This window comes from Actinorectispora metalli, from assembly GCF_056323685.1.
The window spans coordinates 1,001,636-1,056,618 of the sequence record NZ_JBREYE010000002.1 but is presented as its reverse complement, the minus strand read 5'-3'; the positions used below and the strand labels follow the sequence as shown (position 1 = coordinate 1,056,618).

57 protein-coding genes, 1 tRNA gene and 2 pseudogenes (2 of these 60 running past the window's edge) are annotated in these 54,983 nt (G+C 68.9%); 35 read left to right on the top strand and 25 right to left on the bottom strand.

Features of this window, described 5'->3' with window-relative positions; translation table 11 throughout:
* Positions 1-620: the 5' portion of a transcriptional regulator gene (locus ACU6XJ_RS25255; protein WP_476316648.1), read on the bottom strand. It extends 982 nt beyond the left edge of the window; the window shows 620 of its 1,602 coding nt (coding positions 1-620); the start codon lies at positions 618-620; its stop codon lies off the left edge, out of view.
* A 147-nt stretch (positions 621-767) separates the two neighbouring features.
* Positions 768-1,106 carry an XRE family transcriptional regulator gene (locus ACU6XJ_RS25250; RefSeq protein WP_476316645.1) on the bottom strand — a complete coding sequence of 113 codons (339 nt, stop codon included), beginning with the start codon at positions 1,104-1,106 and terminating at the stop codon, positions 768-770.
* A 211-nt stretch (positions 1,107-1,317) separates the two neighbouring features.
* Between ACU6XJ_RS25250 and ACU6XJ_RS25245 the strand changes: the two genes are divergently transcribed.
* The 7 genes and pseudogenes from ACU6XJ_RS25245 to ACU6XJ_RS25215 all read left to right on the top strand — a co-directional run bounded on the left by ACU6XJ_RS25245 (position 1,318) and on the right by ACU6XJ_RS25215 (position 6,992).
* Complete coding sequence (locus ACU6XJ_RS25245) at positions 1,318-1,539, top strand: helix-turn-helix domain-containing protein (RefSeq protein WP_476316642.1); 222 nt, start codon at positions 1,318-1,320, stop codon at positions 1,537-1,539.
* On the top strand, positions 1,536-1,880 hold the full coding sequence (locus ACU6XJ_RS25240; protein WP_476316639.1) for a WhiB family transcriptional regulator: 345 nt from the start codon (positions 1,536-1,538) through the stop codon (positions 1,878-1,880). Before ACU6XJ_RS25245 ends, ACU6XJ_RS25240 begins: the two co-directional genes overlap by 4 nt.
* On the top strand, positions 1,877-2,215 hold the full coding sequence (locus ACU6XJ_RS25235; RefSeq protein WP_476316636.1) for a hypothetical protein: 339 nt from the start codon (positions 1,877-1,879) through the stop codon (positions 2,213-2,215). The genes ACU6XJ_RS25240 and ACU6XJ_RS25235 overlap by 4 nt, the downstream gene beginning before the upstream one ends.
* A gap of 59 nt (positions 2,216-2,274) precedes the next feature.
* Positions 2,275-2,903 (top strand): annotated as a pseudogene (locus ACU6XJ_RS25230) (hypothetical protein).
* Positions 2,900-5,086, top strand: a complete 2,187-nt coding sequence (locus ACU6XJ_RS25225) for a cell division protein FtsK (protein ID WP_476316633.1) — start codon at positions 2,900-2,902, stop codon at positions 5,084-5,086. The pseudogene ACU6XJ_RS25230 and the gene ACU6XJ_RS25225 overlap by 4 nt, the downstream one beginning before the upstream one ends.
* Before the next feature lie 150 nt (positions 5,087-5,236).
* Positions 5,237-5,902, top strand: coding sequence for a recombinase family protein (locus ACU6XJ_RS25220; protein ID WP_476316631.1), 666 nt, complete (start codon positions 5,237-5,239; stop codon positions 5,900-5,902).
* A complete protein-coding gene (locus ACU6XJ_RS25215; protein WP_476316628.1) occupies positions 5,886-6,992 on the top strand; it encodes a recombinase family protein in 1,107 nt (368 codons plus the stop codon). The genes ACU6XJ_RS25220 and ACU6XJ_RS25215 overlap by 17 nt, the downstream gene beginning before the upstream one ends.
* Here the strand turns inward: ACU6XJ_RS25215 and ACU6XJ_RS25210 are convergent.
* Both ACU6XJ_RS25210 and ACU6XJ_RS25205 read right to left on the bottom strand, forming a co-directional pair.
* Positions 6,974-7,058: transfer RNA gene (locus ACU6XJ_RS25210), tRNA-Leu, on the bottom strand. The genes ACU6XJ_RS25215 and ACU6XJ_RS25210 overlap by 19 nt on opposite strands.
* Positions 7,059-7,120: 62 nt before the next feature.
* Positions 7,121-8,065: a Bug family tripartite tricarboxylate transporter substrate binding protein gene (locus ACU6XJ_RS25205; protein ID WP_476316625.1), complete on the bottom strand. Its 945-nt coding sequence runs from the start codon at positions 8,063-8,065 to the stop codon at positions 7,121-7,123.
* A gap of 174 nt (positions 8,066-8,239) precedes the next feature.
* On the opposite strand from ACU6XJ_RS25205, the gene ACU6XJ_RS25200 reads away from it, so the two are divergent.
* Together ACU6XJ_RS25200 and ACU6XJ_RS25195 are read left to right on the top strand one after the other, a co-directional pair.
* Positions 8,240-9,568 (top strand): M20/M25/M40 family metallo-hydrolase, encoded by a 1,329-nt coding sequence (locus ACU6XJ_RS25200; protein ID WP_476318627.1) that lies wholly within the window; start codon positions 8,240-8,242, stop codon positions 9,566-9,568.
* Between the two features lie 300 nt (positions 9,569-9,868).
* Complete coding sequence (locus tag ACU6XJ_RS25195; protein WP_476316622.1) at positions 9,869-10,786, top strand: alpha/beta fold hydrolase; 918 nt, start codon at positions 9,869-9,871, stop codon at positions 10,784-10,786.
* Here ACU6XJ_RS25195 and ACU6XJ_RS25190 read toward each other — a convergent pair.
* The 7 genes from ACU6XJ_RS25190 to ACU6XJ_RS25160 all read right to left on the bottom strand — a co-directional run bounded on the left by ACU6XJ_RS25190 (position 10,783) and on the right by ACU6XJ_RS25160 (position 16,779).
* Positions 10,783-11,346 carry a TIGR03086 family metal-binding protein gene (locus ACU6XJ_RS25190; protein WP_476316619.1) on the bottom strand — a complete coding sequence of 188 codons (564 nt, stop codon included), beginning with the start codon at positions 11,344-11,346 and terminating at the stop codon, positions 10,783-10,785. The genes ACU6XJ_RS25195 and ACU6XJ_RS25190 overlap by 4 nt on opposite strands.
* 93 nt (positions 11,347-11,439) lie before the next feature.
* Entirely contained in the window at positions 11,440-12,222 is a 783-nt protein-coding gene (locus ACU6XJ_RS25185; protein WP_476318625.1) for a carbohydrate ABC transporter permease, read from the bottom strand.
* 28 nt (positions 12,223-12,250) lie between these two features.
* Complete coding sequence (locus tag ACU6XJ_RS25180) at positions 12,251-13,153, bottom strand: carbohydrate ABC transporter permease (protein ID WP_476316616.1); 903 nt, start codon at positions 13,151-13,153, stop codon at positions 12,251-12,253.
* 4 nt (positions 13,154-13,157) lie between these two features.
* Positions 13,158-14,399: an ABC transporter substrate-binding protein gene (locus ACU6XJ_RS25175; protein WP_476316613.1), complete on the bottom strand. Its 1,242-nt coding sequence runs from the start codon at positions 14,397-14,399 to the stop codon at positions 13,158-13,160.
* A 92-nt stretch (positions 14,400-14,491) separates the two neighbouring features.
* Complete coding sequence (locus tag ACU6XJ_RS25170; RefSeq protein ID WP_476316606.1) at positions 14,492-14,704, bottom strand: DUF5703 family protein; 213 nt, start codon at positions 14,702-14,704, stop codon at positions 14,492-14,494.
* A complete protein-coding gene (locus ACU6XJ_RS25165) occupies positions 14,701-15,672 on the bottom strand; it encodes a YncE family protein (protein WP_476316603.1) in 972 nt (323 codons plus the stop codon). The genes ACU6XJ_RS25170 and ACU6XJ_RS25165 overlap by 4 nt, the downstream gene beginning before the upstream one ends.
* A gap of 144 nt (positions 15,673-15,816) precedes the next feature.
* A complete protein-coding gene (locus ACU6XJ_RS25160) occupies positions 15,817-16,779 on the bottom strand; it encodes an aldo/keto reductase (protein ID WP_476316600.1) in 963 nt (320 codons plus the stop codon).
* A 154-nt stretch (positions 16,780-16,933) separates the two neighbouring features.
* On the opposite strand from ACU6XJ_RS25160, the gene ACU6XJ_RS25155 reads away from it, so the two are divergent.
* Positions 16,934-17,770: an undecaprenyl-diphosphate phosphatase gene (locus ACU6XJ_RS25155; protein ID WP_476316597.1), complete on the top strand. Its 837-nt coding sequence runs from the start codon at positions 16,934-16,936 to the stop codon at positions 17,768-17,770.
* Positions 17,771-17,843: 73 nt separating this feature from the next.
* On the top strand, positions 17,844-18,536 hold the full coding sequence (locus ACU6XJ_RS25150; RefSeq protein ID WP_476316594.1) for a histidine phosphatase family protein: 693 nt from the start codon (positions 17,844-17,846) through the stop codon (positions 18,534-18,536).
* On the opposite strand, the gene ACU6XJ_RS25145 is transcribed toward ACU6XJ_RS25150, so the two are convergent.
* Positions 18,494-19,366, bottom strand: coding sequence for a hypothetical protein (locus tag ACU6XJ_RS25145; protein WP_476316591.1), 873 nt, complete (start codon positions 19,364-19,366; stop codon positions 18,494-18,496). The genes ACU6XJ_RS25150 and ACU6XJ_RS25145 overlap by 43 nt on opposite strands.
* Before the next feature lie 149 nt (positions 19,367-19,515).
* On the opposite strand from ACU6XJ_RS25145, the gene ACU6XJ_RS25140 reads away from it, so the two are divergent.
* Positions 19,516-20,709 carry a M14 family zinc carboxypeptidase gene (locus ACU6XJ_RS25140; RefSeq protein WP_476316588.1) on the top strand — a complete coding sequence of 398 codons (1,194 nt, stop codon included), beginning with the start codon at positions 19,516-19,518 and terminating at the stop codon, positions 20,707-20,709.
* Here the strand turns inward: ACU6XJ_RS25140 and ACU6XJ_RS25135 are convergent.
* From ACU6XJ_RS25135 to ACU6XJ_RS25125, 3 genes are all read right to left on the bottom strand, one after another.
* The gene (locus ACU6XJ_RS25135; RefSeq protein ID WP_476316585.1) at positions 20,706-21,296 is read right to left on the bottom strand and encodes a DedA family protein; all 591 of its coding nucleotides are present in this window, start codon (positions 21,294-21,296) and stop codon (positions 20,706-20,708) included. The genes ACU6XJ_RS25140 and ACU6XJ_RS25135 overlap by 4 nt on opposite strands.
* Before the next feature lie 38 nt (positions 21,297-21,334).
* Entirely contained in the window at positions 21,335-23,179 is a 1,845-nt protein-coding gene (locus tag ACU6XJ_RS25130) for a substrate-binding domain-containing protein (protein ID WP_476316582.1), read from the bottom strand.
* Between the two features lie 77 nt (positions 23,180-23,256).
* Positions 23,257-23,841: a TRADD-N-associated membrane domain-containing protein gene (locus tag ACU6XJ_RS25125; protein ID WP_476316579.1), complete on the bottom strand. Its 585-nt coding sequence runs from the start codon at positions 23,839-23,841 to the stop codon at positions 23,257-23,259.
* A 142-nt stretch (positions 23,842-23,983) separates the two neighbouring features.
* Here ACU6XJ_RS25125 and ACU6XJ_RS25120 point away from each other — a divergent pair, with 142 nt between their 5' ends.
* The 3 genes from ACU6XJ_RS25120 (at position 23,984) to ACU6XJ_RS25110 (ending at position 26,289) form a co-directional block, all read left to right on the top strand.
* Complete coding sequence (locus ACU6XJ_RS25120; protein WP_476316576.1) at positions 23,984-24,466, top strand: GbsR/MarR family transcriptional regulator; 483 nt, start codon at positions 23,984-23,986, stop codon at positions 24,464-24,466.
* Positions 24,447-25,253, top strand: coding sequence for a class I SAM-dependent methyltransferase (locus ACU6XJ_RS25115; RefSeq protein WP_476316573.1), 807 nt, complete (start codon positions 24,447-24,449; stop codon positions 25,251-25,253). The genes ACU6XJ_RS25120 and ACU6XJ_RS25115 overlap by 20 nt, the downstream gene beginning before the upstream one ends.
* An 82-nt stretch (positions 25,254-25,335) precedes the next feature.
* Positions 25,336-26,289 (top strand): NADP-dependent oxidoreductase, encoded by a 954-nt coding sequence (locus ACU6XJ_RS25110; protein WP_476316570.1) that lies wholly within the window; start codon positions 25,336-25,338, stop codon positions 26,287-26,289.
* Here the strand turns inward: ACU6XJ_RS25110 and ACU6XJ_RS25105 are convergent.
* Positions 26,286-26,801 carry a DinB family protein gene (locus ACU6XJ_RS25105; protein ID WP_476316567.1) on the bottom strand — a complete coding sequence of 172 codons (516 nt, stop codon included), beginning with the start codon at positions 26,799-26,801 and terminating at the stop codon, positions 26,286-26,288. The genes ACU6XJ_RS25110 and ACU6XJ_RS25105 overlap by 4 nt on opposite strands.
* A gap of 125 nt (positions 26,802-26,926) precedes the next feature.
* On the opposite strand from ACU6XJ_RS25105, the gene ACU6XJ_RS25100 reads away from it, so the two are divergent.
* Together ACU6XJ_RS25100 and ACU6XJ_RS25095 are read left to right on the top strand one after the other, a co-directional pair.
* On the top strand, positions 26,927-27,529 hold the full coding sequence (locus ACU6XJ_RS25100) for an ArsR/SmtB family transcription factor (RefSeq protein WP_476316564.1): 603 nt from the start codon (positions 26,927-26,929) through the stop codon (positions 27,527-27,529).
* The gene (locus tag ACU6XJ_RS25095; RefSeq protein WP_476316561.1) at positions 27,522-28,268 is read left to right on the top strand and encodes an SRPBCC family protein; all 747 of its coding nucleotides are present in this window, start codon (positions 27,522-27,524) and stop codon (positions 28,266-28,268) included. The genes ACU6XJ_RS25100 and ACU6XJ_RS25095 overlap by 8 nt, the downstream gene beginning before the upstream one ends.
* A 159-nt stretch (positions 28,269-28,427) precedes the next feature.
* On the opposite strand, the gene ACU6XJ_RS25090 is transcribed toward ACU6XJ_RS25095, so the two are convergent.
* The gene (locus tag ACU6XJ_RS25090) at positions 28,428-29,582 is read right to left on the bottom strand and encodes a site-specific integrase (RefSeq protein WP_476316558.1); all 1,155 of its coding nucleotides are present in this window, start codon (positions 29,580-29,582) and stop codon (positions 28,428-28,430) included.
* A gap of 87 nt (positions 29,583-29,669) precedes the next feature.
* Between ACU6XJ_RS25090 and ACU6XJ_RS25085 the strand changes: the two genes are divergently transcribed.
* The 5 genes from ACU6XJ_RS25085 to ACU6XJ_RS25065 all read left to right on the top strand — a co-directional run bounded on the left by ACU6XJ_RS25085 (position 29,670) and on the right by ACU6XJ_RS25065 (position 36,240).
* Positions 29,670-31,931 (top strand): LuxR C-terminal-related transcriptional regulator, encoded by a 2,262-nt coding sequence (locus tag ACU6XJ_RS25085; protein ID WP_476316555.1) that lies wholly within the window; start codon positions 29,670-29,672, stop codon positions 31,929-31,931.
* Between the two features lie 106 nt (positions 31,932-32,037).
* Positions 32,038-33,615: a beta-N-acetylhexosaminidase gene (locus tag ACU6XJ_RS25080; protein ID WP_476316552.1), complete on the top strand. Its 1,578-nt coding sequence runs from the start codon at positions 32,038-32,040 to the stop codon at positions 33,613-33,615.
* Between the two features lie 35 nt (positions 33,616-33,650).
* Complete coding sequence (gene pip / locus ACU6XJ_RS25075) at positions 33,651-34,607, top strand: prolyl aminopeptidase (RefSeq protein ID WP_476316550.1); 957 nt, start codon at positions 33,651-33,653, stop codon at positions 34,605-34,607.
* Positions 34,608-34,687: 80 nt separating this feature from the next.
* Positions 34,688-35,716, top strand: a complete 1,029-nt coding sequence (locus ACU6XJ_RS25070; protein ID WP_476316548.1) for a sigma-70 family RNA polymerase sigma factor — start codon at positions 34,688-34,690, stop codon at positions 35,714-35,716.
* 170 nt (positions 35,717-35,886) lie between these two features.
* Positions 35,887-36,240: a DUF1761 domain-containing protein gene (locus tag ACU6XJ_RS25065; protein ID WP_476316545.1), complete on the top strand. Its 354-nt coding sequence runs from the start codon at positions 35,887-35,889 to the stop codon at positions 36,238-36,240.
* A gap of 268 nt (positions 36,241-36,508) precedes the next feature.
* On the opposite strand, the gene ACU6XJ_RS25060 is transcribed toward ACU6XJ_RS25065, so the two are convergent.
* A complete protein-coding gene (locus ACU6XJ_RS25060) occupies positions 36,509-37,147 on the bottom strand; it encodes a TetR/AcrR family transcriptional regulator (protein ID WP_476316542.1) in 639 nt (212 codons plus the stop codon).
* 86 nt (positions 37,148-37,233) lie between these two features.
* Between ACU6XJ_RS25060 and ACU6XJ_RS25055 the strand changes: the two genes are divergently transcribed.
* Positions 37,234-38,589: a cytochrome P450 gene (locus ACU6XJ_RS25055; RefSeq protein ID WP_476316539.1), complete on the top strand. Its 1,356-nt coding sequence runs from the start codon at positions 37,234-37,236 to the stop codon at positions 38,587-38,589.
* Positions 38,590-38,640: 51 nt separating this feature from the next.
* Here the strand turns inward: ACU6XJ_RS25055 and ACU6XJ_RS25050 are convergent, their stop codons facing one another.
* Positions 38,641-39,822: a GDSL-type esterase/lipase family protein gene (locus ACU6XJ_RS25050; protein WP_476316536.1), complete on the bottom strand. Its 1,182-nt coding sequence runs from the start codon at positions 39,820-39,822 to the stop codon at positions 38,641-38,643.
* Between the two features lie 65 nt (positions 39,823-39,887).
* Here ACU6XJ_RS25050 and ACU6XJ_RS25045 point away from each other — a divergent pair, with 65 nt between their 5' ends.
* The 3 genes from ACU6XJ_RS25045 (at position 39,888) to ACU6XJ_RS25035 (ending at position 42,123) form a co-directional block, all read left to right on the top strand.
* The gene (locus ACU6XJ_RS25045; protein WP_476316533.1) at positions 39,888-40,460 is read left to right on the top strand and encodes a TetR/AcrR family transcriptional regulator; all 573 of its coding nucleotides are present in this window, start codon (positions 39,888-39,890) and stop codon (positions 40,458-40,460) included.
* Positions 40,461-40,574: 114 nt separating this feature from the next.
* Positions 40,575-41,210, top strand: coding sequence for a maleylpyruvate isomerase N-terminal domain-containing protein (locus tag ACU6XJ_RS25040; protein WP_476316530.1), 636 nt, complete (start codon positions 40,575-40,577; stop codon positions 41,208-41,210).
* A gap of 88 nt (positions 41,211-41,298) precedes the next feature.
* Complete coding sequence (locus tag ACU6XJ_RS25035; protein ID WP_476316528.1) at positions 41,299-42,123, top strand: pentapeptide repeat-containing protein; 825 nt, start codon at positions 41,299-41,301, stop codon at positions 42,121-42,123.
* Here ACU6XJ_RS25035 and ACU6XJ_RS25030 read toward each other — a convergent pair.
* Positions 42,114-42,842: a helix-turn-helix transcriptional regulator gene (locus ACU6XJ_RS25030; protein WP_476316525.1), complete on the bottom strand. Its 729-nt coding sequence runs from the start codon at positions 42,840-42,842 to the stop codon at positions 42,114-42,116. The genes ACU6XJ_RS25035 and ACU6XJ_RS25030 overlap by 10 nt on opposite strands.
* Positions 42,843-42,895: 53 nt before the next feature.
* On the opposite strand from ACU6XJ_RS25030, the gene ACU6XJ_RS25025 reads away from it, so the two are divergent.
* From ACU6XJ_RS25025 to add, 4 genes are read left to right on the top strand one after another with little or no spacing between them, the layout of a single operon-like run.
* On the top strand, positions 42,896-44,116 hold the full coding sequence (locus ACU6XJ_RS25025) for an MFS transporter (RefSeq protein ID WP_476316522.1): 1,221 nt from the start codon (positions 42,896-42,898) through the stop codon (positions 44,114-44,116).
* Positions 44,117-44,160: 44 nt separating this feature from the next.
* Positions 44,161-44,991: an expansin EXLX1 family cellulose-binding protein gene (locus tag ACU6XJ_RS25020; RefSeq protein WP_476316519.1), complete on the top strand. Its 831-nt coding sequence runs from the start codon at positions 44,161-44,163 to the stop codon at positions 44,989-44,991.
* Positions 44,992-45,005: 14 nt separating this feature from the next.
* Complete coding sequence (locus ACU6XJ_RS25015; protein ID WP_476316516.1) at positions 45,006-46,142, top strand: hypothetical protein; 1,137 nt, start codon at positions 45,006-45,008, stop codon at positions 46,140-46,142.
* Positions 46,143-46,184: 42 nt separating this feature from the next.
* Entirely contained in the window at positions 46,185-47,171 is a 987-nt protein-coding gene (gene add, locus ACU6XJ_RS25010; RefSeq protein ID WP_476316513.1) for an adenosine deaminase, read from the top strand.
* On the opposite strand, the gene ACU6XJ_RS25005 is transcribed toward add, so the two are convergent.
* On the bottom strand, positions 47,168-47,947 hold the full coding sequence (locus ACU6XJ_RS25005; protein ID WP_476316510.1) for a TetR/AcrR family transcriptional regulator: 780 nt from the start codon (positions 47,945-47,947) through the stop codon (positions 47,168-47,170). The genes add and ACU6XJ_RS25005 overlap by 4 nt on opposite strands.
* Positions 47,948-48,015: 68 nt before the next feature.
* On the opposite strand from ACU6XJ_RS25005, the gene ACU6XJ_RS25000 reads away from it, so the two are divergent.
* Entirely contained in the window at positions 48,016-48,324 is a 309-nt protein-coding gene (locus ACU6XJ_RS25000) for an ArsR/SmtB family transcription factor (RefSeq protein ID WP_476316508.1), read from the top strand.
* 10 nt (positions 48,325-48,334) lie between these two features.
* On the opposite strand, the gene ACU6XJ_RS24995 is transcribed toward ACU6XJ_RS25000, so the two are convergent.
* Both ACU6XJ_RS24995 and ACU6XJ_RS24990 read right to left on the bottom strand, forming a co-directional pair.
* Complete coding sequence (locus ACU6XJ_RS24995) at positions 48,335-48,766, bottom strand: DUF4440 domain-containing protein (protein ID WP_476316505.1); 432 nt, start codon at positions 48,764-48,766, stop codon at positions 48,335-48,337.
* 18 nt (positions 48,767-48,784) lie between these two features.
* Positions 48,785-49,873, bottom strand: coding sequence for a winged helix DNA-binding domain-containing protein (locus ACU6XJ_RS24990; protein ID WP_476316502.1), 1,089 nt, complete (start codon positions 49,871-49,873; stop codon positions 48,785-48,787).
* Between the two features lie 77 nt (positions 49,874-49,950).
* Between ACU6XJ_RS24990 and sigJ the strand changes: the two genes are divergently transcribed.
* Both sigJ and ACU6XJ_RS24980 read left to right on the top strand, forming a co-directional pair.
* Complete coding sequence (gene sigJ / locus ACU6XJ_RS24985) at positions 49,951-50,850, top strand: RNA polymerase sigma factor SigJ (RefSeq protein WP_476316499.1); 900 nt, start codon at positions 49,951-49,953, stop codon at positions 50,848-50,850.
* A gap of 13 nt (positions 50,851-50,863) precedes the next feature.
* The gene (locus ACU6XJ_RS24980) at positions 50,864-51,304 is read left to right on the top strand and encodes a carboxymuconolactone decarboxylase family protein (protein ID WP_476316496.1); all 441 of its coding nucleotides are present in this window, start codon (positions 50,864-50,866) and stop codon (positions 51,302-51,304) included.
* Between the two features lie 297 nt (positions 51,305-51,601).
* Here ACU6XJ_RS24980 and ACU6XJ_RS24975 read toward each other — a convergent pair whose 3' ends face one another.
* The gene (locus ACU6XJ_RS24975; protein WP_476316493.1) at positions 51,602-52,975 is read right to left on the bottom strand and encodes a KamA family radical SAM protein; all 1,374 of its coding nucleotides are present in this window, start codon (positions 52,973-52,975) and stop codon (positions 51,602-51,604) included.
* A 452-nt stretch (positions 52,976-53,427) separates the two neighbouring features.
* Here ACU6XJ_RS24975 and ACU6XJ_RS24970 point away from each other — a divergent pair.
* Together ACU6XJ_RS24970 and ACU6XJ_RS24965 are read left to right on the top strand one after the other, a co-directional pair.
* Positions 53,428-53,778 (top strand): annotated as a pseudogene (locus ACU6XJ_RS24970) (AMP-binding protein); the annotation flags it as partial.
* A gap of 210 nt (positions 53,779-53,988) precedes the next feature.
* Entirely contained in the window at positions 53,989-54,516 is a 528-nt protein-coding gene (locus ACU6XJ_RS24965; RefSeq protein WP_476316490.1) for a hypothetical protein, read from the top strand.
* A 145-nt stretch (positions 54,517-54,661) separates the two neighbouring features.
* On the opposite strand, the gene ACU6XJ_RS24960 is transcribed toward ACU6XJ_RS24965, so the two are convergent.
* Positions 54,662-54,983 carry the end of an MFS transporter gene (locus ACU6XJ_RS24960; protein ID WP_476316488.1) on the bottom strand. Its footprint extends 830 nt past the window's final position, so only the last 322 of its 1,152 coding nucleotides appear in the window; its start codon lies off the right edge, out of view; it ends in the stop codon at positions 54,662-54,664.

Here is a 54,983-nt window from a genome sequence, read left to right as displayed (position 1 = left end):
GGCGCCAGTGTGCATTCGAGGTCCAACCACTCTGGGCGGGTCAGGATGCTGGTGGAGACCTCGTTGTCGCCCTCGTAGTGGGCGCCGTACAGACCGTGGGACACGGGGCGATCTGCGTAGTACTCGGCGAGTGCCTCGGCGACCTCGCGTTGGTTGATTCGGCCTCGGCGGCGACCGCGCTCCAACAGTTCGCCGAGGTCGAGCCTTGCTATGCGGGACGCCACATCGCGAAAGGCGGTGCCTGTTGGCCAACCGGCGTGTTCGTCCAGCCAGCCCAGGGCAGCGCCGATGTTGGGGTCGTCGTTGAGCCTGCGGGCTGCCGCCTCGGCTGCGGCCTGGTCGTGTTGCACGCTGGCGCTGCTTCCGGGGTCAGGGGCGATGTCGAGGGCGTCAGCGGCGAGCTTCTCGAAGCGCTCCTTCGCCGAGGCGGATGCGCGTTCCAGGGCGGTATCGAGCAGTTGCTGAATGTCCGACTTCGGGCGGAGGTCGGGTTTCTGGTGCCAGTTCGCGACTGCGCGGGTGCTGACATCCAAGTGGTCGGCGAACGCCTCGTTGCTCATGCGGAGCGCCGCTTGTAGTGCACACGCGGTTTTGCCTGTCCAGCCGTCCAGCAATCTCATTCCGTGGCCCCCGGAATTGGGATTTGCATTGAAGGTGCACTGGTTGTGCAGTGGATATGCGCTGGTCGTGCATGGTTTGTCAGCTGCTTTCCGGCTGGAATTGGAGCCATGGAAAACAGCCGCTTCAGCAGCCGGAAAACCTCGGTACTACCGGGACTTGCGGACATGTTCGATCACAGTTGCGAGATCGGATTTGAGGCCGTTGAGGGCTTCCGTGATCTCGACCAGGCGCTCTTCGAGGGTGTCCAGGCGAGCCCAGACCGCGTTGCGGCCGTCGATCACCGGATCGTCGGGGGCTGGTGGTTCTTGGCCGTGCAGCACGGATTGCAGGTGTTGCGGGTGCCAGCCGAGGGTGAGCGACAGGGACTCCAGGGTCCGCGGGCTGCGGCGGCGTTCGACGGTGTTGTGCTGGATCTCGCGGACGATGGCCAGCGAGACGTGCGAGCGCTCAGCGAGTTCGCGCTGACGCCAACCGAGCTCGCTCACGCGCTGGTTGATTGCCTTCGAGACTGCTGCCCAATCTTCCGTCACCTATTCCTCCGCGCTCCGCCTCGGCGCCGAGATTAGCGGTTTCTGGCAATTCATCGTGCTGACACGGCGCGGCTTGGTCGCGCTGGTGATTCCCCACGTCTTTCTTGAGCCGAAATCAATCGAAAATCGCTGAAATCAGCATTTTCATGATCGAAGGACTCTACTCATGTGTATTCGCAATAGCAAATCACTGCGGCCTGCTTTCTACTCCGTGCGGGAGGTCGCCTGGATTCTCAACGTCTCGCCTGCGGCTGTCTCGCGAGCGATTCGAGTTGGAACGCTGCCTGCGGTTCCTCGTAACGGTGCGGTCGTGATTCCCGCGAGCGCGCTTGCTCGACTGCTCGGGGTGCCCTCCGAACAACGCGGGACTCCCGGGGGTGGCGTATGACCTCCGGCGACGAGTCTTGGCTGATTGACATTGCTCGGCGGCTGGACCGGCTGCGACTGGTACCCGACGCCGTGCTGCTCGGCCTGGTGCTGCGGGACGGAACCTGCTCTTGGGTGCTCGATGAGCAGCCGCCGTGGCAGGACGAGGTTATGACCGATCGGGAGTTGGCCGCGCGGATCTGCGCGGGCTGCCCGGTGCTCGATGAGTGTTTGGAATTGGAACTGCGAGCCGCTGGTGAGCACACGGTAGGTGCGTGCGGCGGTCTGTCCGAAGAGGACCGACGCGCGTTGTTTCAGGTCTGGCGTGAACGGCGCTCCCGTGAGGGAGGTGAGCGTTCATGAACGCGGTCAGCCTGACTCCTACTCAGCTCATGGCGGGGGTGGGTGTGCTGCTCGTCTTGTTCTGGGCATGGCGGGCGGGTGCTCGCCGGGCAAAGGCGGCGGCTGCCGCTGCTCGGAGCGGTGCTCACTTGATGTCGCTGGCCGGACGCGTTGGCTTCAATGCTGCGCTGATCGTCTGCGTGCAGTGGGTGGTGATCAGCTATGGCGGCAGTAAGTGGGCGCTGCTCGCGGTGCTGGGGCTGCCTGCGCTGTTCGCGGCCTACACGCTCACCAAGGCGTTGACGGTGACGACGTACGACATTCCCCAGCAGCGGCGGGGCGGTGATCGACGATGAACGGATCGGCGAAGGGTGGGCGGCTTCGGCCGCCTGCCCGGCCGGGTGGGTCGGAGCCGGTGGCTCGGGTGGCGGTGCAGGTGGACCGACTGTGCTGGACCGGCATCCTGCTCGGGTTGGCGTTCACCATGACCAACGTCCAGCAGTTCGCGGCGGCTGGCTCGGTTGCGTGGTCGTTGGCCTGGTCTGCGGCGTGGCTGCTCGACCCGATGGTGTCGCTGGTGCTGCTGGCCATCCTGCGGGCGGAGCAGGTGACCGCTCGATACGGCGTTCGGATGGGCGGGTGGGTGCGGACGCGAAGTGGTTCACACTCGCGGCCACCTACGTCATGAACACCTGGTCGGCGTTCACGGCTGGCTCGGCCGCGCTGGTGGTGTTGCACTCGGTGCCTCCGTTGGTCGTGTTCGTGGCTGCCGAGGCGGTGACCGATCTCCGGGAGAAACTCGGCATGGCGGTCGACGCGACGTTCATGAACGCGGGGGAGCGGGAGGCGGAGCCGATTGCTGCCGATGAGCCGCAGAAGGCGCCGCGGACGTCCTTCGCGGACTACTTGGCCTCGGCGCGAGCTGCACGGACGCCGGATGTGGTCGTAACTCCAGCGTGGGTGCGCGAAGCGACCGGGTGCTCGCGTGGGCTGTCCTCCCGGCTCGCCGCCGCGTTGCTCGCCGAGGGCGGGGTGCGTTCATGAACGGGGCTTCGGACATGGACGGTCTGCCGGTGCCTGTGGCGTCGCGGGAAGTTGTCCGCGCCGACCCCGTGTACGACGGGGAGCTGGTTGACGAGCAGCCGATAGCTGCGCGGCAACCGGTCGGGCGTCGGGTGCGGAGTTGGTGGGAGCGTTCACGGCGGGTGCCTGGTGCGCTGAAGTCGCGGCAGGCTGCCGGGGAGGCGGCGATGGATGCCGTCGAGTGGTTGTTGCGGTCGCCGTTCCGGTACCTCGGTGCGGTGGGGCGCGGCCTGGTGGTCGTCGTTCGGATGTGGCGCCGGTGGGTGCGGGTGCTCGACTATCGCGAGGCCGCTGAGCAGTCGGAGAAGCTTGCGGACAAGTTCGTGGAGATCCGCGAGCTGACCCTGTTCCGGTGGCGGGTGACCGGGATCGTGTCGGCGGTCGTACTTGGCGCGGTGGTCTTGGCGAACCTGCTCTACGGCGAGCTGGTGCTGTGGGCTGCTGCGGCGGTTGCCTCGGTGGTGCTCGCCTTCGCTGGGCGGCAGAAGGACGGTTCACCGGGTCGGAAAGCCGTGCTCGCCGGTCCGCGGACGCTGACGTGGACCATGGACCCACAGGTGTTGGTAGACGCGTTCCGGGACGCGAAGCTGATCGGCAAGGACGAGGCGCTGCGACTGGTGGAGCGAGCTGCTCGCGTTGGCGATGGCTGGGCGATCACGGTTGACCTTCCGGCGACGCGGAAGGCCGCAGACGTGATCAAGCATCGGGATGCGCTCGCCTCGGCGCTCGCGGTCGATGAGGTTCAGCTCATCGTGGAGCGGGTGCGCGGCCGAGGCGGACACGCTGGGCGGGTATTTCTGTGGGTGGCGGACGAAGACCCATACACGGCTCCGCCGATGCGGACACCGCTGCTTGACGTTCAGCACTGGGATGCATGGCGGCCAGTGCCTTTCGGCCGGGACGCGCGGAACCGGCGGATTGATCTACCGCTCGTGTGGACGTCGCTCTTGGTCGGCGCGATCCCGCGGCAGGGCAAGACCTTCGCTACTCGGCTGGCAGCGGGCGGTTTGATTCTGGACCCATTCACGCGGCTGTACGTCTTCGACGGCAAGGGCGGAAAGGACTGGGAGGCTGCCGAGCAGGTTGCCTACCGCTACGTCTGTGGTGATCAGCTCGAAGACGCCGAGGCGGTCCGGGATTACCTCGTGGAGCTGGTCGCCGAGGTCCAGGCGCGGTACATGCGGATGTCCACTTTGGATGACGAGATCTGCCCGGAATCGAAGATCACGCCGACGATCTCGCGGGATACACAACTTGGGATGCCGATCACGGCGGTGATCATCGATGAGGTTCAGGTGTTCTTGGAGAACCTGACCCGTGAGCAGGTCGGTGGGAAGAAGATGACCCTCGGCGAGTACATCGCCGATCTGCTGACGTACCTGGTTTGGAAGGGACCGGCGGCGGGGATCATCGTCATCCTGGCCACTCAGCGGCCGGACTCGAACACGATCCCGTCGCGCCTGCGGGCGGTGCTTGGCTCGCGGTTCGCGCTGCGGGTGATGGACTGGCGCGATTCCAACATCGTGCTGGGCGAGCAGATGAACACGCGTGGGTACGACGCTTCGACGCTGCTGCCGAGTCACAAGGGGGTCGGCATCCTGCGGCCGGACGGTGAGACGGACGCAGGCGCGGACATGCTCGCGCTAACCGTGCGGACCTATTTCATGCCGAACTCTGACTGGCGGGAGATCTGCGCTCGCGGCCGTGCGCTGCGGGAGTCTGCCGGAACGTTGGCCGGTCACGCGGCCGGCGACGACACCCGCCGCGCCATTGATGCCGCCAGTGTGGTCAAGGCGCTGGGATCAGGCGCGGCGAACGTTGCCAATTTGGCAACCGGTGAGGTGGTTGAGCTGCCGGAACCGTTGGCGGCGGTCGTGGAACACCTCGGCGAGGATCTCGACCGGGGCGGGCGCGACTTCGTGCCTACCGCTGAGCTGGTCGAAGCGCTCGAAGTGGAGGCCACCGCGTTCGCGCGGCAGATGGGCGAGCTGGGCTGTCGACCGACACGGCAGTACGTGTCGGCCGAGGACGGCGACGGTGTGCGGCGTGTCCGCGGCTACCTGACGGCGGAGATTCGCGACGCTGTGCAGCGCGTTTCTGATGAAATCGGCTCGCAGGCTGACCTCGGAGACGAGCAGTCATGAGCGAGCAGGAGCCGGGTTGGGCCGAGATCGAAGTCCGCGTTCCGGAGGAGATTCCTCGGTTGACAAGGGAGGTTAGTTGCATACTGGCTGCCATACTGGTCGAGCTGACTGAGGTTCCGGTCGTCGACGGACCTCCGAGAAGGAGATCAGATGACTGTTGAAATCAGCCGAGACCCATGGGCGACCTTGGATGACCTGCTAGGCGTCGAAGTCATCGAAGCGGCTGACGTGGCGATTGGGCCGGTGGCCTTCTACGGGCGGTGCTCGACCGAGGACAACCAAGATCCTGAAACGTCGCTGGGTTGGCAGTTGGGCAACGCGCGGAAGTTCGTGGAGCCTCTCGGCGGCGTGGTGGTGGCGGAGTACTTCGATATCGGTCAGTCGCGGTCGGTGCCGTGGGAGCGGCGGCGGGAAGGTCAGCGGTTGCTGGCCGCGCTGAAAGACCCTCTCCGGGGTTGGGATGCGATCGTCGTTGGTGAAGGCACGCGGTGCTGGTTCGGCAACCAGTTCTCTTTGATCGCGCCCCGGCTCGCCGCGTACGGCGTCGACGCCTGGGTACCGGAGTTGGGCGGGAAGTTCGATCCTCGGAACCCCTCGCACAAGATGCTGATGAGCGTGCTGGGCGGGATGAGCGAGTCGGAGCGTCAGCATGTGCAGGCTCGGGTTCGCGCGGCCATGGATGCTCAGGTGCTCAGCGAGGGGCGGCACCAGGGCGGGAGGGCGCCATACGGGTATGTGGTTGTCGACGGAGGACCGCATCCCAAACCCCCGGAAGGCGGCAGAGGGTTTCAGGCTGCGCGTGCTGGCGGTCGATGAGCCCTCCGCCGAGGTGGTACGCCGGATCTTCGCCGAGTACCAGTACGGGATGGGGGACCGGGCTATCGCGAACGGGCTGAACAGGGACGGCATACCGTGCCCCTCAGCGCGGCGACCGGACCAGAACCGGCATCGGCTTGCGGACGGCTGGCAGGGCAGCACAGTTCGGGCGATCTTGGAGAATCCGCGGTACACGGGATACGCGATCTTCGGCCGGTGGACCAAGCACGAGACCTTGCTGGACCCGGATGATGTGGCGGCGGGGCACGTGACGAGGTTCCGGCGGTCCGGTTCGGGGCAGATCGTTCGGTCGCGCCAACCTGCCCATCCGGCCATCGTGAGCGTGGAGGATTTCACGCAGGCTCAGTTCCTGCGCAAGTCGCGTGCGGCGGGTGGCATGCGAGGGCGAGCGAAGCTGGAGCGGACGCGGAGCAGCGGCACGCGTGCGTATCTGCTTCGGGGCTTGGTCCGGTGTGGGTACTGCACACGGAAAATGCACGGGGCGATCATTCGCGGACATGACACCTACTACCGGTGTCTGGCGCGTTCGCTGGCTCCCGGATCGCCTGCTCTGGCTGATCACCCTCGAACGGTCAACCTGCGGGAAGCTGACCTGCTTCCGCCGCTCAACGAGTGGATCGGGCGGCTGTTCACCCGTGAAAACCTTGATCAGACAGTGGCTGCGCTGGTGGCCTCTCAAGCAGGTACCGCGAGCACGGCGAGCGCCGAGGCCGCTAAGAGGCGGCTTGTGGACGCCGAGGCGCGGCTACGGCGGTTCCAGGACGCCATCGCTGCGGGAGTTGATCCCGCGGTGGTCGAGGCGATCAACGACGCCGAGGCGCAGCGCGCAGCGGCGCAGGCGGAGTTGAGCGGTGCGCCTGCCCCGAGCACGCTGAGCGAAGCCGAGGTTTACGCCATGATCGACTCGCTCGGTGACGTTGGGGCGGTGATCAAGCAGGCGAAGCCTGAGCGGCTGGAGAAGCTGTACGCGGAGCTGCGGCTTGAGCTGCGTTATGACAAACAAAAAGAGTTCGTCGACGTGACGACCTCTCCGCGTGTGTTTAGCGAGTGTGTCCGAGGGGGGACTTGAACCCCCACCCCCTTAAACGGGGACTAGCACCTCAAGCTAGCGCGTCTGCCATTCCGCCACTCGGACCTGCGGGTTGTTGTGCCTGGATAGCGTAGCTGATCGACTTTGGGGGGCCCAAATCGGGGTGGTCAGCCTATGCCGGAGCGGTGGAGGATGGTTTGGATGCGGGTGGTTTCGGAGGCTATGAAGGTGGTGGCTTCGGGGCCGGACTTGTAGAAGTCTTGCCAGTTGTGGGCGGCTACGGTGCGTTGCCAGGGGGCGGATTTGTGCATGCGGTCGATCAGGGTGGTTAACGCGGTGCGTTGGGGTGGGGTTAGGTCGGGTGGGGCTACCAGGCCGCGCCAGTTCATGAGTTCTACGTCGTAGCCTGCGTCTTTGATGGTGGGGGTTTGGGGGCCGCCGGAGTAGGCGAGGAGGCGGGCTTTTCCGGTGTCCAGGAGGTCCTTGTATTCGCTGGCGCCGCCTACGGCGACGGGGATGGTGCCGTTCATGAGGGCTTGCTTGGTTTCGCCGCCGCCTGCGTACTCCGCGTAGTTGACGGCGGTGGGGTTGATGCGGGCGGCCTCGGCGAGGAGGCCTACCAGGATGTGGTCGGTGCCGCCGAGGGAGCCGCCGCCCCACTTCATCGCGGTGGGGTCGGCTCGCCAGTCGGTGATCAGCTGTTGCAGGGTCGTGTACTTGGATTTCGCCGGGACGAGGATTGCTTCGGGTTCGGCGGTCAGGGTGGCTATGGGGGTGGTTTGGGTCAGGTTGACGTCCGCTTTGTTGACCACGATGCCGCCTACCATCACCAGGCCGGTGACCATGAGTTGGTGAGGGTTGCCGCGGTGGTCTGCCAGTTCGGAGAGGCCGAGCATGCCTGCTAGGCCGGAGACGTGGTAGAGCTCGACCTGTTGGTCGGTGAGTTTGGCGTCCTCGATGGCTTCTTGGACGGCGCGGCCGGTGAGGTCCCAGCCGCCTCCGGGGGACGCGGGCACCATCACGTACAGGGTGCTGGACGGGAACTGGGCGGCGGGGGCGCCGCACGAGGTGAGCAGCAGGAATACCGCCGCCGCCAATCGGAGTTTCCGCATGTGCAGCCCTTCGCCCGAACATCGGCGTTGATGCCGGATCGGGTCATGGTGGGCGGGGGCAGGGCTGGGGTCACCGATTCGGTCATGAAAACAGTTCTGTTCATTCCGTTCATGGAGTACGGCGAACGGGGGGTAGCGGGTGCGCGATGGTAGGAAAGGGGCGTGAACCCGAACATGACGTATCGGCAGGCCGGAGTCGAGACCGCAGTCGGTGAGGTGGTGGGGATCGCCAGTGAGCTGATCCGCATCGACAGCACGAACACCGGGGAACAGGGCACCGTGGTGGGGGAGCGGGCGGCCGCCGAGTATGTGGCCGAGCGGCTTTCCGACGTCGGTTATGAGGTCACCTACCTCGAATCCGGTGGGAAGGGCCGCGGCAACGTGTTCGCCCGGCTGCCCGGTGCTGACTCCAGCCGGGGGGCGCTGTTGGTGCATGGGCACCTTGATGTGGTGCCTGCCGACGCCTCGGAGTGGTCGGTGCATCCGTTTTCGGGGGCGGTCCAGGACGGGTATGTCTGGGGGCGCGGCGCGGTCGACATGAAGGACATGGTCGCGATGACGTTGGCCGTGGCCCGGCGTTTCAAGCGGGACGGGATCGTTCCGCCGCGGGATCTGGTGTTCGCGTTCCTCGCTGACGAGGAGGCGGGCGGGTATTTCGGGTCGCAGTGGTTGGCCGACAACCGGCCGGAGCTGTTCGAGGGGTGCACGGAGGCGATCGGGGAGGTCGGTGGCTTCTCCGTCACCGTGAAGGACGGCGTCCGGGCCTACATGATCGAGACCGCGGAGAAGGGGATCGCCTGGTTGCGGCTGCGGGTTCGGGCCCGCGCGGGGCATGGCTCGATGCTGCACGAGGACAACGCGGTCACCCAGCTGTCGGAAGCCGTGGCGCGGCTGGGACGGCATCGGTTTCCGATTGTGCTGACCGACTCCGTTCGGGAGTACCTGGCCGCGATGAGCGAGTTGACGGGGCTGGAGTTCCCCGAGGACGACCTGGAGGGGTCGGTCGCCAAACTGGGCAACGTGGCCAGGATCGTCGGGGCCACGCTTCGGGACACCGCCAACCCGACGATGCTCAACGCCGGGTACAAGGCCAACGTCATCCCCTCCACGGCGGAGGCCGTGGTGGACTGCCGAGTGTTGCCGGGGCGCAAGGCGGCGTTCGAGCGGGAGCTGGACGGGATCCTGGGGCCGGATGTGGAGCGGGAGTGGATCGCGGACCTGCCCGCGGTGGAGACGACCTTCGACGGGCACCTGGTGGACATGATGTCGGCCTCGATCCTGGCCGAGGACCCCGGCGCGAAGATGCTTCCCTACATGCTCTCCGGCGGTACGGACGCCAAGGCCTTCAGCAGGCTGGGCATTCGGTGCTTCGGGTTCGCCCCGCTGCAGCTGCCCGCCGACCTGGACTTCAGCGCGTTGTTCCACGGGGTGGATGAGCGGGTGCCGGTGGACGCGCTGCGGTTCGGGGTGCGGGTGCTGGATCGCTTTTTGCAGAACTGCTGACGTCCTGGGAATCCGCCGACCAGCGGCCTCCAGTTCGCTGGTCGGCGAACTCCAACAGGGGCTTGGGCCTCGTGGGGGTAACACGGTCGCCCAATGCTTGCTCCACCAGGGTTTCGCGGAGCGTGCTTCAGTGTGGCACGGGGCGCGCGGCGTTGTCTGTAACCGTGCACGCTCGGATATTCAGCACACACGCGCATCGTGTTAGGTCTACACCGTCGGCTTGCTCATCCAGGTGAGCAAGCCGAGGCGGGAAGTGGCGTTCATCGCGTCGATCGGGGGTCTGGGAAATATATTCGTCGCATGCCAGAATCCGGACCCATGCCCGATACGCCGAATGCCGGACCTCCCGAGTTCGTGTTGCAGGACGGCACCAGTCTGAACGTGCAGATCACCGGTGACGCCGAGGCGCCCGTCACGGTCGTCCTCGCGCATGGTTTCGCCTTCGACCACCGCGTCTGGCACAAGCAGGTCCAAGCGCTGCCCGACGCGGTGGGCCAGCCGGTGCGGATCATCACCTACGACCACCGCGGCCATGGTGCGTCGGGACCCGCCACCGAGGAGACCGCCACCATCGAGCAGCTCGGTGACGACTTGGCTGAGGTCATCGAGCGGTTGGCACCCGAGGGCAAGGTGGTCGTGGTCGGCTACTCCATGGGCGGTATGGCCCTGATGGCGCTATCCGAACGTCGGCCGCGGCTGCTCAAGCAGCGTGTCGGCGGTCTGCTGTTCGTCGCCACCGCGGCCAAGAAGCTGGCCGAGTCCTCGCTGAAGTGGCCACAGCCGCTGGGCAAGCTCGTACAGGACCTGGAAAGCATCTTCGGCCGCAAGATCGTCAAGGCAGTACGCACAGCGATCACCCCCGCCAAGACCGCGGGCCTGAAATGGTGGCTGTTGGGCGACAAGCCCTCCGCCGCCGACGTGAAGCTCACCGCGGACATGGTGTGGTCGAACTGGCCCGACACAATGGCGATGTTCCGTCCCGCGTTCGACCGCTACGACCGGATCGCGGCTCTGCGGGTGGTGAAGGACTCCGGCATCCCGGTCGCCGCGATCGTCGGTGACGACGACAAGCTGTGCCCCGAGGCGCATGCGGAGATCATCGTCAGCGCCACGGGCGGGGGAGAGGCCGTCGTGCTGCCCAAGGCCGGGCACATGCTGCCGCTGGAGCGGGCCGACGAGGTGACCGCGGCCATCGCGAAGCTGGTCCGCGGCGTCTAGGGACGCCGTCCGACCAGGGCGATGAGCTTGGTCTGCGTGTCGGAGTTCGCGGGGACCTCGACGGGCGGGTCGAAGATGCTGCTGTCCTGCCAGTTCTCGATCTCGGGCTTGATGCGCCGGTAGACGTCGGTGACGAGGTGGTCGTCGAGGGCGGTCGCGGCGTCGATGCCGCGGGCCAGGTCCCAGCTGTGCACGGTCAGATCCGTGATCATCTGCCAGGCGTAGTCCTCGGCGGGCATCCGGCCGCTGCTGACGTTCACCTCGTGGTCCAGCGCGCCCAGCGCGTGGAAGGCCTGCCGGGACTCGCGGGCGGCGAACTCCCACCTCGAGACCGGGTCGTCGTCGAGCACGTCGCCGCTGTAGCGGTCGCCGACCTCCTCCAGGGTGGCGCCGCGCAGCAGCCACGGCGCCCACAGGTGCTCGCCGGTCAGGTGGTTGACCAGGTCGCGCACCGTCCACTCCGCACATGGAGTCGAACGGTTCCACTGGTCGTTCTCGATCTGCCGCACCCTGCGGTCGAACTCCTCCAACGCGATGTCGAAGGCCTCCAAGATCTCCATGCGCCCCATCCGAACACGGCTGGAAAACGCACGCCAGTCGAGCGCTCAGAACTGCACATTAGGCCTGATCATCAGCAAAATCGGCCCAGCCGCCTATCCCTTGATGCCGGTTTCGGTGACGCCGCGGATGAGGTAGCGCTGGAGGAAGGCGAAGATCAGCAGGGGTGGGACGATCGAGACGGCGGCGCCGAGGAAGAGCAGGGGCAGGCGGGGGTTCTGGTCGTTGAGGAACGTGGACAGGGCGACCTGGATGGTGAAGGCGGAGGAATCCTGGGCGACGATGAGCGGCCACAGGAACGCGTTCCAGGCGGCGATGAAGTTGATCACGGCGAGGGCGGCGAAGAAGGCGCCGGAGTTGGGGACCACGATGCGCCAGAAGGTGCCCCAGTAGCCGAGGCCGTCGACGCGGGCGGCGTCCTCCAGTTCGCGGGGGAAGGCCAGGAAGTACTGGCGGAACAGGAAGGTGGTGAAGCCGCTGAACAGGCCGGGGATGATCAGGCCGCGCAGGTCGCTGACCCAGCCGAGGCTGGAGACCACGACGAAGGTGGGCACGAACGTCACCGACAGCGGGATCATCAGCGTCGCGAGGACGGCGTAGAACACCTTGTCGGCGTGCCGGTAGGGAATCCGCGCGAGGCCGTAGCCCGCCATCGAGCACAGCAGCAGCTGGCCCGCGGTCTGGAGCACCGAGACCAGGGTGGAGTTGACCAGGCTGTTCAGTACGGGGGCGGCGGTGGAGGTGAACAGCTCGGTGAAGTTCTGCCAGCGGATCTCCCGAGGGAACAGGGTCCACGAGCGGGCGGTGATCTCGTCCTCGGAGGCCAGGCCGTTGCGCAGCAGCAGGTAGAACGGCAGCAGGAACAGCAGCGCGGCGATCACCAGCGCCACCAGGCGGATACCCGATCTAAGCACGGTCACCTGCCAGGCTGCCGGTGCGGAACAACTTGGCCTGCGCCACGGTCACGATCGCGATGATCAGGGCCAGGATGATGGCGCCCGCGCTGCCGTGGCCGAGGTCTTGGCCGCCGCTGCCGAGCGCGGTGTAGTACAGGTACACCAGGGGTGGGCGGCCGTAGGGTGGGTAGTTCCTGGTATTGCCGAGGACGTTGTAGAACTCGTCGAAGGCCTGGTAGGCGTTGATCAGGCAGAGCAGCACGACCGCGGCCGAGGTGGCGCGCAACAGGGGCCAGGTCACGTGGCGGAAGGTCTGCCAGCCGGGGGTGGCGCCGTCGATCCACGCCGCCTCGTACAGCTGCTGCGGGATGCGTTGCAGGCCCGCGATGAACAGGATCATGTAGAACCCCAGCTGCAACCACAGGCGCAGGGTGATCAGCACGACCCAGTACAGCGGCGGGTCCACGGTGCCGGTCCAGGCCACGGCGTCGACGCCGAAGGCGCCGAGGATGGTGTTGGCCAAGCCGTAGTCGAGGCCGTTGAAGATGGACATCTTCCAGATCAGCGCGGCCACCACGTAGGAGCACGCGGTGGGCAGGAAGAAGGCGGAGCGGAAGAACGCCCGCGCCACCCGCACCTGGTTGACCAGCAGCGCAAGGCCCAGCGACAGCACGAACGTCAGGGGAACGACGAACACCGCGAACAGGGTGAAGGTGCCGAGGCTGTCGGTGAAGGCGGGGTTGCCGAGCAGGTCGAGGTAGTTGCGCAGGCCGACGAACACCGTGGGGGTGACGGTGTTGTAGGCCTCGAACAGGCTGAGGACCACGCTCCAGCCGATGGGCAGGTACACGAAGATCAGCAGGCCGGCCAGGAAGGGGCCGACGAACAGCCAGAACGAGCGCGCGGTCCGCATCGGCTCAGCCGAACAGGCGCTTCAGCTCACCGTTGACCGTCTGCACCGCCGCGCGCAGGGGCACCGTCGGATCGTCGCCTTCCTTGACCGCCTTGCTCACCGCGTCGGACAACGCGGTGCTCATGGCCGGGGTCCACGCCGGGCCGTCGCTGAGCCGACCATGATCGGTGACGTACCGCACGACGTCGGCGGCGGGGCCGCTGGTGAGGTTGGCGGAGCGGGTCAGTTGGCTCTTGCGGGCCGGGATGTGGAAGCCGTACTTGGTGACGAACTCGACCTGGTGGTCCACCTGGTCGATCCACAGCCAGCGCACGAAGTCCTTCGCCTCGTCGACGCGGCCGCGGGCGTTGACCATGGCGCCGAACGCGCCGACCGGGACCGAGGCGAGGCCGTCGCCGTCGAGCTTCGGGAAGGGGAGCACGCCGACGTCGTCGCCGAACTTGGCGGTGATCTTGGGCATGTTCCACAGGCCGGTCCACTGCATGGCCGCATACCCCTGGGTGAAGGCGCTGGCGTCGGCCCAGTCGGCGGGGGAGCCCAGCAGCAGGCTGCCGGATGCGTTGAGCTCGCGGAGCTTGCCGATCGCGGCGGCGGCCCGGGGGTCGTCGAAGCCCACCACGTAGCGACCGTCCCGTTGCGTGAGCTGGTCGAGACCGGCCGACCACAGCAGCGGGCCGGTCAGCACCGCGACTCCGCCGTCGTTGCCCGCGAACAGACCCTTCATCCCGTCGCGGGTGAGCGCGCGGGCGGCCGCGACCAACTCGTCCACCGTGGACGGCGGTTGGAGGCCCGCCTGCTGGAGCAGGCTCTTGCGGTAGTACAGGACCTGGGTGTCGACGGCCTGCGGGATGCCGTAGACCTTGCCCTCGAAGGTGTGCGCGGCCAGCACGACCGGGTTGAAGTCGTCCTTCACCGCGGCGATCATGTCATCCAGCGGGGCGACCGAGCCGGCGCGGGCCCAGTCGATTTTGATCTTGTCGGCCTCGAACACGTCGGGGACGGCGCTGTTCTGGAGGGCGGTGGCGATCTTGGAGTCGTAGTCGCCGGGGTTCCACTGGACCCGCACCGGCGTCTTCGTGTACTCGGCGGCGAAGCGCTCGACGGCTTGCTGGACGCCGTCCTCACCATAGGCGTGGTACCACTGGGTGAGCCCGTCGGAGGAGCCGCCGCGGCCGGTGTTGGAGCCGCAGGCGGTGGCGACCGCGGCGGTGCCCGCCAAGGCGATGAAGTTGCGTCGGGTGATCACGCTGTGCCCCCTGAGTGTCCCGTTGTGACCGTCAACCACCCTCGCGCCTGGTGCATTCCCCGTGCTCCAGGTGCGCGATCAGCGTTTCACGCCTACGGCATCGCCGCCGCCACACCGAGTGCGGTGCGCTTGCGGCGCAGCCACACCTTGCGGCTGCCGTCGGAGTAGAGCCGGACACGGGACAGCTCCCAGCCCGTGAACTCGGCGTGGATGGCCAGCTGCATCGCCGTCGTCACCCGGGAAACCCCGGCAGGCAGTCGCAGTGGCCGGTACTCCCAGTCGCCGTCGATCACCCCATCGTTCATGGCTGCACCACCTGTAGCCCTTCACCTCGTGCGGATGCCACGAACACCCGCCCACTGCTTTCGTCCACCGCCACCGCGTTCGGCTGACCCACGGTGGGGAAGCGGAACTTCTCGACCGGCTCTCCGCCCGCCACGTCGAAGGCGACAAGCTCGTTGCGCTCGGTCAGCGTCACCCAGGCCAGGTCGCGTGCCTGGTCGTAGGCGATCGCGTACGGGCCGCCGGGCAGCGGGTAGCGCTGCCGCATGATCAGCGGTCCGGTGGAGAAGGCGAGGAACTCCCCGCCCCGCACGTCGACGGCGAGCACCCGGCCGTAGCGGTCCTTCACGCCGTTGACCGCGCCCTCGCCCGCGCGCAGCGTGGAGGTCGCCTGCCGGGTGGTCAGGTCGACCTCGGTGACGGTGGAATGGCGGCGGTCGACGACCACGGCGCTGTCGCCGTTGCCGGGCAACACCACGGCGGCGCCTTTGAGGCCCTCGGCGCGGCCCGCGCCGACGACCTCGACGGTGTCGCCCAGCGCCAGCACGGTCTTCTCGCCGACGACCGCGGCGCCGACCGGTTGTCCCTGGGTGTCGATGGTGTTCACCGCGCCGTCGGTGATCGTGATGCGCAGGACCTTGGCCGCGGTCGGGATCGGCGCGAACAGCGTGCCGCCGCGGGCGATGAGCTGCTCGGCGACACCTGGCAACGCGATGGTGCGGGGCTCGGCGGCGAGGTCGGTCAGCGAGAACAACAGCACGCGTGGCGGGCTGTCGGCGGCCACGGCCAGCGTCGCGCCGTCCACCACGGCCGCGGTGGACGGGGGTAGCTGCCGCACGGAACCGGCGGGCTGGGCCGCGAGCGGCGATGGCGCTGCCGTCGCCGCCGGGCGGTCGTCACCGGCGCCATCCTCCTCGCCGCTGTCCTGCCCGGTGGAACACCCCGCCAGACCCACGATCCCGGCGAGCACCACCACAGCCAGTCGACGCAAAACCGACCTCCTCGTCACCCCGGACATCCGGTGTTTCCACGACCGGCGTCTGGGTATCTGTCCAGCATGCCCCTTCTCCCCGCCGGGGTCACGCAACCCGGCCGGAGAAGACCTGTTCGGAGCTTTCCCTGCGTGCTGAGATTCTCAGCCGAAGGGGCGTTCGGGATAGCCCAGTTCGAGATGGCTCACATCGTCCAGCGCCGCGCGGATCGCCTCGGGTAGCTCAAGCTCCTCGGTGTCCAGCGACGCCGCGAGTTGGGCGGAGTCGCGGGCGCCGACCACCGGCGCCACCACGCCGGGGCGGTCGCGGACCCAGGCCAGCGCCACCGACAGCGGCGAGGTGCCAAGGCCTTCGGCCGCGGTGCAGACGGCCTGCACGATCCGGGAGGCGCGTTCGGTGCGGTGGTGGTCGACGTAGGGGGCGTAGTGCGGGGTGGCGCCGCGCGAGTCCGCGGGCGTGGCGTTGCGGTATTTGCCGGTCAGCACGCCGCGGGCCAGCGGCGCCCAGGCCAGCAGGCCGAGGCCGTGGTGCGCCGCGGCGGGCGCGACCTCGCGCTCGATGCCGCGTTCCAGCAGCGAGTACTCCATCTGCGCCGACACCAGCGGGACCGTGCGCTGCGCGGCGGCGGTGGCCAGCTGCCAGCCGCTGTAGTTGGACACCCCGCAGTACCGCACCTTGCCGCTGGTCACGGCGGTGTCCAGTGCCGCGAGGGTCTCATCGAGCGGCACCGACGGGTCCCAGGCGTGCAGTTGCCACAGGTCGAGGTGCTCGACGCCGAGCCTGCGCAGGGAGCCGTCCAGGGCTGAGAGCAGCGCGCCGCGGGAGGCGCCGCCGCCGAACGGCCCGTCGTGGCGGCGGGCGACGGCCTTGCTCGCCAGCACCACATCATCCCTGGTCACGACGTTGGCGAACATTGATCCCAGCATGCGCTCGGCCTCGCCGTCGGCGTAGACGTCGGCGGTGTCGACGAGCGTGCCACCGCTGTCGACGAAGGCGACCAGTTGGATGGCCGCCTCCTCGGCGTCGGTGTCCCGGCCCCAGGTCATCGTGCCCAGGGCGAGACGCGACACCCGGAGTCCGCTGCGGCCGAGTTGACGTTGCTGCACCCACAAAGACTAAAACCCGGTGCGCCGGCAAGCATGATCGCCACGCACATGCCAGGATTTTCGACTTTCGCGCACGAAACACCCCACGCAGACGCCTGTGGCCTGGTCGCTAGAGTGCGGCCACGCACCGAAGCCGTCAGGAGTGGCATAACGCATGACCTGGTTGCAGGCCCTGGTACTCGGACTCGTCCAGGGGTTGACCGAATTCCTGCCCATCTCGTCATCGGGACATCTGCGCATCGTCTCGGAGCTGTTCTTCGGCTCCGACGCGGGCGCGTCGTTCACCGCGGTGACCCAACTCGGCACCGAGGCTGCCGTGTTGATCTACTTCGCCAAGGACATCGGGCGCCTCACGATGACCTGGTTCCGCGGCTTCACCAGCGCCGAGGTGCGCTCGACCTTCGACTACAAGATGTCCTGGTACGTCATCATCGGCACACTGCCGATCGGCATCCTGGGCTTCCTGTTCAAGGACTACATCGAGACCTCGGCCCGCAACCTCTGGCTGATCGCCACCACACTGGTGGTGTTCGGCATCCTGCTCGGCCTGGCCGAGCGGTTCGGCCCGCAGCAGCGGGCGCTGGAGAACATGACCATGAAGGACGGCGTCCTGATGGGCTTCGCCCAGGCCATGGCGCTGATCCCGGGTGTCTCGCGGTCCGGCGGCACCATCACCGCGGGGCTGGCCATCGGCCTCAAGCGTGAGGTCGCCACTCGGTACTCGTTCCTGCTGGCCATCCCCGCCGTGGTGGCGGCCGGTGTGTTCAGCCTGCCTCGGGTGTTCAACCCGGAGCACACCACGGGCGTGGAGCCCTCGGTGGCGCAGATGATCGTGGCCACCGTGATCTCCTTCGTCGTCGGCTACGCCTGCATCGCCTGGCTGCTGCGGTTCGTGGCCAAGCACAGCGTGTACGTGTTCGTCTGGTACCGAATCCTGCTCGGCCTCGGCATCTTCGGTCTGCTGGCCGCGGGCACCATCACCGCGACCTGAGCGTCGTGGGGTGAGCGGCGCCCGCCGCTCACCCCACGGCTGCCGCGCACGCTTTGCGGCTACTCTCGTTTCCGTGGCAACGGTCGTATTGCTCCGGCACGCACGTTCGGTCGCCAATGGCGGCGGGCTGCTCGCCGGGCGCACCCCGGGGGTCGACCTCGACGACGCCGGACGCAAACAGCTGGAAACGCTGGTCGCCCGGCTGGGCAGGCTGACGCCTGCCGCGCTGGTCAGCTCACCCTTGCAACGCTGTCAGCAGACGGTGCAGCCGCTGGTCGACCACTTCGACCTCGAGCCGCTGTTCGAGCCGCGGCTGGCCGAGGTGGACTACGGCGAGTGGACCGGCAAGGCCATCGCCGACCTGCTCAAGGAACCGCTGTGGAAGGTCGTGCAGCAGCACCCCAGCGGCGCGGTGTTCCCCGGCGGCGAGGGCTTGGCCGATGTGCAGTCCCGCGCGGTCGCCGCGATCCGCGAACACGACGCCAAGATCGCCGCCGCCCACGGGCACGAGGCGATCTGGGTGGCCTGCTCGCATGGTGACGTGATCAAGGCGGTGCTCGCGGACGCGTTCGGCATGCACCTGGACGCGTTCCAGCGCATCGTGGTGGAGCCCTGTTCGTTCAGCGTGATCCGCTATACCGAGACGCGCCCGTTCGTGCTGCGCGTCAACGACACGGGCGGGGACGTCACGGACCTGATCCGCGAGCGGAAGGGCACCGGCTCTCAGTCCGACGCGGCGATCGGCGGTTCCACCGGCACCCCGTGAGGGTGCCCCCACAGCAGGCCCGCGGTCAGCAGCGTCACCGTCATCCCGGCGCGCTCCCAGGACACTCCCTTGGGTTGGAGGGTGAACACCGCGACGATCTTGTCGTCGTGTCTGCCCACGGTGCCGGTGGTGTGCATGGCGGCGCGGGTGATGTCGATGTCACCGGGGCCGACGCCGGTCAGCCGCATCCGCGAGGCGTAGGCCGGGGGCTTCACGCAGCGCTGGGCGGGACTTGGCTCGCCGAAGCCGGACCAGCCCTGCTTGATCGCCCACGGCGGGATGGTGGCGCGCGGAATGCCGAAGTACTGGTCCCAGCCGTCATCGGCGCAGCGGGTCGCCGCGTGTAGGTGCGTCATGATGAAGTTCCTGGTGCGGGCGGGCGCCTCCTCCAGGATGTGTCTGTACACCTTCACGGTGTCCGATGGGCTGATCGCCGTGTAGCCCCACATGCCGGGTTTCTCCGGGGGAGCGGTGTGCTCCAGCTTGAGGTGGACGACCATCCGCTCGACGATCTGGACCCACCCGTTGAGCACCCACAGCTCGCTGGCCGCGTCGTCGTTGCTGCTGCGCAGCATGGGCACCAGCCGGGCGAGGTCCTCCGCCGGGATCTCCTTGTCCTCGAGACGGTGCAGGTAGTCGATCGCGATCAGGAGTTTCACGATCGACGCCGAGCGGAACTTCATGTCGGCCCGGTGGGAGGCGGTGATCCGCCCGTCGGAGCGGTCGTAGACGACATAGCCCGCGGTGTACCCGCTGGGGTTCGCGGTCGCGGGCGGGGTGAGCGCAAGGACGAGGCCGATCACGGCCAGGAGGGCGAATCGGATTCGCATAGCGGAAAGTGAAACGTATTTCGCCAAAATCCGCGCCTCACATCGGCGAATCCGCATGAGCAATCACCGGAGTGGCTCCGAACGGCCGTTGTTATCGCCGCGACACCAACGGTTGACTCTCCAGTGACCTGCGATGAAGGAGGTTCGGTTTGCGTCACCTCGCCCTGCTCGCCTCGCTGTTGACCGCCACCACGCTGCTCACCGCCCCGCTGGCCACCGACGCGCTCGCCGCCGAGGTGTGCAGCGAGGCGCCCCAGGACCTGCCGATCAACGAGTTCACCAACTACCAGGAACTGCTCACCGAGCTCGCGCGCATCGAGAAGGTCAGCGCGGGACGGGTCAAGGTCGAGCAGGTGGGCCGTTCCAACCGCGGCAGGCTGTTGCAGGCCGCCAGGGTCGGCACCGGCCGCAAGGTCGTGTTCATCACCAGCGAGATCCACGGCAACGAGAAGACCGGCACGGACGCGATCCTGCGCCTGCTCGACTACCTGGGCACCTCCACCACGGCCAAGGCGAAGAAGCTGCGCACCGAGCTCACCGTGGTCGCGATACCCAAGATGAACCCCGACGCCGCCGAACTCGACCGCCGCGGCAACGACCTCAACTGGGACGAGGTCACCGCTCGCTACCCGCAGCTCGCGGGCGCCAAGCCCGCATGGAACTACTACACGACCCCGCGGCAGGGCGACGACTACTCCAAGCGCCCCGGCTTCGACATCAACCGCGACTACAACCCGAACCTGGCCTACACGCCGCGAGCCGAGGACCTCCCCGGCGCCTCCGACAAGCCCGGCTGGTTCCTCAGCCCGGAGACCCAGGCCGTGCGTGACGTCTACCGCGGGCTCAAGCGGGAGTTCGGCACCGTCGACACCTACATCGACCTGCACCACCAGGGCGCCTGCTACAAGGTCGCCGGCACCGACCGGTTCGTCACGATGAGCCTGTCCGGCAAGTTCCTCGCCCAGCCCGACGCCTACCGGTACAAGTACTCCAAGCAGCTGAACGTGGCCGCCTACAACGCGTTGCAGGGCGCGGCGAACCAGCGTCCCGAGTACGGCAACATCAGCCTGTACGACCAGACGGTGAACCTGCCCGGCACCGGGTTGGCCTCCTTCGCCATCAACGGCAGCGGCGCGGTGTTGTTCGAGGTGCGCGGCCAGACCCAGACGCTGGGGCAGAAGCACCGCGAGCTGTTCACCAGGACGGTCAACATCGGGCTGGACGGCATCCTGTCGGCGCTGGCCAGCGGGCAGGTCGACAACCTCGACGCGGCCACCTATGACCGCATTCCGCTCACCGAATACGGCGGCGGAGGTGGCGAGGACCGGCGCCCCGCGTTCTAGCCGAGCCGCTTCTTCACGATCAGCCCGCCGACGAGCGCGGCCGCCAACACCAGGAGCAGCCCCAGCCAGGAGAAACGCGCGAGCCACCGCTCGGCGGCCACGCCGAGGAAGTACACGGCGGCGGTGGTCATACCGGCCCAGACCACCCCGCCGAGCGCGTTGGCGAGCAGGAACCGGCCGTAGCTCATGCGCAGCGAACCGGCCAGCGGACCGGAGAGGATGCGCAGCAGCGCGACGAAGCGACCAAAGAACACCGCCCACATGCCGTGGCGGGCGAACAGCGCCTTGGCGCGGTCGATGCGGTCGGGACCGAAGTGCTTCGGGAATCGGCGACCCGCCCACCCGAACACCCGGTCCCCGCCGCGGCGCCCGATCAGGTAGCCGACATTGTCGCCGAGGATCGCGCCCGCACTGGCCACCGCACCCAGCCAGACCGGGTTGACGCCATCGTGGTGGGAGGCCATCAGCGCGCCCGCGACCAGCACCACCTCGCCGGGCAGCGGGACGCCGACGCTCTCCACACCGACGACGAGCCCGACGACCAGATACACCGCCAACGGCGGGATGGTTTCCAACCACTGCTCCACGGGCCCTCCCGGCAAGCGTTCGCCTGAAGGATCACACGCTAGAAGTTGGACAGCACCTGCTCGAGCACCTTCTCCAGCGAACGGGGGTTCTTCGCGTCGTACACCGAGGAGGTGGAGGCGTTGGCGATGTCGGCCAGCACCCGGTAGTTGCTTTCCTCCTCGTAGTCCTTGGCGTAGGCGATCGGGAAGACCCGCACCGAATGGCCGGCGGCCGCGGTGCGGAGTTTGCCGAGCAGACCTGCCAGGTCGTTGTCGGTGTGTTCGTTCTTGCCGTCGCTGAGCACGACGACGGCGGTGATGCGGTTGGGGTCGGCGTGTGCGGTCAGTTCGTCGACGGCGGCTTTCAACGTGGCGAACAACGCCGTCCCCCGTTCGGGCACGAGTTTGTCGAGCTGGTGGATGTAGGCATCCCGCACCTGTGCCACCGGTGCGGGTGACACCAGCTTCCGGTAGGGCTGCGGTCCGACCGCGGACTCGCTGGTGAACGACCACAGTCCGAGCCGGTCGTCGCCGGTGAGATGGTTCAACGCGGTCTCGGATTTCGCGGCGAGCACGGCGAGTTGGAGCCTGGTCAGGCCGTCGACGCCGACGTCGTTGCCCATCGAGTCCGAGACGTCGACCACCACCAGCACGGTGGCGCGCTTGCGCTGCTCCTTCCAGGCCTGGAGCAGCTCGGTGATCACTTCCTTCTTCGGCAGCGGGGTGCGGGGGAACGCGGTGTCGGTGTCGATGCGCTGATCCTGTGCCTGTGGACCCGTCTCGCCCTTGGCGGACCGGAATCCCTCGTCGAGGAAGGCGTTCTGCTGATCGGGGTGCAGGAGGAAATCGCGGAAGTCCTCGGCCACCGCGCGTTTGCGGGCGTCCACCCACGGGGCGTCCAGGATCGCGTACGGGCTTTCCGACACCACGGTGCCATCGCTGGGCAGGATGCTCACCAGCTTGGTACGCGGCGGTTTCGCCTCGGCGGTGCGCCTGCCGTCGGGCTGGCCGCGGTTGAAGTCCAGCACCGACTTCTCCTCGACCGCGACCGCGCTGATGTAGCGCAGGCCCGCGCCCTCCTCGGCCTGGTCGGCGTTGTAGAAGTTCCGCAGGAAGGTCAGCGTGGTGTCGCCGTAGTGCACGGCGGCGCGCTCGATGTTGCCGACGAAGTCGGTGACGACCGGGCGGCGGAGGTCCTCGATGGACAGTTCGGTGCTGGCGCCGGTCGCGGCGGTGTAGATCGCGGCGGTGGCGTGCAGGCCGGAGGTGGACATCGACGGGTTGGTCTTGCCCAGCCGGAACGGCCCCCACTCCCGGTGGCCCTTGGCCGCCCAGCCCTTGGGGTCGGTGGCGAGGGTGAAGATGTCCTTCCAGCCGAGGCTGAAGTCGCCGCGCGGCCAGCCCAGCGCCTTGGCCATCGGCTCGGGCATCGCGATCACCAAGGGGGACTGGGCGATCGAGGGCGCGTTCTTGGCGGTCTCCGGTGTGAGCGCCGGGGCGGTGCGGGCGCACTGGCGGGCGTTGACCACCTCGACCAGGGAGAACCAGGTGCGGGCCGCGGGGTTCCACACATCCGGCCGGGGTCCGTCCCGCTCGTCGTTCCAGCCGCAGGCGATGCCGTACTTGGTGGTGCTGTGCGTGTCGACGATCTTCACCGAACCGCACTGGTGGTTGCCCTTCCGCCTGCCCGAGTTGTAGTCCTCGGCGAGGCGGCCCATCAACGCGCTCTTCTCCGGTGAAGCCGCGATGGTGAGGTCGGTGCGCCGCTCGCAGTCCGCCAGGGCGGTGCCCTTCACCTGCTCCACCGGGATCACCAGGTAGGCGATCAGCATCAGCGCCCCAAAGATGGCCGCGCCGAGGAAAAGCCCGCGCCAGCGGCGCACGAACGGCAGGATCGGTCGCACTGGTTCCCCCTTGTCACACTGAACGACTCATCGTGGCCGAGCGGTCACGCAGGGAAAAGCCGCACCGCAGCCAGGTTTCACAACGAGTTGATTTCGGATGGATCGGCCGGTATCTCCGGCGCCTGCCCCGGGCCCGCCAGGATCTGTAGCGCCATCTGGGCGTAGAGGCGCTCCCGCTCCGCGCGGTCGGAGATGTTGGCGGCGAACATCTCCGCGGTCAGCCGGTCGAACATCAGCGCCGCGTGCTGTCGTTTGGCGCGGGCCTCGACGAAGAACAACGCGGCCACGGCCTCGCAGACGGCGCCGCCGGTTGCCCCGATCCAGGCGACGTCGCCGCCTTGGACGGTGAACATGACCACCGAGCTCAGGATGGTCACGAACCCCGCGGTGGCCGCACCCGCGGCCAGCCGGGAACTCCCGCGGCTCTCGCTCAAGGCGGTCTCGTGGTGCACTCGGACCAGGCGTCGGCGCATCTCCGCCTCGTCCTGGCTGGACTCCCGCGACTCGTTCTCCGGCGCGACGTCGTCCAGCACCTTCTTCGACAACGCGGAGGTGTGGCCGTTGCGGCGCACCAGCGTGCTCAGGCTGGGCAGCACCGCGCCGACCACGCCGATCGAGAAGAAGATCAGGCCGACGACGCCGACCCAGTTGTTGAGCTCCACGCTCACCGACTGTACGCAGACGATCACTACTTTTCGGGCGAATGCGTGGAAACGATTCATCTCCACCATCGATGACCGGCCGCACCTCAAGATTTCGTACAGATCGTCAAGTTCGAACTTGACGATCTGTACGCTGGAAGTCGTGAGCCCCGAGGAGAGCGAGTTCGTCGACCGGATGGGTCTGGTCATGGAGCGCCTCGGCGGCCCGCGGACCATGGGCCGGGTCTACGGCCTGCTGATGATCTGCGAACCGCCGGAACTGACCCTTACCGAGTTGGCGACGGCGCTGGACGTGAGCAAGACGTCGATCAGCACGGTCACGCGGCTGTTGGAGACGGCCGGGATGATCGAACGCCTGCCCGCCCCCAACCGCCAGTACCGGTATCGGATCACGCCGGGCGGCTGGACCCAGGTGCTGCGGGCACAGTCGGCCGGGGTCCGACTCGGGGTGGCGACGCTGGACTTCGGCCTGTCCGTGGTCGGCCCGGACCGCCCGCGACAGCGGAAGCTGCTCGAAGAGTCGCGGGAGTTCTTCGCGTTCGGCGAGTTCGATGTCGGTCAGGTGATCCGGCGTTGGGAGGAATATCGGAGGGAAAGGAGCGGGGATGAGCACGGCCAAGATTGACGTCCGCGGCCTGGACGACGAGGGAATCACCTGGACGATGCTGGGCACGCTGTACCTGCGCGCCTGGGAAAGCAGGCTGGCACGCCCGATCCTGGGCGATCACCACGCCGCGGAGGCCGTTCAGCGCCTCGACTACGACTTCGCGGCGCTGCACCGGCGCGTCCGGCCGGAGAGCAGCCAGTTCCTGGTCGCCCTGCGCGCCAGGCAACTCGACGAGTGGAGCAAGGACTTCCTGTCTCGCCACCCGGATGCCACCGTCATGCAACTGGGCTGTGGCCTGGACAGCCGGATGCTCCGGTTGGACCCGCCCGCCTCGGTGCGCTGGTTCGACCTGGACGTGCCCAAGGTCATCGAGGTCCGCCGCAGGCTGTACCCCGAACGGGCGGGCTACCGCATGATCGGTTCCTCGGTCACCGAGGAGGGCTGGGTGGAACAGATCCCTGCCGACCGCCCCACCCTGGTCATCGCCGAGGGCCTGCTGCCCTATCTCACCGAGTCCGAGGTCCGCCACCTGCTCACCCGCCTGACCGCGCACTTCACCACGGGTGAGGTGATCTTCGACGCGATGGCGCCCTGGATGCCACGCCTGGTCAAGCACTTCACCTGGGGCATCCGCGACGGGCGAGTGCTCGAGCGCTGGAACCCGCGCCTGCGTCTGGTCGAACAGGTGCCTTTCACCCGGTACCGAGAGCTGGTCCCCACGCGCGGCTACCGCCTCGTGTATCGCCTCGCGCACGCCATCCCGGTCTGGCGCCGCATGTTCCAGGACTTCCGCTACGCGTTCTGACCGCGGACGGCCACCCTCGACACCCGCGCAGGCACCGCCGCACCTACCTTGGGCATGCCATCACGACCACAGGGGAGGGCGCATGCGCGCGGTGTACTTCGACCGCTTCGGCGGACCGGAGGTGCTGGTCTACGGCGACCGCCCGGTACCCGCGGTCCGTCCGGACCAGGTGCTGATCAAGGTCCACGCGGCGGCGGTCAACCCGCGGGACTGGATGCTGCGGGAAGGCACCTACGTCGGCAGGCACCTGGTCGGCAAGTTGCCGATCATCCCGGGCAGCGACGTCTCGGGCGTGGTCGTCGAGGCGGGCAGCCGAGTCGAGGGTCTGCGCCCCGGCGACGAGGTGTTCGCCATGCAGCACGAACTGGGCCGAATGGGCGGCTACGCCGAGTACATCGCGGTGAAGGCGTCCTGCGTGGCCCGCAAACCAAGCTCTGTCAGCCACGTGGACGCCGCGGCCGCGCCGGTGGCGGCAATGACCGCGTGGCAGGCGCTGTTCGACCTGGCCGCTGTCGGACAGGGCAGGCGGGTGACCGTGGTCGGCGCCTCGGGCGGCGTCGGGCACTACGCGGTGCAGCTTGGCCGGCACGCCGGTGCCGAGGTGACCGCGGTGTGCAGCGGTGCCAACACCGCGTTCGTCCGCGAACTGGGCGCGGAGCACGTGGTCGACTACACCAGCGAACGCTTCACCGACGTGGTCCGCGGCCAGGACCTCGTGTTCGACGCGATGGGCCGGGAGAGCCTGCGGACCTGCCGCGCGGTGCTGGTCCGCGGCGGCAGGTACATCACGACCGTGCCGAGCGCCCGAGCCTTGGCGGAAGCGCTGACCTCCCGGGTCACTGGTGGCAGGCGCTCCTCACTGGTCATCGTCAAGCCGCGTGCACACGACCTGGCGGCCGTCGGTGAGCTGTTGGCCTCCGGGCGGGTGCGGTCGGTGATCGACACGGTCTACCCGCTGGCCGAGGCCGCGGCGGCACACCGGCGGAGCAGGACCTTCCGCACCCGCGGCAAGCTGGTGCTCACCATCGCCGACTAGATCTCCATGCCCGCGTCGGCGGCCATCTGCATCGTGGTGTTCGCGCCGTCCAGGCTCTCGCGGATGATGTCGGCGTGCCCGGCGTGCTGGGAGGTCTCGCGGATCAGGTGCAGCAGGATGCGGCGCTTGGACCAGAACACCGGTTCCGGCCACCACGGCGCGTCGGGCAGCCGCACCTTCTTGTCGAGGTCCGTCAGTCCCTGGGTGGCTTCTTCGGTGGCGGCGGCGACGGCGTGGTACTCGGCGATCAGATCCGCCAGCTTCTCACCGGCCAGGGTGTACTGACTCCAGTCGAACATCCGCTCCGGGGCACCCGGCTGCTCGGTCAGCACGTGCAGCCAGGACCGCTCGCAGATGGCCACGTGCTTCATCAGTCCGCCCAGGGTCAGCTCGCTGACCGTGGTGCGCTTGGCGGCCTGCTCGTCGTCGAGGTTGCGCATGGTGATCAGCAGCGCGTTCCGCTGCTCGCGGAGCATTTCCATGATCTCGGCGAGTTCCCCAGTGGCGGACATCGTTTACTCCCTTTTCCCACGTTGTCGAGGTGAGCACACGCTACGGCGTGGGGCCGACAAATACACCCGCTTAGGACAGCAAAAGCTGTCTTGACAAATAAAGTTGTCGGTGAAACGGTGAGCTCATGCATGAGGTGGCAGTGATCGACGATCCGGCCGCGGCGGAGGCGTCGCTGGACCCGGTGCGAGCCAGGCTCCTGGCGGAGTTGGCAGAACCCGGGTCGGCGACAACTCTCGCCCAGCGCATCGGGCTGCCCCGGCAGAAGGTCAACTACCACCTGCGGGCGCTGGAGCGACATGGCCTGGTCGAGTTGGTGGAGGAACGGCGCAAGGGCAACTGCACCGAGCGGCTGCTGCGCGCCACCGCATCGTCCTACGTGATCTCGCCCCGGGTGCTGAGCAGCGTGGAACCCGATCCCGAACGGGCACCGGACCGGCTGTCGGCGCGCTGGCTGCTCGCGGTGGCGGCCCGGCTGGTGCGGGACGTGGGTGACCTGATCGTGGGCGCCGCCAAGGCACGCAAGCGGCTGGCCACCTTCGCCATCGACGGCGAGGTCCGCTTCGCCTCCGCGACGGAGCGGGCGGCCTTCGCCGAGGAACTCACGCGGGCCGTGACCTCGCTGGTGTCGAAATACCACGACGAGAACGCCGAGGGCGGCCGTCCGCACCGGATCGTCGTGGCGCTGCATCCGATAGTCAAAGCGGGCAAGGAGAGTGCTGATGAGTGAAGGCAGGCGGTTGGAGAAGGAGGTCGTGCTCACCGCGACCCCCGAGCAGGTGTGGGAGGCGATCTCGACCGGCCCGGGCATCTCGACCTGGTTCGTGCCGCACGAAGTGGACCACGAGACCGGTATAGCCAACGCCGACTTCGGCTCCGGCAACTCCGCCGACGGCCGGGTGCTGGCGGTGGAGCCCGGCAGGCGCATCGTCTTCGGAGCCAAGGAGGGGCCGGGGGAGACGCTGGAGTTCCTCGTCGAGGGCCGCGAGGGCGGCAGCACCGTGCTGCGGCTGGTCCAGGACGGCATCCAGGGCGAGGAGTGGGAGACCGAGTACCACAGCAGGGGTTGGGACAACTTCTTCTTCAACCTGTCGCAGTACTTCGCCTACTTCGCCCCGAAGCCGGTGACGAACGTGCTGGTCATGGGCATGACCTCGCTGGCAGCCGACGCCGTCTGGGAGATCTTCGAACGCGACCTCGGCCTGCGTTCCTCGCTGGCGGTCGGCGACGAGGTGACGATCAGCGGCGAGGGCCTGGAGACCATCACCGGCGTGATGGACCTGCGGGACAAGGCGATGGTCGGCATCCGCTCCGAGCACGGTCTGCACCGCATCGGCGGCGAGGGCTCGGACGCCTGGGGCATGGTCATCGCCTGCCACTACTGGTATGGCGTCGACGTCGACGCCAAGGAACGCACCGCGGCCTGGCAGAACTGGTTCAACGAGAAGTTCCCGCCGCCCGCAGGCTGAGCCGTGCGGTCCGGCCCCAATGCGGGGCCGGACCGCGCTCCCGCAGGTTGTCCGGGTGAGTTGGTCGGGTCAGCGCGGCGAGCAGCGCGAAAACAGCGATCGTCATATGGCCACCCGGTGGGTGAGCCGACAGTCCTCAGCCGGGCAGCACAGGCGTTGTCAAAGACCCAGTTTGGTGACGGCGTTGTCCTCCAGCGGGTTGGCGGTGCGGATGTAGCGGTGCACGGTCTGCGGATTGGACCAGCGTCCCTGCCGCATGATCTCCCGATCGCCCGCCCCACCCAGCGCGGCCTGGGTGGCAAACCCGGCCCGCAGCGAATGTCCCCCGAACAGCGCCGGGTCCAGCCCGGCCCGTTCGGCGTACCGCTTGACCAACTCCGCGACCGCCCTTCCCGACATCGCGGCCGCGCCGATCCGGCCGTGCCGGTCAACCGGCGGGAACAGCGCTCGGTCGGCCAGGCGGGTGCCGCCGTAGCCATGGCAGCGGTGCAACGCGGTCTCGGCGCCGGCATCGGCGCCGTCCAGCACCTCCACCCAGGACGCGAACGCACACACCGGGCAGGTCTGCGGACGCTCACCGCGGGGCAGCGCCACCTGCTGTTGACGGCGCCCGGTGGGATCGGTCTTGGTCGCACCCAGCGACACCAGCAGCAGCGGCTCCCCGGTGGCGACATCCGTGCACACCTCGACGTCCCGCACCCGCAGCGCCGCGATCTCGCTTCTCCGCAACGCTCCCGCGAAGCCCATCAGCAACAACAGCCGGTCCCGCCTGCGCGCCGCCCCGGTCTCGGGCAGCTGGGCCAGCAGCTGTTCCAGCGTGTGCAGCAGGATCGGCCGCTTCCGCCGCGGCGTGCCGCCCCGGCTGCGGCGGATACCGCGCAGCGTCAGCCGAACGAGGTCGGAGCGGGTGGGCGAAGGCAGCCCGTTCGCGGCGTGCACCGCGGCGATGGCGGCGGCCTTGCGGTCCAGCGACGCCGTGCCGAAGGCAGGCACCAGCGTGCCGTCCGGCTGTTCCCGCACGGTGTCGGCGGCCGCCGCGAGGTACACGGCGAGGTCCAGTGGGTCCGCGGGCAGCGCCTGCCGTCCCTCCGCCCGGCACCACGCGGTCCAGGCCAACCAGTCGCTCTGATAGGCCCGGATCGTGTTGGGCGACTGCGCCGCCGACAGGTACCGGCCCAGCGCCTGCGTCTGCTCGGCCGCGTAGCGCTCCCGCACCTCGGCCAGCTGCTCGGCGTTGACGAGCACGCTCCGGGTGCTCCGCTCCAGCGCCGCACGCACCGGAGCGGGCAGCGCAAGATCGTCGGCAGCCGTCACGGTGCGACATCCTCCCACGTCGGGACGGGCGGGACGGCGATCACGCCGCGCTGAGCCGATTGGCGGCCGGGATTACACTCGGCGGTTGTGACGGCCTTGACGAAGCAGGGCTTGGCGGAGCTGACCAGCTACATCGGCCGCCGGGAGGAGCTTGGCGAGGCTCGTGCGCTGCTGAGCAGGCACCGGCTGGTCACGCTGACCGGCGTCGGCGGCGTCGGCAAGACCCGGCTCGCCAAGAAGATCACCTCCGCCGTCGCCTCGGAGTACGAGGACGGGGTCGCTTTCATCGAGCTTGCCGAGCTGCGCAACGCCGACCTGCTGCCCAACACCGTCGCCGCCGCGCTCGGCCTCTACGACCAGTCGGAGCGCCCGCCGCTGGAGGTGATCACCGAGTACCTGCGGGAACGTCGCTTCCTGCTGGTGCTCGACAACTGCGAGCACCTGGTCGAGGCGTGCGCCGTGTTCGTCGCCGCCCTGGTCACCGCCTGCCCCCAGCTGACCGTGCTCACCACGAGCAGACAGTCCCTGTTCGCCGACGGTGAGCGGCTGCTGCCCGTGCCGCCGCTGTCGATCCCCGGGGACGTCGGCTCGCCCGCCGACCTCCAGCAGTACGAGGCGCCGCAGCTGTTCACCGACCGTGCGCGGTCGGTGCTGCCGTCCTTCGCCGTCACCGAGGAGAACTACCTCGACATCGCCGCCCTCTGCCGTGACCTGGAGGGTCTGCCGCTGGCCATCGAGCTTGCCGCGGTGCGGCTGCGCTCGCTGTCGCTGCCGCAGATCAGGCAGCGCCTGAACGACCGGCTGTCACTGCTCACCAGGGGCAACCGGCTCGGCCCGCACCGGCAGCAGACCCTTCGCGCGTTGATCGACTGGAGCTATGAGCTGTGCTCCCCGGCCGAACGGCTCGTGCTGGCCCGAGCCTCGGTGTTCTCCGGCGGCTTCGACCTCGATGCCGCCGAGCAGGTCTGCGGCGGAAACGGCGTGCGGCGCGACGAGGTGTTCGAGCAGGTCTACGGTCTGGTCGACAAATCGCTCCTGGGCGCCGAGGAGCAAGACGGCCAGGTGCGCTACCGCATGTTGGAAACCTTGCGGGAGTACGGCAACGACCGGATCGTCCAGCTGGACGACCAGCAGCGGGTCGCCCGCCTGCACCGTGACTGGTACGCGGCTGTCACCGCCCGCTACGAGGCGGCGTTCATCGGCGGCGAGCAGGTCGCTTGGGTGCGCCGCGTGGCGCGCGACCACGCCAACATCCGGGTGGCGCTGGACTTCTGCGCGACCGTGCCCGGCGAGGCCGTCACCGGGCTGCGGATGGCCAACCGGCTCGACGTGTACTGGACAGTGCGGGGCTACCTCAAGGAAGCCCGGATGTGGGTGGCCAGGGAACTGGCCGCCGCGCCGCCGGAGGCACCGGAACGGGTCTTCGCGCAGCGGCTGATCGCCTGGTGCGCCCTGCTGCAGGGCGACATCGAGGCGGGCACCGAGGCCTTGGCGGGCGCGGGCGAGCTGGACGAGGACACCTCGTCGGCGTTCGTGAAGGTGGGGTGGGGCCTGGCCCACCTGTTCACCGAGCGGGAGAGCCTGGCGCGGCAGGAGTTCGCCGACGCGCTCACGGTGTTCCGCGCCAACGGCGTGCCGCACGGCGAGGGTTACGCGGGCTTCCTGCACGGCCTGGCCACCGCAGTGACCGGCGACTTCGAGCAGGGCAGGGCGATCATCCAGGAGCACATCGCCGCGGGCGAGGCCATCGGCGAGATCTTCTGGCGCTCCTGGGGACTGTGGGCGCTGGGCATGATCGAGCTGTTCTATGGCGACGTCGACGCCGCCGAGAAGGCGGGGCTGGCGGCCTTCAGGCTCCAGCAGGTGCTGAGCAACAGGTCGGCCGAGGCGTTCGCGGTGCACTCACTCGGCGGCATCGCGGTCCGCGGCGGACGGCTGGAGCGCGCCGCCACCCTGTTCGGCATCGCCGTCACGATGTGGCACTCGCTGGGCGCCAAGCCGTGGCGGTTCGGGCTGTTCACCGCGAAGTTCGCCGAGTACGGCGTGCAGGCCTTCGAGGCGCTGGGGGAGAAGGCGTACAAGAAGCATTACCGCGCGGGCACGGCGATGTCCCGCGAGCAGGCCGTGTCGTACGTGCTGGGCGAGACGGTCACGGCCGAAGTCTCCCCGCAGCTGACCAAGCGCGAAACGCAGATCGCCGCGCTGGTCGCCGAAGGCCTCACGAACAAGGAGATCGCGACGAAACTGTTCATCGCGCAGCGCACCGCCGAAACGCACGTCGACAACATTCTCGGCAAACTCGGCTTCACCTCGCGCGCCCAGTTAGCGGCCTGGGTGACCCGTAACTGAATTTTCTCGGCTACTGGTCTAGACCGCAGGCGACAAACTTGCCAGCGTGTAACACGACAGATCTCGGCAGCGCCCCTGCGCGCACCCTGCGCCGGAAGGATCGATCATGGCAACACGCCTCGCGCGGCTGGTGGCCGCGCTGCTTCTCATCAGCGGCACCGTCCTGGGCGTCACGGCGCAGGCCGCGCCGACCCGGGTCTCGCCCGACTTGAACCGGGTGGTGCCCGCTCCCGCCCAACTGCGCGCGGCGCCCGGCGCGGCGTATCGCATCACCGAGCACACCGTGATCAACACCGATCCCGCTGCGGCGGGCGTCGGCGACTACCTGGCGCAGCTGCTGCGCCCGTCGACGGGCTACGCGTTGCCGGTGCGCCACGGCGGTTCCCGGCAGCTGGGCATCGTGCTGACGCTGACCGGCGCCGACCCGAGCGTCGGCGAGCAGGGCTACCAGCTGGAGACCAGCCCCCTCGGCGTGCGCATCAAGGCACGGACCGCGGCAGGCCTCTTCGGCGGCGTGCAGACGCTGCGCCAGCTGCTGCCCCAGGAGATCGAGCGCAAGTCCGCGCAGCGCAAGGCATGGGTGGTGCCCGGCGTGCGTGTCCTGGACCGCCCGCGCTTCGCCTACCGCGGCGCGCACCTGGATGTCTCGCGGCACTTCTTCACCGTCGATCAGGTCAAGCGCTACGTCGACCAGCTTGCCCTGTACAAGATCAACTACCTGCACCTGCACCTCAGCGACGACCAGGGTTGGCGCATCGAGATCAAGAGCTGGCCGCGGCTGGCGACCTACGGCGGTAGCACCCAGGTCGGCGGCGGCAAGGGCGGCTACTACACCCAGGAGCAGTACCGCGAGTTGGTGGCCTACGCGCAGTCGCGGCAGATCACGGTCGTACCGGAGATCGACATGCCCGGTCACACCAATGCCGCCCTCGCCTCCTACGCCGAGCTCAACTGCAACGGCGTCGCCCCGCCGCTCTACACCGGCACCGAGGTCGGATTCAGCTCGCTGTGCATCTCGAAGGACCTGACCTACAAGTTCGTCGAGGACGTGATCGCCGAACTGGCGCCGCTGACACCGGGGCCGTTCCTGCACATCGGCGGCGACGAGGCGCACTCCACGCCGGAGGCCGACTACAACACGTTCATGACCAAGGTGCTGCCGCTGGTCGGCAAGCACGGCAAGCGCGTGATGGGCTGGCACGAGTTCGTCTCCGCCAAGCCTGCGCCCGAGACCTCGGCCGTCCCGCAGTTCTGGGGCACCGGCACGAAGGCCCCCGACGTGGCCGCCGCGGCGGCCCGCGGCGCCAAGGTGCTGATGTCGCCTGCCAACAAGGCCTATCTGGACATGAAGTACCACCGCAACACCCCGCTGGGCCTGAGCTGGGCCGGCTACATCGAGGTGGACACCGCCTACAACTGGAACCCCGGTGCGCATCTGGAAGGCGTCGGCGAGTCCTCGGTGCTGGGCGTGGAGGCTCCGCTGTGGACGGAGACCCTGGCCACCAGCGCCGATCTGGAGTTCATGGCGTTCCCCCGGCTGCCCGCGATCGCCGAACTGGGCTGGTCGCCGTGGGCGAGCCACGATTGGGAGGAGTTCAGGAAGCGGGTGGCGACCCAGGGACCCCGGTGGAAGGAACTGGGCGTCAACTACTACCGCTCGACGCAAATCCCCTGGATGGACTGAGTTCGCGGGAGATCTTCCGGGTAGGGTCGGGCCGCATGAGCGGGCTCTACCCGGAGATCGAGCCGTACGAGGGCGGACTGCTCGACGTCGGCGACGGCCACCACATCTATTGGGAAGCCTCCGGCGCCATGCTGGGCAAGGGCGCTCTCGTCCTGCACGGCGGCCCCGGCTCGGGTCACTCGGCCGCCACCCGCAGGCTGTTCGACCCGGAGAAGTACCTCATCGCGCAGTTCGACCAACGCGGCTGCGGGCAGAGCACGCCGCACGCCTCGGAGCACGACTACACCCTGGCGCATAACGACACCGACCACCTCATCGCCGACATCGAGCGGCTGCGCGAGCATCTCGGTGTCGACTACTGGCTGGTGTTCGGCGGCTCCTGGGGTTCGGTGCTCGCCCTGGCCTACGCCCAGCGCTACCCGCACCGGGTCAGCGAACTCGTGCTGACCGGCCTGGCCACCGGCACCGCGGCCGAGGTCGACCTGCTGACCCGGGGCTTGGGCATGTACTTCCCCGAGGCCTGGCAGCGCTTCCGCGACGGCGTGCCCGAGTCGGATCGCGACGGTGACCTGGCCACCGGCTACGCCAGGCTGCTCAGCGATCCCGACCCCGCGGTGCGGGAGCGGGCCGCGCGAGACTGGTGCGACTGGGAGGACGCCTTCGCCCCCGGAGCCCCGCGCTATGACGATCCGGTGTTCCGGCTCGCCTTCGCGCGGCTGGTCACCCACTACTGGAGCAACGACCACTTCCTGGCGAGCCCGCTGCTGGATTCGATGGACCTGCTGCGGGACATCCCCGGCGAGTTGATCCAAGGCAGCCTGGACCTGGGCAATCTGTTGGGCACCCCGTGGAAGCTCGCGGCGGCCTGGAAGCGGGCCGAGTTGCGGATCATCGACGGCGCGGGCCACAGCCTCCATCCCGACACGGTGCGCGCCATCGTGGCCGCCACCGACCGCTTCGCCGATAGGGAAATCGAGACCGGATACCTCTGACCTGCGCAGAGATGAGTTTTCGTGGCGCCTTCCGTCTCAATGCCCGACAGTGTCACTCCGGACATCACAGGAGGCTCATCGTGAGCACGCGCATCGAGGACACCACCGCGGTCGAGGCCGCCAAGGCGGGCGACGAGTCGGCGTTCACCGGGTTGGTGGAGGGCTATCGCCGCGAGTTGCAGGTGCATTGCTACCGGATGCTGGGGTCCTTCGACGACTCCGAGGACCTGGTGCAGGAGACGTTCCTGCGCGCCTGGCGGGGCAGGGGAGGGTTCGAGGGCCGCTCGACCTTCCGCACCTGGCTGTACCGCATCGCCACCAACGCCTGCCTGGACTTCCTTGACCGCAATCCCCGCAGGCCACAGGCTCGCGGCGCGGCCGAGGCAGTGGACGCGGGCCTGCCCGCCGGTCCCGCCACGGAGGTGCTCTACATCCAGCCCTACCCCGACCACCTGCTGGAGCCCGTAGCACCCGCGGCGGATGAGCCTGATGCGGCGGTGGTGGCGCGGGAGACCATCGAACTGGCCTTCCTGATCGCGGTGCAGCACCTGCCGCCGAAGCAGCGCGCGGTGCTGCTGGGCCGCGATGTGCTGGGCTGGTCGGCGAAGGAGACCGCCACCGCGCTGGGCATGACGGTGGCGTCGGCGAACAGCGCGCTCCAGCGGGCCCGCGAGACGCTCAAGGCCCACCTCCCGCAGCGCAGGACGGACTGGTCGGCCGAGTCCTCGCCCAGCGAGGAGGAACGCGCGGTGCTGCAGCGTTTCATCGAGGCAGCCGAGCAGGCCGATATCGCGGGCTTGCGCAGCATGTTGCGGGAGGACGCCATCTTCAGCATGCCGCCGGAGACGTTGTGGTACCACGGCCGCCACGCGATCATCGACAGCTGGGCGCAGGTCATGGAAGGGCCGTGCGCAATGGGCGAGTTCCGTCTCGTCGCCACCTGGGCCAACCGCCAGCCCGCCGCGGCGAACTACGTCCGCACCCCCGGCGAGACCGAGTTCAAGGCCCTGTCTTTGGACGTGTTGACGGTCGAGAACGGGGAAGTGGCCGAGGTGATGACCTTCTCGCCGGCCGTCTTCCCTGCCTTCAACCTCCCCGAGACCCTCTGACCCACCCGTTCGCCCAAGGCCCCGGAGACCCCGCGTCTCCGGGGCCCTTTTGTTTCGTTTGATAATAACGTTATCAACGAAACGATATGAAGAAGATCGCACGAGCTGACCGCCGATAATGTTCACTTATCGGGGGTCAGAATCTGAGGGCGGCAGCGGTAACTCTGGGCGTGGATCTGCGCGAAATCGTCAGCAGAGGGGACAGCCCGAACAGGCGGAGACTAGGTGCGTCCGGGTTCCTGACGTCGGCAACTCGCGTGTCAGCGAAAGGGTGCAGCTGTCGGCTAGCGAGGATCGGACGCGGGCGTGGTGGCCCGCCCTGCCGGGAAAGCGCTGCGGAGACTGATGACGAGTCGGTGTGGCCTGCTCTGCTGGTCGGCCTCGTGGCGTGGTTGACGTTTTCGGCGACCACGCTCCTCCAGCACAATGCCTTCGAGCTGAAACCTCCGAAGCTGACCCTGATCAACAGCAGCTATCAGCTGGTGCTGTTTCTCGCCATGGCGCTGGTGATCGGGCTGCTGTAGCGTCCGCGCCCGACCTGAGAGCCCGCGACACGTCGGACGCTCACGTGCCGACACCACCCACGTGCACCGTGGATATGCGACGCCGCCGACACTCCGGCGATGATCACGGCCAGGACGCCGGCACCCTGGCCACCGGTCGAGATCATCCGTCTACCGGCTCTGCCCAGCGCCTCCCGGCGGCCCGCGGCAGGTTTCCGCCGTCGTCCAATCCCGCTCTCGAGGAGAAGGAAGTCCGTCCGCACGGATGAGGCGGCGGTGTCCGGTCGGCTTACTCGGGCAATTGCGTGCGGACGAGTGCGACGGTGGCTTGCACCGCGGTGTCGGTGATCTCGCGGACGTGGCCGCCGTCTTCGACGGTGCTGGCGATGAGCTCTCGGAGCCCGCCGAGCAGGAGGATCGCCATTTGGCGGGACACCGCCGTGCCGCCGGTGGCGGCGCGCCAGCCTTCGGTGTTGCTCAGCGTCTGGATCATGGTGACGAAGGCTTCGATCGTGTCGCGCTTCAGTTGGTGGCCAAGGGGGCCGAGCGCGGGCACGTCGCGGATCCAGCTCAGGATGATGGCGGGCTCGGATTCGGCCCGCGCGATCCATGCCTCGATCGCGTTGCGCACCTGCGCCTCCCACGGGCCGTTCGGGTCGACGGCCGCGATGATCTGCCTGATCAGCTCCGTGTTGGAGTCCGTGATCAAGGCGACCAGGCAGGCGTCCTTGTTGGGGAAGTGCGCGTAGAAGGTGCGCAGGGACGTGCGGGCGCGTCGGACGATGTCGGCGACGGTGGTGTGGCGGTAGCCGACGTCGGAGATGGCCTCGGCGAGGGCGGCAAGCAGCCTTTGTCGGAACCCGTCGGATTCCACGTCCCCCGCGGTCTCGGCGGGGTTCCTGTGCTGGGCTGTCGTCACGGAGACCATCTTATCCTTTCGGCCTTGCACCGCTTGGTATGCGAGCGTACCGTCCGTCGGTAAGTGCACGTACCAGCCTGCGAGGGGGCATTTCGATGACGGTCGCCGTACTTCCACCTGGCCCCTCCCTGCCGCGGTTCATGCAGGGCATCCAGGCGTTGACCGGCCGAGGGCGGATGATGCGCAGGCTTCACCAGCGCTACGGCGACGCGTTCACCGCCGATATCCCCTTATTCGGCAAATGTGTGATCATCAGCGATCCAGCCGAGATCAAGCAGCTTTTCCAGACCAGCGCCGAGATAGCGGACAGGCATCAGGTGAATCTCGGCCGAGTATTGGGGCCGGGCTCGATTTTCGCGTTGTCCGGTGAGGAGCACCGCAAGGAGCGCAAGCTGCTGGTGCCGCCGTTCCACGGCAGACGGCTGGCCGCCTACGAGCGGATCGTCGAGGACGAGACGGTGCGGGAGCTGGCGTCCTGGCCGCAGGGCCGGCCGTTCGCGACCATGCCGTCGACGATGCGGATCACGCTCAACGTGATTCTGCGCGCGGTCTTCGGGGCGGAGGGCGATGAGTTCACCCGGCTGCGCGAGTTGCTGCCGGAGATCGTGACGCTCGGCTCGCGGCTGGCTCCGCTCCCTGTTCCCCCGATCAGCCTGGGGCGCTGGAGCCCGTGGGGGCGTGCCGAGGCGATGCGTCGGGAGTACGACGCGATCGTGGACCGGCTGATCGATCGGGCCGTCGCCGATGAGCGGCTGGACGCTCGGGACGATGTGCTCGCGCTGATGGTGCAGAGCCGCTACGACGACGGCTCCGCCATGAGCCGCACCAAGATCGCCGACGAGCTGCTCACCGTGCTGGCCGCCGGGCACGAAACGACCGCGACCAGTCTGGCGTGGGCGGTGGAGCGGCTGCGCAGGCATCCTTCCGTGTTGCGCGATTTGGTCGCGGAGGTCGACGCGGGCGGCAGCGCGCTGCTGGACGCGACCCTGCTGGAGGTACAGCGCACCCGCCCGGTCGTCGTCCAGGTCATCCGCCAGATCCGGGCGGACAGCATGCGGCTGGGTCGGTGGACGCTGCCCAGGGGCTACTCGGTGATCGTCAACATCGGCTCGATTCACGCCGATGACCGCGTCTTTCCCAACGCGGGCACCTTCGACCCGTACCGCTTTGTCGATGCCAAACCGGATCTGTACGAGTGGATCCCGTTCGGCGGCGGGCACCGGCGGTGCACCGGTGCCGCGTTCGCGACCATGGAGATGAAGGTCGTGCTGCGCACCCTGCTGCGTGAGGTCTCGCTGCTGCCGACCACCGACCCGGCCGAGCGACGCCACTTCCGCGGCGTCACCTACGCGCCCGACCAGGGTGGGCAGGCGATCATCCATCGCCGCACCCCTCCACCGGATCGCTCCGGCTCGGTGTCCACCACTCCGACCACCGAGGCACGGTCCTGACCGGCGGGGCGGGAAGCGATCTCCTCGCCAGGGTCGGCCACCTGGAGGTGCTCAGGCCTGGTCGGACTTGAGTGCCAGCGGGCCGCCGTCGCCGAAAGCGTGCTCGGCGAAGCGTTCGCCGATGCGGCGGTGGCCTTCCGCGCTCGGGTGCAGCCGATCGGGCAGCGGCAGCTCGTCGAGGTCGGCCTCGCCGTAGAGCAGGCGCCCGTCGAGATAGTGCAGGTTCGGGTCGTCGGCTGCCCGTCGCTCGGTGATGTGGGACAGCGCGGCCCTGATGACGCTGAGCGTCAGCCGCCCGCCCCTGCGATCCGACGGGTCGCCGAGGGCCAGGAAGCGCACCTCGCCGTCCTCGAACTCCGGTGCGCCGGGTCCGGGGGTGTCCTCGAAGATCGGGCAGAGGATGGGGGAGACGACCAGCAGCGGCGTGTCGGGATGGCCGTCGCGGATGGTGTCGAGGAAGCCGTGCACCGCGGCGGTGAAGCCACGCAGCCGCATCAGGTCGGCGTTGACCAGGTTGATGCCGATCTTGACGCTGATCAGGTCCGCGGGAGTGTCCCGCATGGCACGCGCGGTGAACGGGTCGAGCAGGCCGTTGCCACTCAGGCCCAGGTTGATCAGCTCCACCCCGCCTCGGGCGGCGGCCAGCGCGGGCCAGGTCGCGGTGGGACTCGCGGCGGTGGAGCCGTGGCTGATCGAACTGCCGTGGTGCAGCCATACCCGACGGCCGCGGTCGGGTACGACCTCGACCGGGGCGTCGGTGCGCAGCATGATCAGCTCGGTGATCTCGCTCTGCGGCAGCCAGATCTCGACGTCCTTCGCGCCCGCGGGCAGCGCGGTGAACCGGAGCGTGCCGGGTGAGCCGGGGCGGGTGTCCACGGACTGGGTGGCCATGTCGATGGTGAGGAGGTTGCCGCCCGCCACACCGGACTGGGCGATCAACTCGCCGTCGACGAGCAGGTCGTACACGCCGTCGGGCAGTGGTGGGACACCCCGGTAGACCGTCTTGGAGGGGAGCACGTCCAGTTCGATGGCGGTGGCGTGGGTGCGGAAGACCAGGCGGACACCGGAGGGCTGGGTTTCCACCCTGGACAGGTACTCATCGGGGAACTGCTTGCGGGCCGCGGCGGGCAGCCGGTGCGGCAACACGCCGTGCTCGGTGCGTTCCAGTTCGAGGGCGCCACGGACGATCCACGGTTCGATGGGGGTGGCGATCCAGTCGGTGTCCGGTGTCATGTGTGCGAAACTAGTTTGCCTAGGACCATTAGGCAAACGGCTAATAGGCCTAGGAAGGATGGGGTGTGGCGCGAGCGGGGGTGACCATCGAACGCCTGGTGCGGGCGGCGGCGGAGTTGGCCGACGAGATCGGCTTCGAGAACGTGACGGTCTCCGCGCTGGCGCGCAGGTTCGGCGTCAAGGACGCGAGCCTGTACTCCCACATCACCAGCGCGCAGGACCTGCGGGTCCGCGTCGCCGTCCTGGCGCTGGCGGAACTCGCCGACCTGGCTGCCGAAGCGTTGGCAGGCAGGTCGGGCAAAGACGCGCTGGTGGCCTTCGCCAACGCCTACCGCGACTACGCGAAGCGGCATCCTGGGCGCTACGCCGCGAGTTCGCGGACCGAACTCGACCCGGAGACGGCGGCCGCGAGCGCGGCGGGCAGGCACTCGGCGATGACGCGGGCGGTGCTGCGCGGCTATCACCTGCCGGAGCCGGATGAGACGGACGCGGTGCGACTGCTGCACAGCACCTTCCACGGATACGTCAGCCTGGAGACCGCAGGCGGGTTCCGCCACACTCCCCGCGCGGCGGACGCCTCCTGGGCCAAGGCGCTGGACGCGCTCGACGCGGTCCTCCGGAACTGGCCCACCCCCTGACCCCGCCCGGCATGCCCCACTCGTGATCGATTGTCCGATAATCGGAACGGCCTGTCCTGCCGACTCTGTGGCAGCCTGTCCTCAGTCGAGTCTCGAAGCTGGGGGAGTACAGGCATGACGGGTGTCAGGGACGACTTTCTGGCCGCCGCCCGCGTGGCGGTGACGCTGCTGCGTGAGCCCGCGGTGGAGCGGGCCTGGAGTGGGCCGAGCGCGCTGCCGGAGTTCAGCGTCGGCGGCCTCGCCGGTCACCTGGCCTACCAGGTGCTGGCCCTGCCGGACATCCTGTCGGGGCCGGTGCCGCAGGAGCGGACCATCTCCCTGCTGGAGCACTACGGCCAGGCGGGGTGGATCGATTCCTCCCTGGACGACGACATCAACGTCCGCATCCGCGCGGGCGGCGACGCCATCGGCGCCGACGGGCCCACGGTGCTGGCGGACCGGGTCGACAGGGCCATCACCGAACTCGCGGCCACCGCCGACGAGCCGGGCAGGCCGACGCGCATCCCGTTCTGGGGGCCGTGGTCGCTTCGGTTGGACGACCTGATGCGCACCCGCATGATGGAGATCGTCGTGCACTCCGACGACCTGGCCGCAAGCGTGGGCATCGCGACACCGGAGTTCCCGCAGGGCGTCGTCGACACCGTCGTGGACCTGCTGACCCGGCTGGCCGTGCGCAGGCACGGCGCCACCGCGATCGTGCGGGCGCTCAGCCGCGCCGAACGCGCCCCGGGGGCGATCAACGCCATCTGATCACGGCGCTACCGAACCGGCGACGCGCAGAAGTACGGGTGGACCGCGCACCGCTGCGGCCTGTGGGCCGGCGTATAGGCTGTTCAGGGTGTCGGGGAAGCAGCTGATCAGCGTGGCGGACCTCAGGCTGCGAGCGGACTGCGGGAGCTGCTTCGGCCTGTGTTGTGTCGCGCTGCCCTTCGCCGCCTCCGCGGACTTCGCGCTGGACAAGGAGGCCGGGCGGCCGTGCCCGAACCTCGAGCCGGACTTCCGGTGCGGGATCCACCGCGACCTGCGGCAGCGTGGCTTCCAGGGTTGCACCGTCTTCGATTGCTTCGGGGCGGGTCAGAAGGTCTCTCAGCGCACCTTCGACGGCCGCGACTGGCGGGAGTCCCCGCAGGTCGCCGGTCAGATGTTCGCGGTCTTCCCGATCATGCGGCAGCTGCACGAACTGCTCTGGTACCTCGCCGAGGCACACTCACGCGCCCCGGCGTTGCGGGCCGAACTGGGCCGCGCGGCGGCGGATATCGAGCGCCTCACCCACGGCAGCGTCGAGGAGCTTCGCCGGTTGGACGTGGCGGCACACCGGCAGCGGGTCAACGAGTTGCTGCTGCGGACCAGCGAGCTGGTGCGGGCGGGTGTCCGGCGGCCGAGGAACCACCGCGGCGCGGACCTCATCGGCGCCAAGCTCAACGGCAGCGACCTGCGGGGAGCGAACCTGCGCGGCGCCTATCTGATCGGCGCCGACCTCCGTGGGGCGGACCTGCGGATCGCGGACCTCATCGGGGCGGATCTCCGCGACGCCGACCTGCGTGGTGCCGACCTGACCGGCGCGATCTTCCTGACCCAGCCGCAGGTCGAGTCCGCCAAGGGCGACGCGGCGACCCGGTTGCCGCCGACGCTGACCCGCCCGGGCCGCTGGGCTCAGCGGTAGCTGCCCGGGGTGTGGCCGAAGGCGCGGCGGAATACGTCGATGAAGGCGCTGGCGGAGGCCCATCCGCATCGATGCGCGACTACCGTCACGGGCAGGTCCTCCGCCAGCAGACGCAGCGCATGACACAGCCGAAGCTGCGTGCGCCACTGTGGGAAGGTCATACCCAGTTCGGCCCGGAACAACCGCGTCAGCGTCCGCTCACCCGCCCCGGCCCGCGCGCCCAGTTCGGCCAGGGTGCGGTGGTCGGCGGGGTCGGCGTCCAACGCGGCGCACACGGCCACCAGCCGCGAATCCCTCGGCGCGGGAAGGTGAATCGGCTGCCGCGGTGACTGGCGGAGTTGGTCCAGCAGGACCGCCCGGAGCCGCCGCCGCTGCGGGGAGTCCTCGGTGTGGCCGGTGTAGGCGAGGATCAGCTCACGCAGCAGCGCGCTGACCGACAGCACCTGCGGGGTGCGCAGGCCAAGCGGGTTGGCGCGCAGCCCCACCAGGTGCAATTCCGTCTCGCCGTAGGCACGGTGCGCGTGAACGCAGCCCGCGGGCACCCAGATCGCCCGGTTCGCGGGCGCGATCCACGTTCCGCCGTCCGTCGTCACCGACGGCACGCCGCGGGCGGCGTAGATGATCTGGTGATCGTCATGTCGGTGCGCGTCGACCCCGGAGCCGGCGGCGAGTACCCGCACCGTGGTGGGTGCCTGCGGCAGGTGGCGGATAGTCGACATCACTTGTCACTTTATCGGAAGCCCGACAGGTGGGCCTGTTCGACGATCGGGGCATGCGCAATCGTCGGATCCTGTTGCTGTCCATCGGCCACGCCTGTGTGGACGTCTATCAAGGCGCGGTGCCCGCATTGGTGCCGTTCCTGGTGGCCGAGCGGCAGTACGACTACCTTCAGGTCGCCGGTATCGCCTTGGCCGCGACCCTGCTGTCCTCGGTCGTCCAACCCGTGTTCGGCGTTCTCACCGACCGCGGGTCCCACCGCTGGCTGGTACCACTCGCGATGATCACCGCCGGTCTCGGTGTCGCGGCCATCGGGTGGGCCGAGGCCTACCCGCTGGCGTGCGCGGCGGTCGCGGTGTCCGGCCTCGGCGTGGCGGCCTACCACCCGGAGGCGGCCCGGCTGGCGCGTGCGGCGTCGAGCGGTCCGGTGGGCATGAGCTGGTTTTCCCTGGGCGGCACCCTGGGTTTCGCGCTCGCCCCGGTTCTGGTCACACCCGTGCTCGCGATCGGTGGCCTGGCGGCCGCGCCGCTGCTGTTGCTGCCCGCGCTGATCGGCGCGGTGCTGACCGCGGTCGTCGCACCGGCCGGAACCGGCACGGCCGCGCGGTCCTCGGAGCCGGGTGTGGACGACTGGCCGCGGTTCCTGCGCCTCACCACCGTCGTGGTGCTTCGTTCCATCGTCTACATCGGACTCAGCACGTTCGTCGGGCTCTACGCCCAGCAGCGTGCGGGTGGCGGCCCGGCGACCGGGGGAGTGGCGTTGCTGTTGTTGTTCGCGGGAGGCGCGGTCGGCACCGTGCTGGGTGGGCGGCTGGCCTTGCGGTGGGGTCGTCTCCGCGCGCTGCGCTGGGCTTACGCTGCCGCGGTTCCCGCCGTGGCGGGCGTGGTGTTCGTGCCGGGGCCGTTGATGTATGCGTGCATCGCGGCGGCCGGGATCGCTCTCTATCTGCCGTTCTCGTTGCACATCACGCTCGGCCAGGACTATCTGCCCAACCGCGTCGGCACCGCGAGCGGGGTGACGCTGGGGCTGGCGGTGAGTGTCGGAGGTCTCACCGCTCCGGCAATCGGGGCAATGGCGGGTGCGACCTCACTCCGGTCGGCGCTGGCCACGCTGATCGCCGGGCCATTGCTCGCCGCCGTTATCGCCCGCCGTTTGCCCGAACCCGCTGCCACGGACTTCTCGCCGGGGGCTTGCCCCGACTGTCCCAAGACAGCAGAATCGTCCGCCGAGTGCTCAGTCGGGGGTCCGTGTTCGTCCGGCGATCGAAGAGGCTGATGGCACTTCCTGGGCGTTTTGGGTTACGCCGCATCGAATGGATCTTGTTCGGTCTGGTGGGCGGCGCGCTGCTGACCACCATGGTTGTGGTGTTGGCGCAGGCCACGACCTCACGAGCCTGCGCTACACCGGCAGACCTCCTCAGCGGCATCGCCCGCCAAGGCACGGCGACGGTGTACACGCTGCGCAGCGGCGGCGGCAACTGCTCCTATCACGCACCGCCCGCCGATGATCTCTACGCCGCGGTGTCCCCGCGGGAGTACGCCGACGCCGCGGCCTGCGGCGCCTACCTGGAGGTGAAAGGCCCGCGCGGCAGCGTGCGGGTGAAGGTGGTCGACCAGTGTCCCGAATGCGAGGTCGGGCGCGTCGATCTGAGCCGGGCGGCCTATGACCGCGTCGCCGACCCGGTGGGCGGCGTGGTCGCCGTCAACTATCGGGCGGTGCGCGACCCCCAGCTGCCGGGTCCGCTGTCGTTCACGATCCAGCAGGGCTCCTCCGCGCACTGGCTGGCGCTGATCCCGGACAACCACGGCAATCCGCTACGCAAGGTCGAGATGCGCACGGGCACCGCGTGGGTCTCGCTGCAGCACGCCGCCTACAACGCCTGGATCGCCCAGAGCGGCATCGGGAAGGGGCCTTTCGCGGTCCGGCTCACCGACACCGCGGGCAACGTCACCGAGGTGGCGGGGGTGTCCCTGGAACCGGGCCGGTTCCAGGAGACCGGCGTGTACATGTACGCCTCGGCCACCACCACGCGGCCGACCCCGACGACCAAGAGCAGCAAGCCACCGGTGCGGCCGACGACCTCGACGCTGTTGACCGTGCCCGCCGCGCCCGAGACCTCGACCGCGTCCGCGGCGGCACCGGGTTGCTGATTACGCTGTCCCAGGTGTCGATCACCGAGGACGTCCCCGTCTGCAACTATCCCGGCTGCGACCGCCCCGTCGTGCGCGGCGGCGGACCGGGTCGCCCATCGGAGTACTGCGACCTCGCCGACCACACCCGGTGGCGCGCCTGGCGCGAAAGACAGCGTCTCCAGCAGGGTGCGGTCACCCCGACAGCCAGCGTCACGGTGACGAAACTGTCCGGTCCCGTATCGGATGCCAGGCTTCGGGCCAACGACCTCGCCCAGCGTTTCCAGGTGCTGTCCGAGCAGTTGGGGCAGACCGTGACCTCGGCGCTGGCCGAGTTGCGCACCCTCGGTGATCTCAGCGCCGCCGAGGCCCAGATCCAGGCCGCGCAGGCGGAGGCGGCCACGCGTATCGCCGAGGCCGAGTCCGCGGTGGTGGCCGCCGACCAGCGTCGGACCGCAGCCGAGCAGGCCGCGGCCGAGGCGAGCGCCGCGGCCGACGATGCAGCCATCGCCGCGGACCGCGCGGAGACGGATGCCGCCGCGGCGTTCGCCGCCCGCGATGCCGCGGCGGCATCCGCGGCGCAGGCCCGCCGGGAGGCCGAGGAGGCGGTCACGGCTGCCCGCAATGAGGCGGAGGTCGCCGTCGCCGCGGCCCGCCGCGAGGCCTCCGCGCAGGTCGATCAGGCGCGTTCGGAGGCGGTGGCCGCCGCCGAGGCGGCACGGCGGGCCGCCGCGAAGGAGATCGAACAGGTCCGCCAAGACACCGGCGAGCAGGTCGCCGCCTTGCGAACCGAACGTGATGTCGCGGTGTCCCAGGCGGAACAGGCTTCACGGACGGCCGAGCAGACGGTGGCCGCGGCTCGCGAGGACCTTGCCGCGGTGCGGGCGGAGTTGGCCGCGGCTCGGGAGGAACGCAGGCAGGCTTTGGACGAGCTCGCGGCGCTGCGCCAGGCCGCCGCCGAGGAGGCCACCGCGCTGCGCGCCGAGTTGCGGGCCGCGCGCGAGCAGTCGGAGGCCGCGGTCGCGGAGGCGAAAGCCGCCGCCGCGGAACGCATCCAGGCCTTGGACGAGGCTCGGGCCCAGACGTTGGCCCGCGCGGAACGCGCCGAACGCCAACTCGACCAGCTGCTGACCCAGCGCGCCGACCCGCCCGCACCGGCGGACCCGGCCTGAAATCCGGTTCGGTCCGGACACCGTCTCGATTACCGTGGCGGCATGCGTGATCTTGCCCGGCTGCCCAAGGCGCACCTGCATGTGCACCTGGAGAGCACGGTGCGGTGGCAGACCCTGGCGGAGATCGCGGACGCCAACGGCATCCCGCCCGAGCAGCGGCCGCAGCCAGGCCCCGCGGTGTTCGGCGGGTTCCGGGCGTTCGGCGACTTCGGGTCGCTGATTCGGGGATGTCTGCGCAGGCCGGAGGACTTCACCCGCATCGCGGTGGAGTTCTGTGAGGACGAGGCCGCTCAGGGCGTCCGGTACGCCGAGGTCAGCTTCACCGCCGCCTCCCACGGCGAACGGCTGGGCGACCTGCACCTGCCGCTGGCGGCGGTGCTGGCCGGGTTGGCCGAGGGCGGGCGCCGGTTCGGTATCGACACCCGGGTGCTGCTCGACCACTCCCGCCGCCGCTCGGTCCGGCGCCTGGAGCGGACTGTCGAGCTTGCCGCGGGCCACGACCCGGTGATCGCCGTCGGGCTGGCCGGGGACGAGCGGTATCCGCTGTCGCCCTTCGCCGAGGTGCTGGACCGCGCGCGGGACGCGGGCCTGCACCTGGTGCACCACGCGGGGGAGACCTGCGGCGCCGACAGCATCGCCGAGGCCATCGGGATCGGCCGCGCCGAGCGGTTGGGCCACGGCATCCGGATTCTGGACGATCCGCGACTGGTGGCGCAGGTGCGGGAGCGGGGCATCCCGCTGGAGGTGTGCCCATCGTCCAATGTGGCCCTCGGGTTGGTGCCCTCGCCTGCCGAGCATCCGCTGCCGCGGCTGCGGGAGGCCGGGCTGGCGGTCACGATCAACGCAGACATCCCCGCGGTCATCGGCACCGGGCTGCTGGCGGAGTATCAGCGGGTGCGGGAGGTGTTCGGCTGCACCGACCACGAGCTGGCCGAGTTGGCCGCGGCCGGTGTCGACGCCTCGTTCGCCCCGGAGGACACCAAGCTCCTGCTGCGTCGGGAGATCCGGGCTTGGCTCGCCATGGACTAGGAAGCGTCCTCGGAGTGGGCCGGGCGGCCAGTGATGAGCACCCCGATGCCGTCGAGGATGCGCGCCAGCCCGAACTCGAAGGCGTGCCGCGGGTCGTAGGCCGAGCCTCGTGCCTCACCGACCGCGCTGCCGACGCGGGAGGCGGTGGGGTAGCGGGCTGGGTCCATGATCGTGGCCAGGTACGGCGCGTGCGCCTGCCACCACTGCTCATCGGTCATACCGGTGCGTTGTTCGGCCTGCGCGGACTCCACCGCGCCGCGCACGGCGCCGTGGACGAAGCCCAGGATCAGCGTCAGCACCGAGTCCATCTCGAGGTCGGTGAGCCCGATGCCGGACAGGGTCCGCAACTCGTTTTCGTACTTGGCCGTCACATGGGGACCCAGCACCGGCCTGCTCACCGCGACCTGTAACAGCCACGGATGCCGCAGATACAGCGCCCAGTTCTCGTGTGCGATCCGCTCCAGCCGCGCCCGCCACGGCAGTTGCTCCGAGGCGGGCGCGGGCAGTTCGCCGTAGACGGTGTCGAGCATGACGTCGAGCAGTTCGGACTTGCCGGGCACGTGGGTGTACAGCGACATCGTGCCCACCCCCAGGCGTTCGGCGACCCTGCGCATCGACAGTGCCCCGAGCCCTTCGGCGTCGGCGATGTCGATGCCCGCTCGCACGATGCGGTCCACGGTGAGTTCGGGTTTGCCGCGCCTGCTCGGCCGGTCGCCGGTGCGCCACAGGAGCGCGAGGCTGCGCGCGGGGTCACCGCTCCCGCTGTATTCCGCCATGATCAGACCCTACCGTATGCCGTACGGCAGCTTGACAGTGTAGATACCTGGATGGCTATATTTCCGGCATGGCAACTACGTTCGAGGTGCTGGCCGAACCGCGGCGGCGGGATATTCTCGACCTGCTGCGCACCGGGGAGCGCCCGGTGGGCGAGTTGGTCGAACGGTTGACGCTCACCCAGCCCGCGGTGTCCAAGCACCTCAAGGTGCTGCGCGAGGCGGGTCTGGTCGAGGTCCGCCAGGACGCCCAGCGCCGCTGGTACCGCCTGCGCCTGGAGCCCCTGGTGGAACTGGACGATTGGCTGGCCCCCTACCGCGAACTGTGGAACTCCCGCCTGGACGCCCTGGAACGGCATCTCGACACGATGCCCGACTGATCGCGTGGTGTCAGTCGTGTTGGATCGCGGTGCCGGGCGGTTCGATCCACGTCTCGTGCAGGTAGCGCCAGAGCAGGCCGTTGCGGGCCTTCGGGTCGCGGCGGAACACCACGGTGCTCTGCCTGCCGCTGCCGGTGGTCGGGGTGCGCTGCCATTCCTCGTAGCTCGCGACGATGATGTCGGCGGTGGCCTCGATGACCTGGACGTTGCGGATGGTGATGTCCAGGCCGGGCGCGGAGCCGTAGGTGGGGTGGAAGCTCTCGACGACCTGAGGCTTGGTCAGATATTGGCCGTCGGGTCCGCAGAGGGTGAAGTCCTCGGCCTGTTGGTCGGCGAACCTCGCGAAGTTGCCCGCCGAGGGGTCCAGCCCGCCGTCGAGCCAGCCTTGGATGACGCGGTGTAGCTCTTCGACCTCGGCCTCCGCCGCCTGCTGATCACTCACCTCTCTACTGTGACACGTTTACGGTTCGAAAATCACCGACGACACCGCACCCGGATCGGTCCAGCTCAGCAGGCGTTCACCCTCGGCGACCAGCTCGGCTTTGTCCTTCGTGGACAGTCGCCCGAACGGGCGGATCGTCAGCGACGCATCGTGGACCTGCCAGGTGCCCGCGAAGAACCCGTCGATGAGGATGGAGCCGCGGATCAGCCCGGCGGGGTTGAGCCGCCTGCGGTTGTCCTCGGAGATCACCCGGCTTCGGTCGGCATGGGAGAGCAACAGGTTGTCGAACTCGGGCAGAAACCGCGGCGGCGCGGGAGTCTCCGGGTCGGGTCGCGGCGCGTCGGGCAGGTCGAACAGCTCGCGGTCGTTCTCGTCGCGGAAGATCCGCAGCCGCGGCCGCAGCCGCTCGAACACCTCCCGCTGCCCGCGCACCCCCGACCAGGCCGTGAAGTCGGCGACCGTCGCGGGCCCGAACGCCGCGAGGTAGCGCAGCACGATCCGTTCGACGTCGGCCTCGGCATCCACGTCGCCGCCGAGCCAGGACTCCAGCGACTGCAGGGCCACCGGCCCGCTGGTCCGCCACAACCCGCGCGGCGGCACATGCATCACCGGCAGCAGATTGCGCACCGCGTAGGCCAGCGAGGCGGGGTCGCGGTCCGGCCACTGTGGACCGAGCAGGGTACGCAGCTGCGCGGCGGTGCGGGGCTGGGTCAGCAGCGCCCGCCCGGCGGCGAGCAGCGCCTCGGCGTCCAGGCCGGCAAGGCGCTGCTTGCCGTAGGTGATGTTGCCGAACACGTCGCGGTTCAGCCCCGGCTGCACGAACGGCCGCAGCGCCCGATAGTCGGCGGCGGTGACCAGGTGGATGGTGGCGCGCAAGAGCGTGCCGCGGACGACCTCCCGCCCGGTGAGCAACTCGCCCAACGCAGCGGGTGTGAAGCCTGCCAGCCGCGACCACAGCCCGACATAGGGCGAGGTCGCCACCTGCGCCTGCATGCCGACCAGGTGCTCGATCAGCTCGGCCGCGGAAAGCTCGGCGCGCCGCAGCAGCCACTGGCGGGCCAGCAGCGCCCGGTTCAGCGCCCGCGTAGTCAGGATCTCGCAGCTCACACCGCGAATTCTGACAGCACGCCCCGACACTCGTGCTGGAATGGGTTGACAGCACCGTGGACCTGGGGAGACAAGCCGTGACCACATCGCGCACGCTGCTGGACGCGCAGTGGGAGGAGCACCGCTCAGCCGTGTTCGGCGTGGCCTACCGGCTCCTCGGCAGCGTCGCCGACGCCGAGGACGTGGTGCAGGACGTGTGGCTGCGCGCCGCGCAGGCGGAGTTGGACGAGGTGCGGGACCTGCGGGCCTGGCTGGTGACGGTGGCCGCGCGCCGCTCCTACGACGTGCTGACCTCGGCCAGGGCCCGCCGCGAGTCCTATATCGGCCCGTGGCTGCCCGAACCGCTGCTGACCGGCCCGGACGCGGGCACCTCCGTGCTGGTGGACGACACGGTGACCACCGCGATGCTGGTGGTGCTGGAGCACCTCAACCCGGCCGAACGGGTGGCGTTCGTGTTGCGGCAGGCCTTCGAGGTGCCGTATGCCCAGCTTGCGGAGGTGCTCGGCAAGTCCGAGGCGGCGTGCAGACAGCTGGTGTCCCGCGCGCAGCGCACCGTCGGCCGCGCCCACACCGCGTCGGCGGCATCGCGGCGGGAGAAGGAGGCGCTGCTGGCGGCGTTCCGGACCGCGCACCGGGATGGCGACTACCAGGCGCTGATCACGCTGCTGCACCCCGATGTGGTGATCACCACCGATGGCGGCGGGGAGGTCAACGCGGCGCGGAAGCCGATCGTGGGCGCGGAACGGGCGGCGATGGTGCTGCTGCGGGTCGCTCGGATCTACGGCCCGTACCTGCTGGAGCCCGCCGAGGTCAACGGCGAGCCGGGGCATCTGCTGCTGGGCGAGGGTTCGCGACTTCAGGGTGTGGAGACCGTGGAGGTGCGTGACGGGCGGATCATCGCGATCCGCCGCCAGGTCAATCCGAAGAAGTTGTCACAGGCCGCTCTGCTGCGTCGTCTCCCTGGCGAGACCGACTGAAAGGGCAGCACGAATGACACAGCGACTCGACAACCCCAAGCTTCTCACCGGCGCGATCAACGCCTTCGTCGAGGCGAACAAGGAAGTGGCGCAGGGGCCGCTGGACTGGAAGGTCCAGGAACTGATCAAGATCCGCGCCTCGCAGCTCAACGGCTGCACGTTCTGCGTGGACATGCACGTCAAGGACGCCCGCCGCCGCGGCGACACCGAGGACCGCATGCACCACGTGGCGGTGTGGCGGGAGTCGACGTTGTTCACCGAGGGGGAGCGGGCGGTGCTGGCGTTCACCGAGGCCGCCACCCGCTTCGGCGACGACGGCGTGAGCGACGAGGTGTGGGCCGGGCTTGTGAAGCACTTCGACGAGACGGAGCTGGCCCACATCGTGATCCTGAACGCGGTGATCAACGCGTTCAACCGGATCAACGTCCCGCTCCGGGTGACCGTCCCGGCCTGAGCCGACCCCCGTCAGGCGCTGCTGCCGCATGGCGACCGCAGCGCGATCGGGCTTGTGCTTCGCGTGAACATCAGCGATCCGGCGTGTCGACCTCGGCGGGGAGTCCCGACGAACAGGCTCATCCGAGGGGCGGCCCAGCTACGGAATCACCCGACCGGCTGGTGTTGCGACGGCGGGCGATCGCCCTGAAACCGCACCATGACGCCCCAGGAGCGCACGATGTCGTCCTGGGGCGTCATCACGCGCTCCTGGGAGATCCGCGGTGTGTGGGCCGGGAGCGGGGGCGTTTGCGGGGAGTCAGGAGTGGTGGGTGGTCCACCACGTGCGTCCGGACGGGGGGAGGGTGGCGATGGGGTCGTAGTAGGTGTAGCGGCGGTCGAGGACGTCGGGGTCCTCGGTCTCGATGCTGGTGCGGTAGTTCTTGGTCCAGTACGAGATGCCGCGTTCGCGGTTGTATTCGCCGACCTGGTGTACCCAGCGTTTTCCGACGTAGGGGACGTCGCAGACGATGCGGGGGGTGGCGTAGCCGGGGAGGTAGCCCATGATCGCGTGTTGCAGGTCCTGCGCTTCCCAGAGGGCGACGCGCCAGTGTTCGGCGTTGGGGATCATGTCGCACATGTAGAAGTAGTAGGGCAGGATGTTCGCCTCGCCTTGGAGTGCGAAGCAGAGGTCGAGCAAGGCTTCGGGGGTGGCGTTGACGCCGCGCATGAGCACGCCCTGGTTGCGGACGTCGCGGATGCCGACCTCCAGCGCGGTGCGGGCGGCTTCGGCGACCAGCGGGGTGACGGACTGGGCGTGGTTGACGTGGGTGTGGATCGCCAGGTTCACGCCGCGGCGCTCCGCCAGGGTGGCCAGCCGCTGGAGGCCGTGCACGACCTGGGATTGCAGCCAGTGTTGGGGCAGCCCGGCGAGTGCCTTGCTGGCGAGGCGGATGTCGCGAATGTGGTCGATGTTCAGCAGCCGCGTGACGAAGGTTTCCAGTTGCGGCCACGGCACATTCGCCACGTCTCCGCCGGAGACCACCACATCGCGCACGCCGGGGGCCGCGCGCAGGTAGGCGATCATCGCGTCCTGGCGGTCGGCGGGTTTGAGGCGCAGGCGGTGCTTGTCGACCTGGGGGGTGGAGGTGCCGACGAGGTCCATGCGGGTGCAGTGCCCGCAGTACTGCGGGCAGGTCGAGATCAGTTCGGCGAGCACCTTGGTGGGGTAGCGGTGGGTCAGCCCCTCGACGACCCACATCTCGGCCTCGTGCAGTGAATCCCGCTCGGCGTGGGGGTGGCTCGGCCATTCCGGGTCGCGGTCGGACCGGACGGGCAGCATGTAGCGGCGGATCGGGTCGGCGTAGAACGCCTCGTCCGAGTCGACGGCCATGGTGTTGAGCATCTGGGGTGTCAGCAGCAGCGCCATCGTGGCTGTGTCCCGCTGGTCGGCCACGAGATCCTCGTAGAACGCCTCCCCGATCAGGTCACCGACCGCTGCCTTGAGCTGGCGGGGATTGCGCACGCAGTGCACCCGCTGCCACTGGGCGTCCCGCCACTCGGCCTCCGTGACACGACTCCAACCCGGAAGGCGCCGCCAATCGGGCTCCACCAACTCGCGTCTGCGGTATTCATAGGGCTGACCGGGCGCCTGCGGTGCGGCGGTCGACATAACAGAAGAAACCAAGCTCATTTGTTGTCGCTCCTCGCTGGCGGCGCCCCCAAAAAACATCCCGAACAGTACCGCAATTGACACATCGCGGCGTGATTCAAAATATCAACGATGTCGATCTGACTAAAGAAAATTACCTAAACTATGGGCGAAGAGTTCCACCTATACGTGGACGCGATACCGCACACGGCTCTCTACAATAGTAGGTATCGCCTAACGCGCCGGCAGAATCCAATGGCATGCCTGGGGGTGCTATCGCCCGCAGGGCGCCCGCCACCGCGGCAACGAGCCGCTGGGCCTGTGGCTTTCGGTGCGACCCGGAGACGGCAAATGACAATTCCGGTGGGCACGTCGTCACCACTTCGGAAAGCAGCGATGAGCTGTGTCTTCACGAGCTGTCGAATCGCAGGTGGACAAGCCCCGCATCAGTTCACTGTGGTCTGCGGTGACCGGGAACTGCCTTCGAGGAACACAACTGGCGTGCCAATCGATTGGCACGCCGCATCTCGCGGCTCGGTATCGGCCCCGGTGACTATGTGGCGTTATTCTGTCGACGCTGGGAGCTGCCGATCATCGCGATCCTGGCCTGCCGCAAGGCGGTCGCGGTTTGCATGCCCATCGATCGGAGCGACGCTGTTCTCGCAGTTCGATCTGGCCCCGTGGATCGGCGACGTCGCCGCGATCAACCTGCTCTACGACTCGGTGCTGGAGATTGGCGCTGTGGGGTCGTGCTCAACGCGGACCGCCGACTCGCACCGGCACAGGTCGGTTACGCCTGTCGGCGGCCAGGCCCAACGGCAACGTCCACTCGGGGCACACCGTAGGTCGCTGCCGATGCCCGACCCGATCGCCACCTACAAGACCGTCGGCCTCGGCATCCTGCGCCGCTGCGCACCGATCCCGGTACGTCGCCGCGGAAGGCAGCACGCGGGGTTGCCACGGAAAGACCGTCCACGAGGCAGCGGCTGCGTTTGCCCACGGCAGGCGGCGCCCGATGCGGGCGGTGGTGAGGCTCGGCCCGGCGGGGTCAGCGCGTGGTGGTGCTGGTGGGCGTCGGGGTGGAGGTGGTGGTGGGACGAGGAGGCGACGTCGTGGTCGGGGTCGTCGGCTCCGGAGTGGAGGTCGGGGGAGTCGGCTGGGTGGTGGGCGGCGTCGGACTCGGACTCGTGGTCGGGGGAGTGGTCGGATCCGTCGGCCGGGTCGTGGGCGGGGTGGGCTGCGAACTGGGCGGCGTCGTCGGGCTACCGCTGGGCCTGGTCGGCGGCCCCACGGTGGGCGGCAGCACGACGGTGGTGGACGACCACGGCAGCGTGACCTGCGTCGGCGGGGTGTTCAGCGGCTGTTCCGTGGTCAGCGGCAGCACGTGGCTGCTCGCGCCCGGGGTCGGCTGCTGGGTGTCGGAGATCAGCGGCGGCAGGCCCGCCACCCTGGTGCCCGCGGGAAACGGGGTAGCACCCGTTCGCGCAGGCGTGTGGTCTGGTGCGGCGACTATCGTGGCGATGGACGCGAAGGCCGTCGCCGTCAGCGCGGCGGCGCCCAGCAGCGGCACCATCCTCGCGTGATCGCCGTCCCGGTGCCGTCCGGATGATCGCTTGCCGCGCATCAGCTCACCTGCCTGTTCGGGATCGGGCGCCGACCTGCATCGAACGCCCACATCCGCCATGGGCTGCCACAATGGCGTAACCATACGAAAGAGTGAGGCTCGCGTCACTTATTCGTGTGGCGTGTGTCTGCGGGGATGATAGGGGAGACCGCGATCGCCAATGCCGCGGCGGTCAGGAACGCACCGAGCGGGTTGTATTCGTACAGCGGCACGAAGATCAGCGGGGACAGCGCGCCGCCGGTAAAACGCAGCGATTGCACCACCGACATCGATCCGCCGCGGTTGCCGGAAGCGGTCGACAGCACCAGCGTGGGCACGCTGACCGACACCGTCTGGTTCGCCAGGCCCGCCAACGCCCACAGCACCGCGACCCCGGAGGCGTACGGCATCACCCCGATCGAGGCCATCAGCACTGCCCCGACCAGG

Excerpts from the sequence above, each read along its gene's own strand:
- ACU6XJ_RS25055 (WP_476316539.1), top strand. The coding sequence starts at position 37,234 with ATGACGGTCGCCGTACTTCCACCTGGCCCCTCCCTGCCGCGGTTCATG.
- pip (WP_476316550.1), top strand. The coding sequence starts at position 33,651 with ATGAGCGGGCTCTACCCGGAGATCGAGCCGTACGAGGGCGGACTGCTC.
- ACU6XJ_RS25040 (WP_476316530.1), top strand. The coding sequence starts at position 40,575 with ATGACGGGTGTCAGGGACGACTTTCTGGCCGCCGCCCGCGTGGCGGTG.
- ACU6XJ_RS25235 (WP_476316636.1), top strand. The coding sequence starts at position 1,877 with ATGAACGCGGTCAGCCTGACTCCTACTCAGCTCATGGCGGGGGTGGGT.
- ACU6XJ_RS25195 (WP_476316622.1), top strand. The coding sequence starts at position 9,869 with ATGCCAGAATCCGGACCCATGCCCGATACGCCGAATGCCGGACCTCCC.
- ACU6XJ_RS25060 (WP_476316542.1), bottom strand. The coding sequence starts at position 37,147 with ATGGTCTCCGTGACGACAGCCCAGCACAGGAACCCCGCCGAGACCGCG.
- ACU6XJ_RS25115 (WP_476316573.1), top strand. The coding sequence starts at position 24,447 with ATGAGCACGGCCAAGATTGACGTCCGCGGCCTGGACGACGAGGGAATC.
- ACU6XJ_RS25145 (WP_476316591.1), bottom strand. The coding sequence starts at position 19,366 with ATGCGAATCCGATTCGCCCTCCTGGCCGTGATCGGCCTCGTCCTTGCG.
- ACU6XJ_RS24980 (WP_476316496.1), top strand. The coding sequence starts at position 50,864 with ATGACACAGCGACTCGACAACCCCAAGCTTCTCACCGGCGCGATCAAC.
- ACU6XJ_RS25220 (WP_476316631.1), top strand. The coding sequence starts at position 5,237 with ATGACTGTTGAAATCAGCCGAGACCCATGGGCGACCTTGGATGACCTG.
- ACU6XJ_RS25105 (WP_476316567.1), bottom strand. The coding sequence starts at position 26,801 with ATGTCCGCCACTGGGGAACTCGCCGAGATCATGGAAATGCTCCGCGAG.
- ACU6XJ_RS25100 (WP_476316564.1), top strand. The coding sequence starts at position 26,927 with ATGCATGAGGTGGCAGTGATCGACGATCCGGCCGCGGCGGAGGCGTCG.
- ACU6XJ_RS25110 (WP_476316570.1), top strand. The coding sequence starts at position 25,336 with ATGCGCGCGGTGTACTTCGACCGCTTCGGCGGACCGGAGGTGCTGGTC.
- ACU6XJ_RS25080 (WP_476316552.1), top strand. The coding sequence starts at position 32,038 with ATGGCAACACGCCTCGCGCGGCTGGTGGCCGCGCTGCTTCTCATCAGC.
- ACU6XJ_RS25005 (WP_476316510.1), bottom strand. The coding sequence starts at position 47,947 with ATGGCGGAATACAGCGGGAGCGGTGACCCCGCGCGCAGCCTCGCGCTC.
- ACU6XJ_RS25155 (WP_476316597.1), top strand. The coding sequence starts at position 16,934 with ATGACCTGGTTGCAGGCCCTGGTACTCGGACTCGTCCAGGGGTTGACC.
- ACU6XJ_RS25205 (WP_476316625.1), bottom strand. The coding sequence starts at position 8,065 with ATGCGGAAACTCCGATTGGCGGCGGCGGTATTCCTGCTGCTCACCTCG.
- ACU6XJ_RS25025 (WP_476316522.1), top strand. The coding sequence starts at position 42,896 with ATGCGCAATCGTCGGATCCTGTTGCTGTCCATCGGCCACGCCTGTGTG.
- add (WP_476316513.1), top strand. The coding sequence starts at position 46,185 with ATGCGTGATCTTGCCCGGCTGCCCAAGGCGCACCTGCATGTGCACCTG.
- ACU6XJ_RS25000 (WP_476316508.1), top strand. The coding sequence starts at position 48,016 with ATGGCAACTACGTTCGAGGTGCTGGCCGAACCGCGGCGGCGGGATATT.
- ACU6XJ_RS25200 (WP_476318627.1), top strand. The coding sequence starts at position 8,240 with ATGACGTATCGGCAGGCCGGAGTCGAGACCGCAGTCGGTGAGGTGGTG.
- ACU6XJ_RS25240 (WP_476316639.1), top strand. The coding sequence starts at position 1,536 with ATGACCTCCGGCGACGAGTCTTGGCTGATTGACATTGCTCGGCGGCTG.
- ACU6XJ_RS25050 (WP_476316536.1), bottom strand. The coding sequence starts at position 39,822 with ATGACACCGGACACCGACTGGATCGCCACCCCCATCGAACCGTGGATC.
- ACU6XJ_RS24975 (WP_476316493.1), bottom strand. The coding sequence starts at position 52,975 with ATGAGCTTGGTTTCTTCTGTTATGTCGACCGCCGCACCGCAGGCGCCC.
- ACU6XJ_RS25095 (WP_476316561.1), top strand. The coding sequence starts at position 27,522 with ATGAGTGAAGGCAGGCGGTTGGAGAAGGAGGTCGTGCTCACCGCGACC.
- ACU6XJ_RS25170 (WP_476316606.1), bottom strand. The coding sequence starts at position 14,704 with ATGAACGATGGGGTGATCGACGGCGACTGGGAGTACCGGCCACTGCGA.
- ACU6XJ_RS25245 (WP_476316642.1), top strand. The coding sequence starts at position 1,318 with ATGTGTATTCGCAATAGCAAATCACTGCGGCCTGCTTTCTACTCCGTG.
- ACU6XJ_RS25180 (WP_476316616.1), bottom strand. The coding sequence starts at position 13,153 with ATGCGGACCGCGCGCTCGTTCTGGCTGTTCGTCGGCCCCTTCCTGGCC.
- ACU6XJ_RS25225 (WP_476316633.1), top strand. The coding sequence starts at position 2,900 with ATGAACGGGGCTTCGGACATGGACGGTCTGCCGGTGCCTGTGGCGTCG.
- ACU6XJ_RS25190 (WP_476316619.1), bottom strand. The coding sequence starts at position 11,346 with ATGGAGATCTTGGAGGCCTTCGACATCGCGTTGGAGGAGTTCGACCGC.
- ACU6XJ_RS25030 (WP_476316525.1), bottom strand. The coding sequence starts at position 42,842 with ATGTCGACTATCCGCCACCTGCCGCAGGCACCCACCACGGTGCGGGTA.